Source organism: Streptomyces xiaopingdaonensis (assembly GCF_000262345.1).
GTDB lineage: Bacteria > Actinomycetota > Actinomycetes > Streptomycetales > Streptomycetaceae > Streptomyces > Streptomyces xiaopingdaonensis.
In genome coordinates, this window is the sequence record NZ_AJTQ01000231.1 from 1 (window position 1) to 50,543 (window position 50,543).

Sequence of the window (50,543 nt, forward strand, 5' to 3'; positions counted from 1 at the left end):
CCGGTCGAGGTGACGAGCGGAAGAGCGAGGGCGGCACCCGCGACCCCGGCCACTGCGGCGACGCGGACTGCCTTGGTGGAGCGCCGGTGGCGGCCCTTGCCGTGGAGCTGCATGTCTTTCTTCCTTAACCATCGAGACTGTCCGCCGCGGGGATTGCGGCGAACCGGTCGAGCGGCAGCGACACTAAGCACACCGTTCGGGATGCACCAAAAACGCTCATCCGTGATCATTGCGCTTACTTGACATCGCACGACCACATCTGTGCAGGTAACGCCGGTTGTTGGGGCGTTCGGAGGTCGCTTGCGGCCGGGGGAGAGCGGAGAGAAGCGTCACATCGCCCCAACCGCCCTAAATGCGCCTAAGGTTCAAACCGGGCATGAGGTGTCATGGTGCGCCCCGCACCCGGCGCGAATCGCCCCCGCCCGCCCGCTTCTTGGGGCGGTCCAGCCCTCGACCGGGCGCGTCGGAGGCTCCCCGGAAATCCCGTTGCGCCGCCGTCTTCGTGCCGTAAGCTCGACCGCTCCGCCCGCCCCCACGCCGTCCCTGCGCCCGCACCGCGTCCGCGGGGCGCCGGGCCCACGAGCCGCGCGCGGTGGGCAACCCCCGCCCCGCACGCCGTCGTTCGAGCCGTCTCCAGACACGAGCAGAGGGAACGCACCATGCCGTCCGAGCCCGAGAACACACCCTTCCCGACTCCGGAGGCCACGCAGGCCGACAGCCACAGCGTCATCGAGGTACGCGGCGCACGGGAGAACAACCTCGCCGGGATCTCCCTCGACATACCCAAGCGCCGGCTCACCGTCTTCACCGGTGTCTCGGGCTCCGGGAAGTCCTCGCTCGTCTTCGGCACCATCGCCGCCGAGTCCCGCCGCCTCATCAACGAGACCTACACGGCCTTCCTCCGGTCGTTCATGCCGAGCACCGGACGCCCCGACGTCGACGTCCTCAACAACCTGAGCGCCGCGATCATCGTCGACCAGGAGCGCATGGGCGCCAACTCCCGCTCCACCGTGGGCACCTTCACCGACGCCTACACGATGCTGCGGATCGTCTTCAGCCGCCTCTCCACCCCGTACGTCGGCACCTCGAGCGCCTTCAGCTTCAATGCCGCGGAAGGCATGTGCGCACGCTGCGAGGGGATGGGCGAGATCTCCGACGTCGACCTCGTCGAACTGCTCGACGTCGAGCTGTCCCTCAACGAAGGGGCGGTGAAGGCGCCCGGCTTCCAGGTCGGCTCCTGGTACTGGCAGGTCCTCGCCCACTCGGGGCTCTACGACCCGGACAGGAAGCTCAAGGAGTACAGCGAGCAGGAGTGGTACGACCTCGTCCACAAGCCGCTCACCAAGATCAAGGTCGATGCGCCGGGCTCTCCCTCGAACGTCAGCTACGAGGGGCTCCTCGTCAAGGTCCGCCGCGTCCACCTCGCCAAGGACCGCGAGAAGATGCAGCCGCAGTTGCGCGCCTTCGTCGACCGGGCCGTCGTCTACACCGCCTGCCCGGAGTGCGGCGGCAGCCGGCTGAGCGAGGCGGCCCGCACCGCCACGGTCGCCGGGCGGACCATCGCCGAGTGCTCCGGCATGCAGCTCACCGACCTCGCCGACTTCCTCCGCGACCTCGAGGACCCCTCCGTCGCGCCCCTCCTCGCCAACCTCCGCGGCACCCTGGAGTCGCTCGTCGAGATCGGCCTCGGCTACCTCAGCCTCGACCGCCCGGCAGGGACGCTCTCCGGGGGCGAGGCCCAGCGGGTGAAGATGGTGCGCCACCTCGGGTCGAGCCTCACGGACGTCACCTACGTCTTCGACGAGCCGACCGCGGGGCTCCACCCGCACGACATCGCGCGCATGATCGAACTCCTGCGGAGGCTCAGGGACAAGGGCAACACCGTCCTCGTCGTGGAGCACAAGCCGGAGGTGATCGCCGCCGCTGACCACGTCGTCGACCTCGGCCCCGGCGCCGGCACCGACGGCGGCCGTCTCTGCTACGCGGGCGACGTCGAGGGGCTCCGCGCCTCCGAGACGCTCACGGGGAGGCACCTCGGCTACCGGGCGCGGCTCCGCACCGATGTCCGGCGGCCGACGGGGCAGTTGGAGATCCGCGGGGCACGGTTGCACAACCTCAAGGACGTCGACGTGGACGTGCCGCTCGGCGTCCTCACCGTCGTCACCGGCGTCGCGGGTTCGGGGAAGTCGTCGTTGATCCACGGCTCGGTGGCCGGGCGCGAGGGCGTGGTCGTCGCGGACCAGTCGCCGATCAGGGGCTCCAGGAGGAGCAACCCGGCCACCTACACCGGGCTCCTCGCCCCGATACGCACCGCCTTCGCCAAGGCCAACGGGGTGCCGGCGTCGCTCTTCAGCGCCAACTCCGAGGGCGCCTGCGGCAACTGCAACGGGCTCGGCCTCGTCTACACCGACCTGGCGATGATGGCAGGGGTCGCCACCGTCTGCGAGGAGTGCGAGGGGCGCAGGTTCACACCCGAGGTCCTCACCTACACCCTGCGCGGGCGCGACATCTCGGAGGTGCTGGAGATGTCGGTCGGCGAGGCGGGCGCGTTCTTCACCTCGGGCCAACCCCGCACCCTGCTACGGCGCCTCGACGACGTCGGCCTCTCCTACCTCCGGCTCGGCCAGCCGCTCAACACCCTTTCGGGCGGGGAGCGGCAGCGTCTCAAGCTCGCCGTCTCGATGGCGGAGAAGTCCGCGACGTACGTGCTCGACGAGCCGACCACCGGGCTCCACCTCGCCGACGTGGAGCAGCTCCTCGCCCTCCTCGACCGGCTGGTGGACGACGGGCACTCGGTGCTCGTCATCGAGCACCACCAGGCGGTGATGGCCCACGCCGACCACCTCATCGACCTCGGCCCGGGCGGTGGCCACGACGGCGGGCGCGTCCTCTTCACCGGGCCGCCCGCGGAGCTCGTCGCGCACGGCGACTCGCCCACCGCGCGGCACCTGCGCGAGTACGCAGGCGGCCGACCGGCGTGAACCGGCGGCCGTGCCGCCTCGCGCGGGCGGTACGGCCGCCGGTTCACACCCGGTGCGCTCCCTGGGGCCAGACGATCGAGACCGGGACGTCGTAGGTGCGGGCGAAGTCGACGACGTCGGCTGTGGTGCCGGGGGTGCCGTCCCAGACGGCGAGGAGGTGGTCGGCGAGGCCGAGCACGGCGCCGCTCGCTGCTGACCTCGCGTGGTCGTCGTCGACCGTCATGCCGGTGCGGTGCACGGCCCTTGCGCGGGCCACGAGGCGGTCGTAGGTGGTGCGGTGGACGTCGGAGAGGCCCTGCCGGAAGAGCTTCGCCGGCTCGACCGTTTCCAGTTCGGCGCCGTGCGCCACGACGGCCTCGGCGAACCACGCCTCCGGTCCCTCGGCGAGGCAGGAGACGCCGACCAGCTCCTCCGCGTCGAACCGCTCCACCTCCGTCAACAGCGCCTCGCGCACCAGCAGTTCCGTCTGTTCGGGGAGGCCGTCTTGCCCCGTGATCCCCAGGTACATGTGGCCATCCTGAGCGAACTCGGGGCTCACGGCCACGGTTACCGCCGTTCACTACCCGATCGGATTCCTTCCGCGTTGACGAGGTGCTCGCGATCACGCCTGCGGGGGATGGACGGAGGAGCATCCTCCGCTCCCTCGTACGACCGCGCCGTCACCCGCCGAGGCAGGAGCGCACCGCCGCCACGAGGCGGTTGGCGCGTGCGTCACCGTGTCCGACCATACGGTTGGCGACGTAGGCGAAGCCGACGCCGAACTCGTCGTCACCGAACCCGAGTTGCCCGCCGGCGCCGTCGTTGCCGAAACTGCGCGGCCCCAGCAGCGGCCGGAACGAGGAGTCGAGCAGGAACCCGGAGCCCCAGCGTGCCCCGGCGTCGAAGCCCAACCACCCTTCACCCGAGGAGACCTCGCCTGTCGCGTCCGTCAACGTCGCCGGAGTGAGCAGGCGTTGCCGGTCACCGATGCCGGTCGCCGCTGCCGCGTAGAGCCCGGCGAGGCCGTCGGCCGACGCCGTGGCGCCCGCCCCCGGCAGCTCCGTGCCGAGCAGCTCCGGGTCGTTCCAGCCGTGCGGTTCGTGCAGGCCGGGGAAGGCGAGGGCGCCGTTCATCGTCACGATACGGGTGAGCAGGTGCTCCGGTCCTGGCCCCGCCGGGCGGCCCTCGGCCTCGGCGAGCAGGGCCCGGGCCTCCTGCTCCTCGGCGGGCAGGCCGATCCAGGCCCGGAGTCCGAACGGCTCGCCCACGGCACGCCGGAAGTACGCGCCCGGGGTCGACCCCGTGACGCGGCGGACGACTTCGCCGATCACGAAGCCGAAGACGTGACCGTGGTACTCGTGCGCCGTGCCCGGCTCCCAGAGCGGCTTCTGCTCCTCGAGGGCGCGGACCACCGGCGACCAGGCGGCGATCTCCTCGAAGGTGAGCACCGCGTCGAGAGCGGGGAGTCCGGCCCGGTGGCCGAGGACCGTGCGGCAGGTGACGGCCTCCTTGCCGTGCCGGGCGAACTCGGGCCAGTACCGGGCGACGGGCGCGTCCAGGTCGAGGCGCCCCTCCTGGGCGAGGAGGTGGGCGCACACGCTCACCGCGCCTTTGGCGCAGGAGAAGACGGGTACGGGGGTGTCCTGCCTCCACGCGCGCCCCGTCGCCTCGTCGGCGACTCCGCCCCACAGGTCCGCGACTCTGCGTCCGCCGACGTAGACGGCGGTCGCCGCGCCGAGTTCGGGGAAGTCGGCGAAGTTCCGTGCGAACGCGTCGGCGACGGCTCCGAAGCCCTCGTCCGCCCATCCGTGCTGCTCCATGGCGGGTTTCCTTCCGTTTTTCGGGCGATTCCGTGTCCGGGCTCCGCTGCCGGGCGGCGCACGCTACAGCGAAGAGCGGGGCGCCTCGACTCAATTACCCGGTGCCCGGGAGGAGTCGAGGCCGCGGGTGCACCGCGGTCGGAGCACAAGAGGTTGTCAGAGGCGCGTGCGAGGGTCTTCACATGACGGAGGCGATCCCGCAGTCGGTGCGGACGGCGAGTACGGAGGTGGTCGGGCCCGGTGCTGCCGGGGAGCTGGTGGCGTGCTGGGTGGCGGTGACGAACGCCGGGGGAGCCGTCGGGTTTCCCTTCCCGCCGGTGGGCGAGGCCTAGGTGCGGCCGTTCGCCGAGAAGCTGTGCGGTGAGGTGGGCACGGGGAGGTGCCGGCTGGTCACCGCGCGGGTGGGCGCACGCCTCGCGGGCTGGCTCGCGGTGCGAAGGCAGTCGGAGCCGCTCGTGGCGCACTGGGGGACCGTCCACCACGTCCAGACGCACCCCGCGTTCCGCGGGCGGGGAGTCGGTGCCGCGCTCATGGCGGAGGCGCGGCGGCTGGCGCGCGAGGAATGGGGCCTGGAACAGCTTCACTTGACGGCGCGCGGCGGTGCCGGCCTCGAGGGGGTTCTACGAGCGCCTCGGCTGGCGGGAAGTGGGGCGGTGGCCCGGCGCACTGCGGCTCTCGCCCGGGGACGACAGGGACGACGTGCTCATGGTGCTGAGTCCGCTGTGAGCTCCCTGCCGCCGGCGGTCCGGGGAGGCGGGCGCCCGTCGGCACGACGGCGGGAAGGCTGCCCGGCCGGGTACGCTCACGGGCAAGTGAGCGTGCATCAGGGCGAGTTGGCGAAGGAGCCCGTGAGCGGCCGGCCCCTCGGTCCGCGGCACCGGCGGTGCCCGCGCCGCCCGCTCGGCCGCGGCCGGGTGTGGCGGCGCGGGCCGCGCGGGTAGGGCTCCGGGCAAACCCGACAGAAGGGAACGGCACCCATGAGCGGCACCCCGCAGGACCAGCCGGAGGGCAACACGGAGTACGGCAGGAGACCGTTCAAACGGTCGAAGAGCCACTTCGCCGACCGCATCACCGCCGACGGCCGCGACGGCTGGCCGGTGGAGGCCGGGCGCTACCGGCTCGTCGTCAGCCGTGCGTGCCCGTGGGCGAGCCGGGCCCTCGCCTCCCGGCGGCTGCTCGGGCTGGAGGACGCCCTCTCGCTCGCCGTCGTCGACCCGCTCCAGGACGACCGCAGTTGGCGCTTCACCCTCGACCCCGACGGCCGGGACCCGGTCCTCGGCATCCGCTTCCTCCACGAGGCGTACGACAAGCGGGAGTCGGAGTACCCGGGCGGCGTCAGCGTGCCCGCGATCGTCGACGTCCCCAGCGGGCAGCTCGTCACCAACGACTTCCAGCAGATGACCCTCGACTTCGCCACCGAGTGGACGGCGCTCCACCGCGAGGGCGCCCCCGACCTGTACCCCGAGCCGCTCCGCGAGGAGCTCGACGAGGTGATGGAAGGCGTCTTCCGCGACGTCAACAACGGTGTCTACCGCGCCGGTTTCGCCACCACCCAGTACGACTACGAGCAGGCGTACGAGGACGTCTTCCGCCGCCTCGACGCCCTCTCGTCCCGGCTGCGGGACCAGCGCTACCTCGTCGGCGACACCCTCACGGAGGCGGACATCCGCCTCTTCACCACGCTCGTCCGCTTCGACGCCGTCTACCACGGCCACTTCAAGTGCAACCGCAACAAGCTCACCGAGGACCCCGTCCTCTGGGCGTACGTCCGCGACCTCTACCAGACCCCCGGCATCGGCGACACCGTCGACTTCGACCACATCAAGCGCCATTACTACGAGGTGCACACCGGCATCAACCCGACCCGGATCGTGCCGGCGGGACCCGACCTCTCCGGCTGGCTGGCGCCGCACGGCCGCGAGTCCCTCGGCGGCCGGCCGTTCGGCGACGGGACGCCGCCGGGGCCCGTGCCGGCGGGGGAGGAAGTGCCGGGCGGGCACCGCCCCTGAGCCCCGCATCGCCGACGCGCGCGGATGCCGGGCGGTGGCCGCACCCGGTGTCCGCCGCGGGTTCGGGCTGCCTCGGCTCAGGAGAAGAGCGCGGCCAGGACCACAAGCGCCAGCAGGAGGGCGAACGTCTCCCAGCGCATCGCCCGGCGCAGTGTGCCCCAACGGAGCGATCCCGCGCTGTGCCTCGGCGGGCTGCCGGAGGGCCCGCCGTCGGAACCGTCGTCGCTCATCGGCACAGGCTAGCGGGAGCGGAGCGGGCCCCGACAAGGCGGAGTGCGCCGCGGGTTCGACGCGGTCGGCTGGAGGGTCGCCGGGCGGCGGGCGGGAGCGTGCGGCGGTCCCCCGCCGGCCCGTCGTCCACGCGCGACGTTCAACGGGCCCCGCTCAGTGCGCCGTTGCGCCGTGCCCCTCGTCGAGGACGCAGGGAATCTCCATCGTCACCATGGTGGGTCCGCCCTCCGGGCTGTGGACGGCGAGGACGCCGTCGAACGCGCCGAGGCGGCGGGCCACGCCGCGCAGACCCGAGCCCTCGGCGTCCGCGCCGCCGCGTCCGTCGTCGGTGACGGTGAAGTGGAGCATCCCGTCCCGGTACCCGGCGTCGAGCCAGACCCGCCGCGCCTCCGCGTGCTTCGCCGCGTTGGTGAGGACCTCGCTCACCGCGAAGTACGCGGCCGACTCGATCGCTCCCGCCGCCCGCCCCGGCAGCGGCAGATCGACCTCGACCGGCACCGCGGTGCGCAGCGCCAAGGCTTCGAGCGCCGGCCCCAGGCCGCGCTCGGCAAGGACTGGCGGATGGATGCCGCGCACCAGGTCCCGCAGCTCGCCCAGCGCGTCGGCCGACTCCGAACGCGCCTTCACCACCAGCTCCTTGGCCCTCGTGGGGTCCTTCTCGATCAGTGCCTCGACAGCACCGAGGCTCATCCCCATCGCGACGAGCCGCGCCTGCGCGCCGTCGTGGAGGTCGCGTTCGATGCGGCGGAGCTCGGCGGCCGAGAAGTCGACCGCCTCGTGGCGGGTGCGGGTGAGGTGGTCGACGCGGCGGTGGAGGTCCTCCTCGCTCGGGCCGAGCACCGCTTTGGTGAGCCGGAAGTGCAGCGTCAGCAGGAGTGGCGCGGCGAAGAGCGCCACCGCGCTGAGCGCCGCCGCCAGCAGGCCCGCGAGGAGCGCCGTCGCCTGCCCCTGGACGGGGACGAAGCCGTACCAGTAACCGACGCTGCTGCCGTCGGTGAACACCCGCCACAGGCCGGCCGCGAGCGCGTACCCCTCCAGCGGATAGAAGACGAGCCCCGCGGCGAGCAGCGCCGAGACGAAACCGGCCGTCATGTCGGTGGCGAGCCAACCGAACTGCCGCCAGGTCGCCGGGTTCCGCAGCAGGCGCCCGAACACGCGGACGCCGGCGAGGAGTCCGGTGGGCGCGGGCTCCGGAGGGGACGCGCGTACGGGGTCGATGCGCACCCCGGCCCACTCGGCGGCGAGACGGCGGCGCCAGTCGGCGAACCTGCCCACGAGGCCGAAGAGCGGCGGTGTGGTGACGACGCCGACGCCGAGCACGGTGGACGTGAGCGAGAGCGTGCAGAGGACGAAGAGCGCCACGGAGCAGCAGAGCGAGACGACGGCGAGCGTCAGCCCCCGCACCCCGGCCAGCAGCATTCGGCGAAGCCGCATCCCCGTCCCTCCGCTCGCCTGCCACGTCCCTGCCGCAGAGAGTCTGCCGGCGCCGGCCGCGGCCGCCACCGTGCGCGGTGCGCCCTGCGGCAGGGCGCACCGCGCGACGTACGACGCGGCGCCGCGAGTATCCCAGACCCGACGCCCGGCGCCCCAACGTGCGCTCGGCCGGGGGGCGTCGGGCTTCCGCCATCGAGCCGCGAGCGGGCGGCGGCCTCCGGAGGGAAACCGTCCCCCGCTCGCCACGCGGCCGTCGTAACGGGCGGCCTTTCCGGAGCCGGCGCCACCCGTACGCCGCTGCGCTCGACGTTACGAGCACGAAGACCCGCCCGCACGGGGCGTACGCGCCCGGTCGGGGGTGGTGCCGGGTACACCCGGCGCCGTCACAGGCGGGTGGGCACGGCCCGGTCCCGCACGGTGGTCCAGCGCCACTCGGTGAACTCGTCGCGGTTGGTGAGGACTCCGTGCCTGCTGCCGTTCCCCGAGGCGCCGACGCCGCCGAACGGGACGTACGGATCGTCGTCGATCGTGCGGTCGTTGACGTGCACCATGCCCGTGCGCAGCCGGGCGCCGAGCGCCTCCCCGCGCCGCGGGTCGCCCGTGACGACGGAGGCGACGAGCCCGTACTCGGAGTCGTTGGCGACGGCCACGGCCTCCTCCTCGTCGGCGACCCGCACCACGGGCGCGACGGGCCCGAAGGTCTCCTCGCGGAAGAGCGGCGACTCCTGCCCCACCCGGTCGAGCACCGTGGGCCGGAGGAAGAGCCCGCGGTGCACGCCCCCCGCGCGCACTCGGGCGCCGCCCGCCGCCGTCTCCTCCACGAGGCGGCAGACGCGCGCGAGTTGGCCCTCGTCGATCACGGGGCCGAGCTCCACCTCCTCCCGCCACGGGTCGCCCACCCGCAGCTCCTCGGCGATCTCGGAGAGCCGCGCCACGTACGCGTCGGCGAGCTCCTCGACGACGATGTGGCGGCCGGCCGCCATGCAGACCTGCCCCTGGTGGAAGAAGGAGCTCGACGCACCGAGCCACGCGGCTGCCTCCACGTCCGCGTCCTCCAGAACCACCAGCGGGTTGTTGCCGCCGAGCTCCAGCGAGGTCCGCTTCAGCGCTCTTCCGGCCCGCTCGCCGATCGCCCGGCCCACCGCCGTCGACCCGGTGAACGCGATCACGCCGACCTCGGGCGCCTCGACGAGCGCCGCACCCGCCTCGGCGCCGCCCGGGACCACGTGCAGCACCCCCTCGGGAAGCCCCGCCTCCTCGAAGAGCCGCGCGTACAACTGCCCGCCGGAGACCGCCGTCCTGGGGTCGGGCTTCAGTACGACGGCGTTCCCCAGTGCCAGTGCGGGCGCCACGGCACGCTGCGAGAGCACCATCGGCACGTTCCACGGGCTGATCACGCCGACGACCCCCACCGGCATCTGCACGGCGACGCTGCTGCGCCCCGGCGTGTCCGGCAGCACGCTGCCGCGCGGTTCGCCGGCGAGCGCCGCCGCCGCGAGCAACTCGTCGCGGACGGCGCCGACTTCGTACTCCGCCTTGCCGCGGACCGAGCCGCTCTCCCGCACCACCCACTCGAGGAACTCCTCGCGGTGCTCCCCGAGCAGGTCCGCGGCCCGCCGCAGCACCTCCATCCGCGCGGTGTGGCCCGAGGCCGCCCACGCGCGCTGCGCCTCGGCCGCCTGCGCGGCGGCGCGGCGCACCCCGTCGGGCCCGGAGAGTCCGACGCGCGCGAGCACCTCGCCCGTGGCGGGCTCCACGCTGTCGACGACCTCGCCGTCCGGTGCGATCCAGCCGCCGGAGCTGACGGCTCCGTCGAGCGAACGCGGTGTCAACAGAGGGGACATGGCGCCTCCTGAGGCGTAGGAGCAGGGTGCACCTGTACCGCGGAGGGCCGGGCGAGAACCGGGCGCGCTCTTTCGGCCACGTGCGTGTCTCGCAACGGAAGTACCACGCCCCGGGTTTCCCCGTCACTACCTGCGAACTCTCCGGGCTGTGCGTTCCGGAGGGATGCGGCCCCGGGCGCCCCGTCCTCGGGGCGGACCTGGACGCCGCCGCCTGACCGCCCCTTTCACGTCGCTCCGACCGCGTGCGGTACAGCCCGCCGGAATGGCCGGAAATGACCAACGACACCTGTCTTGACGGCAATTGGCAGCGGCGCCACGATGCCCGAAGCGTTCACGTGAACGTTCACGTCCTGCCGCGCAAGACCCCAGCAGTCCCTCCGAGCCGCCATCCGCCGCTCCGCTGCCGACGAAGGGTTCCGCCGCATGCCGTACCTCAGATCCGCGCGCAGACCCCGCCCCCTCCTCCGCCGACTCGTCCTCCTCGGCACCGCGTCGACCGCGGCCCTGCTCCTCGCCCCGGCCGTCCCGGCCGCCGCGCAGGCAGCGCAGCCGCAGGGACAGCCGCAGGGCAAGAACCGCCCCCGCGCCTTCGAGGTGCGCGTGGCCACCTACAACACCTGCGGGCACGGCTGCCTCCCGACGAAGGCCGAGTGCGAGGCCGTGATCGGCCGCGACTGCGCGACGAAGCTGCAGCCCTGGGCCGGCGGCCGCGCCGCGAAGGTCGCACACGACATCGCGCGGACCCGCGCCGGCGTCGTCGCCACCCAGGAGATCGGCAACAACGCGACGCCGACGCAACCCGGCGTCGACGTCGAGTCGTTCCGCGCCCCGCTCACCCGCGCCCTGCACCGCCTCGGCTACGCGGAGGCCCCGGCGGACTACGCGGGCACCCGCCACCCGTGGAAGGGCTACCCGCTCAAGTCCGGTGCCGGGCGCTTCACCTACTACGACGCGTCCCGCTTCAGCCACCTCGACCGCAGGGGCAGGCCGCTCCCGCACGACCTCCTCTGGCTCCCCGACTCCACCGAGATCTACGGCAAGACGATGACGTGGAACACCCTCCGCGAACGCCGCACGGGCGCGCGGTTCGTCGTCGTCGACATGCACCTGGAGTACCGCAAGAACGGCGCGACCGACCCCAACGGCTGGACGAAGAACTGGGACAAGGTCCGCTACGTCGACGCCAAGCGGACCATCGCCCACCTCACCCGCCACAACCCCGCCACCCGGGACCTGCCGATCGTCTTCGCAGGCGACATGAACTCCGAGGGCCGCGACCCGAAGGCGAGCGCGTACGCGGCGTTCGGCGAGGCCGGCTACGTCGACAGCCTCGCCGTGGCCGGACGCAGCATCGGGCAGGGGTTCGCCTCGTTCAACGGCGGCGAGATCCCGCTGCCGCGCCGGGAGGGGAAGCTCGACTACGTCTTCGTCGCCGGCGGCACCGAGGTCCGCAACTGGACGCTGGTGCCGCAGACCCTCGCCCCCGCTGGACCGCCCCGCATCCTCCTGCGCTCGGACCACAACCTCGTCCACACGACCGTCCGTCTCCCGGTGGTGAAGCGATGACCCGCACCGAAGACCCCGCCCTCGCCCGCTTCAACCCGCTGCCGCGCGTCCTCGTCCACGACGACTTCGATACCGGCGCGCACGGCTGGGTCGAGCTGATCGGCAACCACGACGAGCACGGCGACCTCGGCACCGTCGACGACCACATGCGCGACTTCCGCCCGCCGCAGCTCAGTTCGTGCAACTTCTTCGACGTGGGCACGCACGGTGCCCTCTCCGGTACCTACGCGCTCAAGGTCGCCACCCGCCCGCTCACCGGACACACCGGCGTCGCCATCCGCCGCCTCACCATGGCCGGCCGCGGCCTCGTGCAGTTCGAGACGTACCTGACGTACAAGTCGGAGGCCGCCTCGGCGGAGAACAGGGCGGCGTACGCGGCGGGTTCGGGGAAGTGGGACGCCAACTTCCATCCGTCGGAGAACCAGTTCGGCGCCTTCACCGTGGCGACCGACATCTGCGACGGAGTCCGCTACCACTGCGTCGCGCGCTACCTCAACACCGACCTGGCGAACAGGCCGCGCCGCCAGTGGGTCTATCCGGCCGTCCCCGAGCCGACGCCGCGCGAGCACTTCGAGGGGAAGCTGAAGCTGCCGCCCACCGCCGACTTCACCGCGCCGGACCCGGACGACTGGCACGCCTTCGGCGACGCCCAGGAGCTCTGCTACAACGAGGTTCCGACCAAGGTCAACTGGCACTACCTGCGGTGGCTCATCGACACCCGCACCCGCACCAACGTCGAGCTCCAACTCAACGACACCGTCCACGACATGCGCGGTGTCCCCGTCCCCGCCTACGCGGAGGAGTACGGCTCGCTGCGCAACCTCCTCAACTTCTACGTCTCCGTCCGCACCCACACCGACGTGCGGAACTTCCTGTACCTCGACTCCGTACTCGTCTCGGTGGATTGGTAGGCGCCGGATGTCCATGCGTCAGTCGTTGACCGCCGTGCTGGAGCGCGGCGCCACCCTCACGGGCTCTTTCGCCACCGAGCCGTACGAGGCCGCCTGGGCGGCCGAAGCGCGGTGGTTCGTCCGCACCCTCGCCCCGCCGCCCGACGGCGCACGCCTCCTGGTGCACGCCCAGGTCTCACCCGACGGCCTCCACTGGTGCGACCTGGACGAGCCGCGCCCCGTCGACGCCGCACTCGTCAGTTGGACCTCCGTGCGCTTCGGCGGCTGGCTGCGGCTCGCCGGCACCCTGGAGCCGGGCGGCACGCGCTCCGCGGAGACGACGGTCCACATCTACCTGGCGCTGAAGAGCTAGCGGTGCGCACGCGTCCCGTATCGGCCCTGGCGCGCCGGGAGTTCCTCGCGCTCGCCGGCCTCGGCGCCTCCGGCGTGCTGCTCGGCGCGTGCGGCACGGGGAGCGGCGCGGCCCCCGAGGGCGCCCTGCGCGCGGCCTTCGGCCAGCCGGTCACCGACCTCGACCCGTACAAGGCGAACACGGCGGTCGACGAGGCGACGCTCATCGTCAAGCGGCTCGTCTTCGACACCCTCGTCCGCAGGGAGGGCGAAAAGCTCGCGCCCGGGCTCGCCCGCTCCTGGGAGCGGACCTCGCCGACCACCTGGGTCTTCCACCTGCGGCCCGGCGTGAGATTCCACGACGGCAGCCGGCTCACGGCGCGCGACGTCGTCGCCTGCCTGAAGCGGACCAAGTCCGTCGAGTCGGCGCAGACCCCGCTGTGGGAGCCGGTCGTCTCGGCGACCGCCGACGACGCGCACACGGTCACCTTCACCACGTCGGTGCCGCTCGGCGCGCTCCCCGTCAACCTGACGCTTCTCTTCATCGTCCCGGCGCGGTTGGCGGCGGACCCGGCGCAGTCCCGGAGCCCGGTGGGTTCGGGGCCTTTCCGGGTCGCCGGGTTCACGCCCTCCACCACCGTCGAGTTGGAGCGGAACGACTCCTACTGGGGCGGCAGGGCCCGACTCCCCGCCGTCTCGCTGCCGTTCGTGGCCGAGACGTCGAGCGCGATCACCGCCCTCCGCAACGGCGACCTCGACCTGCTCTGGCCGATCCCGCCCGACCAGCTCGCCGAGGTGGAGGGCGCCGGAGGCGTCCGCGTCGAGACGGTCCCGAGCTGGACGTACTACTTCAGCTGGTTCAACTGCTCCCGGAAACCGTTCGGCGACCCCGCCGTGCGCCGCGCGATGTGGCAGGCCGTCGACGTCGCGGGTCTCGTCCGCGAGCTCTTCGGCGCCGGCGCCGAGCGGATGACGGCGCCGATCCCCTCGACCGTCCTCGGGCACCGCGCGCAGCAGCCGTACGCGTACGACCCGGCGGCCGCGCGGCGCGCCCTGCGGGACGCCGGCTTCCCGCGCGGCTTCCGCACCTCGCTGATGTGGTTCGACGCGACGGGGCCCCTCGCGCGCGAGCTGGCGCAGGCGATGATCTCGGCGTGGAGCGAGGTCGGCGTCGAGGTCGAACCGCAGAGCATCGAGAAGGCCCAGTGGCTGGAGCGCCTCAACACCCTCGACTGGGACATGAACCTCCAGACCAACACCGTCACCACGGGGGACGCCGGCTTCTCCGTCGGACGCCTCTACACCTCCAAGGCCAACCGCCTCGGCTACGCCAACCCGGCGCTCGACGCCGTCCTCGCGAAGGCCGACCGCGCCGCCGACGAGGACGAGCGCTCCCGCCTCTACGGGGACGCCTGCAAGACCCTCTGGGACGACGCGGTCGGCATCTTCCCCGCCACGCTCGTCACCGCCTACGGACTCCGGCGCGGCCTCACGGGCTTCACCCCCGCCGCCAACAACCAGCCCGAACTCGCCGACGTGGCAAGGCGGTGAGCGGAATGCCCGAAGCCGGCGCCGACCGCGCACCGCAGCGCCGCCGCCCCACGCTCCGCGACATCGCGGTCTCCCTCGACCTCTCCGTGAACACCGTCTCGCGCGCCCTCGCCGGCAAGGACGCGGTCTCGGCCGCCACCAGGGAACGCGTCGAGGCCGAAGCCGAGCGGCTCGGCTACGTCCCCAACTCCATGGCGCGCTCCCTGGTCCTGCGGAACGCGATGACGATCGGCCTGGTGATCACCAACCCCTCCAACCCCTTCTACGCGAGGCTGATCGGCGCCATCGAGGAGCGGGGCCGCAGGTACGGGTACTCGCTGATGCTGATGGTCACCGAGGACAGCATCGAGAACGAACGCCGGGCCGCCGACGAGCTGCTGCGGTGGGGCGTCGACGGGGTGCTGGCGGTGCCGGTGCAGGACGGCGCCGAGCACTGGGCCCGGCTCAAGGACGCGGGCACCGACGTGGTGCTGCTCAACCGCGATCTCGCGGAGCTGGAGTCCGACCTCGTCGGCGTCGACTACTTCGAGAGCGCACGCCGTGCCACCGCCCTCGTACTCGAAGGGGGCGCGCGCCGACTCCTGCTCATCGAGGAGGACTTGGAGATCTCCCCGGTCGCCGAGCGGGTCCGCGGCTTCCACGACACCCTGCGCCGCCACCCGCACGCCGTCGACGACCACACCGTGCTGCGCGTCCCGACGCGGCGCCGCGCCTCCAGCTCCCTCCCGTGGGACCCCTCGGACGCGTACCGCCTCGGCAGGCGGATCGCCGGCGAGGTGCAGCCGGGCACGGCGGTGCTCGCCGGCAACGACTACTTCGCGCTCGGCCTCTACCGCGCTTTCGCCGAGGCGGGCCTCTCGGTGCCGCGGGACGTCGCCGTCGTCGGCAACGGCGACCATCCGTTCTCCGCCTACCTCGACCCGCCGCTCACGACGGTGCGGCTCCCCGCGGAAGAGGTCGGCACCACCGCCGTCGACCTGCTGCTCGCGCGGATGCCGGGGGCGCCGGACGCGCGCGAGGTTCCGACGTGCGACGAGCGCCCGGTGCAGCGGCTCCTCGCCGCCGAGCTCGTCGTGCGCTCGTCCACCGGACCCCTGGAGGACGCATGACCAGGTTCCTGCTGAGACGGACGGGACAGGCCCTCATCGTCGCCTGGGGCGCGATCAGCCTCGTCTTCGTCATCGTGCGCGTGGTGCCGGGCGACCCGGCCGCGCTCATCCTGGGGCCCGACGCGAGCCCCGCCCAGACAGCCTCCGTACGCGCCGACTTCGGCCTCGACCGGCCGCTCGCCCAGCAGTACGTGACGCACCTCGGCGAGGTCGTCCGCGGCGACTTCGGCGACTCCTGGCGGCTCGGCGGCAGCGCCATGGCCAACACCCTCGACCGCTACCCCGCGACGCTCACCCTCGCCGTGCTGGCGCTGGTGCTGACGCTCGCCGTCGGCTTCCCGCTCGGCATGGCGTGCGCCCGGCGGGCCGGCGGCGTCCTGGACGCCTGCGTCTCGGCGCTCTCGCTCGTCGGGCAGGCCCTTCCGTCGTTCTGGGTGGGCATCGTCCTCATACTCCTCTTCGCCCGCGGGCTCAACTGGCTTCCGTCGACGGCAGGTTCGGGCCTCGCCTCGGCCGTGCTCCCCGCCGTCACGCTCGCGGTGCCGTTCGTCGGCTGGCTCGCGCGGCTGGTGCGCAACGGCGCGCTGGAGGAGGGCGGGAGGGAGTACGTGCGGACGGCGCGGGCCAAGGGGACGGGTGAAGGCGTCCTCCAGTACGTGCACGTCGGACGGAACATCGCGGTGCCCGTGGTGACCGTGCTCGGGCTGCTCCTAGGCAACTTCGTCGCCAACGCCGTCATCGTCGAGGTCGTCTTCTCCTGGCCCGGCATCGGCTCCCTGATGGTCGACGCGATCACCAACCGCGACTACGCCGTGGTCGAGGCGGCGATCGTGACGATCACCGTCACCTACATCGTGCTCAACCTCCTCGTCGACGCGCTCTACTTCGCGCTCGACCCACGACTCACCCCGGAGAACGCATGAGCGCCCCCGCCCTGGAAGCGCCCGCGCGCGCCCGGCGGCGTACGCCCCGCCGCACGTGGATCGCGCTCGGCGTGCTCGCCCTCTTCGTCCTCGCCGGACTCCTCGGCCCCGTCCTCCACCCCTACGACGCCGTCGCCACCGACCTGCCGAGCCGCCTCCTGCCGCCCGGCTCCCGCACCGAGGACGGCTCCCTCGCCTGGCTCGGCACCGACCAGCTCGGGCGCGACCTGCTCGCCAACGTGCTCGCGGGCAGCCGGGTCTCGCTCGTCGTCGGGCTCGCCACCGTGGTGCTCGGCGGGGCCGCGGGGCTCCTCGTCGGCCTCGTCTCGGGGTACTTCGGCGGCTGGCCCGACGCCGTCCTCTCGCGGATCGGGGACGTCCAACTCGCCTTCCCCTCCATCCTGCTGGCGATCCTCCTCGCGGGGGTGCTCGGACCGAGCCTCACCAACATCGTGATCACGCTCGCCGTCACCCGGTGGGTGATCTTCGCCAGAGTGGTGCGCGCGTCGGCGCTCTCCGCGCGGGAGCTGGAGTACGTCAACTCCGCGCGGCTGCTCGGCGCGGGGCACCTGCGGATACTGCTGCGGCACGTCCTGCCCTCGTGCTGGCAGCCGCTCCTCGTCGCCGGGACCGTGCAGGTCGGGCTGACGATGGTCGCCGAGGCGTCGCTCTCCTTCCTCGGGCTCGGTGTCCCGGTCGACGAGGCGTCCTGGGGCGCCACCGTCTCGCTCGGCCGCGACTACCTCGGCTCCGCCTGGTGGATCTCCACGGTGCCGGCGCTCGCGCTCGCCCTCGTCGTGCTCTGCGTGGGGGCGGTCGGGGACGCGTTCCGCGACGCCTCCGACCCGCGGGCGCAGTTGTGAACGCGCCCCGAGAGGCGCCGAGTCCGAGCCCGCACGGAGAGGAGACCCGATGACCACCGCGCACGAAAGCCCCGCCGCCGAGGTGCGGGACCTGCACATCGCCTTCGGCAGCGGACGGGACGGCACCGACGTCGTCCGCGGCGTCAGCCTCGCGCTCCACCGCGGCAGGGTGCTGGCCCTGGTGGGCGAGTCGGGGAGCGGCAAGAGCCTCACCTCGCTCGCCTTCATGGGCCTCCTCCCCGCGGGCGCCCGGGTCGCCTCGGGCTCGGTGCGCGTGGAGGGCGCCGACACGGGGGAGTTCACGCCCCGGCAGTGGCGCGCGGTGCGCGGGACGAGGATCGCGATGGTCTTCCAGGACCCCGCCTCCGCGCTCAACCCGGCGTTCACCGTCGGCTGGCAGATCGCGGAGCCGTTCCGGCGCCGGCTCGGCGACAGCCGGGCGCGGGCGCGCGAGAAGGCCGTCGCGCTGATGGAGACCGTCGGCATTCCGGAGCCCGAGCGCCGCTACCACGCCCACCCGCACGAGTTCTCCGGCGGGATGCGCCAACGCGCCGTCGTCGCCATGGCGTTGGCGCTGGAGCCGGCCGTGCTCCTCGCCGACGAGCCGACGACGGCCCTCGACGTCACCGTCCAGGCGCAGATCCTCCGGCTCCTCGCCGAGCGGCAGCGCGCCGCCGGGCTCGCCATGCTGCTCGTCTCGCACGACCTCGGCGTCGTCGCGAGGCTCGCGCAGGAGGTCGCCGTGGTCTACGCGGGCCGCATCGTCGAGCAGGGCGACCTCGACACCGTCTACGCCGCGCCGGCGCACCCCTACACACGCGGCCTCATGGACGCGGTGCCCGAAGCGGCGGCCGGCGAGCCCAGACTGCGGTCGATCGCCGGGCACCCGCCGGACCCGGGACGCGTACCGGACGGCTGCGCCTTCCATCCGCGGTGCGCCTTCGCCACCGCCCGCTGCACCACCGAGCGCCCCCTCCTGCGCACCCTCGCGGACGGGCGCAGAGCCGCGTGCCACCACGCGGAGAGCGTCCTCGCCGGGACGGCACCCGGCGGACCCTACGGAGGGAGCGACCTGTGAGCGTCGAGGCAAGGGACGGTGCGCTGCTCAAGGTGGAGGGCCTGCACGCCGGCTACGTCCACCGCGTCGGCCTCGCGCGGCACCGCGTCCCGGCCGTGGCCGGCGTCGACCTCGCCGTTCCCGCGGCGCGGACGGTCGGCGTGGTGGGGGAGTCGGGGTGCGGCAAGACGACGCTCGCGCGTGCCGTGGTCGGTCTGCGGGCGCCCTTCTCCGGGCGGGTCGAGTTCGCGGGGCGGGATCTCGGCACCGTCTCGCGGCGGGAGCGGAGGCGGCTCGCGCGGGAGCTCCAGATGGTCTTCCAGGACCCGTTCACCGCGCTCAACCCCCGGATGACCGTGGCCGAGCTCATCGCCGAGGGATGGCGCATCCACCGCGGCACGGTCGCACCCGCCGACCAGGCCGCCGAGACCGCCCGGCTGCTCGGGCTCGTCGGCCTCGGCTCCGAGCACGCGGAGCGCAGGCCGCACGAGCTCTCCGGCGGCCAGTGCCAACGCGTCAGCATCGCCAGGGCGTTGGCGCTCGGGCCGCGCCTCATCGTCTGCGACGAGGCCGTTTCGGCGCTGGACGTCTCCGTGCAGGCGCAGATCCTCAACCTTCTCGCCGACCTCCAGGAGGAGTTGGGCGTCTCCTACCTCTTCATCTCGCACGACCTCGACGTGGTGCGGCACCTCGCGCACGAGGTGGTGGTGATGTACGTCGGCACCGTCGTCGAGTCCGGGCCGACGGACGAGGTCTTCCGCAACCCGCAACACCCGTACACGAGGGCCCTGCTCTCCGCCGTCCCCTCCCTGCGGGACCGCCCAGGACTCCCCTCGCGCGAGATACCGCTCCACGGCGACGTCCCTTCCCCCGCTACCCCGCCCTCCGGCTGCCGCTTCCGCACCCGCTGCCGGCTCGCCACCGAGCACTGCGCCCGTGAGACGCCGCCGCTCGTGCCGCGTCCCGGCGTCGGCCATCCGGTCGCCTGCCATTACGCGGACGGCGCGGGGACGACGGCGTACCCGGCCGGGAATGGCTCCTGAGGGGCGGCGTTCGCGTATCGGGGTGCCAACTGGGCGTTTTTTCCGCGTGGTTCGGCGGCTCCGGCGACGGCGCACCCGTCCGCGGGCGGCTCCGGGCAAGACGCTACCGGGAGGGCTCGGCCGCGGCGTCCGCGTACCTGCGTGCCAACCGCGCGCACGCCTCCCGCAGTTCGGCGGGCCCGACGACCTCGATCGCCGCGTCGAACCTCCCCAGCTCCGCGGCGAGGCCGATCCAGGACCACGAACCGAGGACGAGACGGCAGCGGCCGAAACCGAGCTCCTCCACGACGCCGTCGCGCGCGTACGCCGACACCGCGGCGGCCGGCAGGTCGAGGAGCACCTCGCCGAGGCACGGCCAACCGCCCGGACCGCCGCGGAACCTGTCGGCGACGAAGGCGGCCACGTCGCCGCCGGGCGGCTCGCGCGGTGCGAAGCGCGGGCCCGTGGGGATGCGCGGGGTGATGCGGTCGGCGCGGAAGGTGCGCCAGCCGGCACGGTCGAGGTCCCACGCGACGAGGTACCAGCGCCCGTCCCTGACGACCAGGTGGTGGGGTTCGGCGCGGCGGCGCTGCGGCGCTTCGTCGGCTGCCGCGGACACGGGGGCGTAGTCGAAGCGCAGTACCTCGCACGCGTGGACGGCGGCACCGAGCGCGACGAGCACGCCGCTGTCGAGCGTCTCGGACCGCTCGCCCGCGACGGCGGTGACGCGGAGGGCGTCGACGCGGTGGCGCAGACGAGCCGGCATGACCTGCCGGACGGTGGCGAGCGCGCGCGCCGCCGCCTCCTCGATGCCGGCGCCGCTTGCGGTGGCGAGCCGGAGCGCGACGGCGAGGGCGACGGCCTGCTCGTCGTCGAAGCGCAGCGGCGGCAGCTCGGCGCCGGCCTCCAACCGGTAGCCGCCCTCGGGGCCCTTGAGCGCCACGACCGGATAGCCGAGCTCCCGCAGCCGGTCGACGTCGCGGCGCACGGTGCGGGCGCTGACCTCCAGCCGCTCGGCGAGGAGCGCCCCCGGCCAGTCCCGGCGCACCTGGAGCAGCGAGAGCAGCGACAGCAGCCGCGCTGAGGTCTTCGGCATGACGCCCATGGTGCCCCGGGAAGCGGACAGGAATCGACCGCTTCCCCTGCGAACGTCCTCCCGTACCCGCGACCCGCTGCGGTCGCACACGTCCGGAAGGAAACACCGTGGACATGCGAGAGACAGCCCGGCACACCGTCCGTCTCCCGGCGAGACGGAAGGCCTGCGCGCCGCACCGCTCATCGAGCCCGGCGACCCGGCGCACGGCGCAGCAACGGCGGCCCCGATGACCGTCCTCGACACCAGAACGCTCAACCGCGCGACGCTCGCCCGCCAACTCCTCCTCGACCGGGCCGACATGCCGCCCCTCCAGGCCGTCGCGCACCTCTGCGGCCTCCAAGCGCAGGAGCCGCAGGAGCCGTTCACCGGGCTGTGGTCGCGCCTGCGCCGGTTCTCCCCGACGACGCTCGACACCCTGCTCACCGGGCGCGACGTGGTCAGGACCCACCTGATGCGCCGCACCGTCCACCTGCTCACGGCGGACGACGCACTCGCCTGGCGCGCACGCCACCACGCCATGCTCCGCCAACGGGTGTTGGGCGTCCACCGCGGTGCACTCGACGGCGTGGACCTCGACGAGCTCGCCTCCGCCACCCGAGCCCTCTTCGCCGACGGTGAGCCCCGCTCGACGGCCGCCCTCGCGCGCGCCCTCGCCGAGCGCTGGCCCGCGCCCGGCACGAGGGCGCTGGGCGAGACGGCCGTCGCCGCGCTCGTCCCCATGGTGCAGCGGCCGCCGCGCGGGCAGTGGCGCGTGCGGTCGGGTGTGCGCAACATCCCGCTCGCCTCCTGGCTGGGCCGCGAGATCGACCCGCCCGCGCCGGCGGGGGCCGACCCGGTCGGCGAGACGCTGGTCCGCCGCTACCTCGCGGCCTTCGGCCCGGCCGCCTCCGCCGACCTGCGCGCCTGGTGCGGCCTCGCCGGACTCCCGGCCGCGGTCGCCGCCGTCCGCGGCGAGTTGGTCTCCTTCCGCGACGAGCGCGGCCGCGAACTCCTCGACCTCCCCGACGCCCCGCGCCCCGACCCGGACACCCCCGCGCCCGTCCGCTTCCTCCCGGCCTTCGACAACGCGATCCTCGGCTACCACGACCGCACCCGCCTCATCGACGACGCCCACCGCGGCCTCTCCGTCACCGGAGCCCGACTGGCCCTGATCGACGGCCGGACCGCCGCCACCTGGACCGCCGACGCGCACACCGTCACCGTCACCCCGCTCCGCCCCCTCACCCGAGCCGAGCGCACCGCCGTGACGGAGGAGGGGAGCAGCCTCGCTTCCTTCCTCTCCGACGGCGAGAGCGACCGCGTGCGCATCGTCGCGCCGGAGTGAGGGGCAACTGCCTTTGGCAACTGCCTTCGCTGCGCGGGGTGTTCTCCTGCCCTGAGGGCAGGGCGCCTTCGCGGTCCTCGCGACCGGCTGCCGTCCGTTGCCGGGGTGCGACCGCGCCGTCGGGGGAGAAGCCCCTCGTTCGGCACGGTCCGGACGGCGGCGGCCTGGGCCACCCCTGCGTCCTGTACAGCTCCGGCACGGGTGCGGCCGGCACTCGGCGTCCGGCCGCTCTTTCCCGGCCGCCATCCCCGCTCCGTCGAGTCCCCCATGCTGGCGGGGACTTCCGCTTCCGTGCCGGGAGCGGCGCTGCCAACCGCCAACTCCCCGCCGAGTCGCCCCGCTCCGGGGATCCGCCGTCCGCAGACCGATTCCCCGCGCACGAACGGAAAGCGGACACTCCCTGTCCGCGCCCCCTGCGAACGTCTCCCACGTCGAAGCACGACGCACCGACCGCCTCCCGCGGCCGGCCGCACGTCCCGAGCCCCGCGCCCGGGAACGAGAAGGCTAGGAGCCACCATGTCCCTCAAGTCCGTCGCCCACCTCAACTTCCGGGGCGACGCCCGCGCAGCGCTCGAGTTCTACCACTCCGTCTTCGGCGGCGAGATCGCCGTCGTCACGTACGGGGACGCCGGCACCGCGTCGGACGCGACCGAAGCGAAGCACGTCATATGGGGCCAGGTCGTCGCGGACGACGGCTTCCACGTGATGGCGTACGACGTCCCCGCGGGGACGCCGTGGAACCGTGGCGAGAACGCGTTCTTCCTCTCTCTCCGCGGGGAGACCGAGGAGGAGATCACGGGCTGCTGGGAGAAGCTCTCCGCAGGAGCGACCGTCGCGCACCCGTTGGCGCCGTCGCAGTGGGCCCCGCTCTACGGCATGCTCACCGACCGCTTCGGGGTCGTCTGGGTCGTCGACGTCGCGAGCGAGTACAGCGGCTGAGCAGCAGGCGGCGGCGGGGAGCCCCGCCGCCGCCCGGGCTCGCACGCGGGCGCCGGCACGGAATCCCCGGTGACGGGTATCCGCACCGCCCCGAGCCCCTACGGGACTTCCACGAGCTGGGCAGATCCCGCACACCGCAGGTGCCACTCGGTGGAAGCATCACCCTCAGCGGTTGTCCGTGCAGGATTCCGGCATTGACGGTCGGATCAGGCCACGCATAGCTTCCGGCCATGACCCCACGGGCGAGCGCCGAGATGATCGATGCGCTGGACCGCCGCCTCATAGCAGCGCTCCAGCTCAACGGTCGTGCGCCGTGGGCGAGCATCGCGCGCTGGGCCGGGACCACCGAGACCACGGCGCAGCGCCGGTTCCACGCGCTGCGGTCCCGCCGGCTGCTCCACGTCGTCGGCGCCGTCGAGCTGGACCGCACGGGGGCCGGGTCGTCGATGCTCGTGCGCGTCCAGGCCCGCCCGGGCAAAGGGCTCCAGCTCGCCGAGATCCTCGCCGGCCACCCCGAGGTGCGCTTCCTCGCCCTGGTGACGGGGACCGCCGACCTGATCGTCGACTTCGTCGCGCGGGACAACGAGGAGCTGCTGCGGCTCCTCTACACCGACCTGCCCGGCGCCCACCTGATCACCAGCAACGAACACGTCGCCGTCATCCGCACGTTCACCTCGGCTGCGCTGTGGGACACCGGGCTGCTGCCCGCCGAGGCGCGGACCGAGCTGCGTCCCACCCAGGCGCCGCCGTACGAGCGGGACGACTGGGACCGGGCGCCGCGGACGCTGACGGAGCTGGAGAGCGCCGTCGTCGGCGAGCTCGCGCACGACGGGCGGCTGCCGGTGAGCACCGTCGCGCGGACGCTCGGCCGCAGCGAGTCGAGCGTCTCGCGGGCGCTCGACCGAATGGTGCGCCGCGGCATCCTGCACTTCCGGACCCTCGCCGAACCGGCGCTGCTCGGGTTCGAGGCGGAGTTCATGCTCTGGCTCTCGATCGACCCCGGCCGGCTGGAGAAGGCAGGACGGCAGCTCGCGCAGCACCCGGGAACGAAGTTCCTCGCCGCCTCCACCGGGCGGTTCAACCTCGTCGGTCACATGGTGCTACCGCGCCGCACCGACCTCTTCCGTTACACCGACGAAGTGATCGGGTCCCTACCCGGGCTCAACGCTTCGGACGTCACCCTCCACCTGGTCACCCTCAAAGGCGCGTGGACGCGCATGGACCAGTTCGTCGCCTGACCCCCGACTCCCCGCCGATCCCGGCCCGTTGCCCCGCGGCCGGCCGTACGTCCCTCACCCCGGAGGCTCCCATGCCGACTCCGAACGTCCCCTCCTGGCAGTGGCCGGAATCCACCTGGCGCGGGCACGTCGACGCCGTGCGCGCCGGTCGCGCCCTGACGCCCGAGCGGTGGCCGGGGGGCGCCCGCGCCGCGGTCGCGCTCTCCTTCGACTCGGACCACGAGACGATCCCCCTCCGCGACGGCGAGACCAGCCCCGGTCGGCTCGCCCAGGGCGAGTACGGCGCACGCGTCGGAGCCCGCCGGGTACTGGAGCTGCTCGCCGCACGCCAGGTGCCCGCGACGTTCTTCATGCCGGCGGTCTCGGCGCTGCTCCACCCCGACGAGGCACGCGGGTACGTCGAGCGCGGCCACGAGATAGGTGTGCACGGCTGGATACACGAGCGGAACACCCTCCTCGACGCCGCCGACGAACGCGAGCTCATCCAGCGCGCGGCGGAGACCCTGGAAGAGCTCACGGGCGCCCGCCCGCGCGGCATCCGCACCCCGTCCTGGGACTTCTCGGACTCGACCCTCTCCACCGTCCTCGACCTCGGCTTCGCCTACGACTCCTCGCTGATGGCCGACGACGAGCCGTACGAGGTCCTCGCCGACGGCAGCCCCACGGGCCTCGTGGAGGTCCCGGTCGACTGGGTCCGCGACGACGCGCCCTACTTCACGATGGACCGCTACGGCTCGGTGCGCCCCCACACCCGCCCGCGGGACGTACTGGAGATCTGGCGCGACGAGTTCGACGAGGCGTACCGCAGCGGCGGCGTCTTCCAACTCACCCTCCACCCGCACGTCATCGGGCACCGGTCGCGGATCGTGATCCTCCGCGAGCTCCTCGACCACATCCGCGCGCACGACGTCTGGTTCGCCACCCACGCCGAACTCGCCGACGCCGCCCGCGCGGTCCTCGGCGCCCCGCCGCACGAGTCCGCGTCCCCCGCCGTCCCCCGTACCCAGGAGCAGGACCGATGAGCACCGGAACACCGTCGCCCCCCGCCGAAGCCACCCCAGCCACGACGAAGTTGAGCCGCAGCCAGCGCAAGGCGATCGTCGCCGGCACCGTCGGCAACACCGTCGAGTGGGTGGACTGGGCGCTCTACTCCATCTTCGCCGCCGTCATCGCGGACGTCTTCTTCCCGAAGTCGGAAGGCGCCGTCGCGCTGCTGGCGACGCTCGCCGTCTTCGCCGTCGGCTTCGTGATGCGGCCGATAGGTGCCGCCGTGCTCGGCGCCTATGCCGACCGGAACGGCCGGAAGAAGGGCCTGACGCTCACCATCGGGCTGATGGCCGGCTCCTCCTTCGTCATCGCGCTCGCGCCCGGCTACGAGACGACCGGCATCGTCGCGCCCGTGGTGCTGCTCCTCGCGCGGCTCGTCCAAGGGTTCTCCGCAGGCGGGGAGTTCGGCTCCTCCTCGGCCTTCCTCGTCGAGTCGGCCGCGCGCGGGCGGCGCGCCTTCGCCGGGTCCTGGCAGCAGGTCTCGGTCGGCGGCGGGGTGCTCATCGCGTCGCTTCTCGGCACGATCTGCACCTCGCTCCTGAGCGAGGACGCGCTCCACGCCTGGGGTTGGCGTGCCGCGTTCGTCGTGGGCGGGCTCCTCGGGCTGCTCGGGCTGTGGCTGCGCGTCTCCGTCGAGGACACGCAGTCCTTCAACGAGGCGCAGAGCTCGGGCCGTTCGCGGAGCAACCCGCTGAAGGCGATGTTCGTCGAGCACCCGGCGGCGGCGCTGCGGGTCGCGGGCATCACCGTCGCGGGCACGCTCACCTACTACATCTGGGTCAACTACCTGCCCACCTACGCCAATCTCACCACCGGCATCCCGCTGGAGACGGCGCTGCTCTCGCAGACCCTCTGCCTCATCGTCTTCGTCGTGGCGCTGCCGTTCGCCGGCATCCTCTCCGACCGCGTCGGCAGGAAGCCGACGATGTCCGTCTTCGCCGGCGGATTCGTCGTGCTCGCCTGGCCGTTGCTGCACCTGATGAGCGACAGCTTCCTCAGCGTCTTCCTCGTGCAGCTCGTCGGCGTCCTGCTGATCCTCGGCTACTCGGCGAACTGCGCGGTGATCATGGCCGAGCAGTTCCCGCCCGAGGTCCGCGCCACCGGCATCGCGCTCCCGTACGCGCTCGCCGTCGCCCTCTTCGGCGGCACCGCGCCCTACGTCACGACCTGGCTCAACGAGGCGGGCCACCGCGACCAGTTGTGGATCTACGTCGCCGGCGCCTCGCTCGTCTCGCTCATCGTCTACCTGACGATGCCGGAGACCAAGGACAAGGAGTTCGACTGATGGACGCGATCCGCCACACCCTGGTCACCGGCGCAGCCGGCGGCATCGGGGCCGCCGTGGCACGCGAGTTCGCCGCGCACCCGGCGGGCGCGGACGGCGTCCTCACCCTCGTCGACGTCGCGCCCGAGCGGCTCGACGAGGCGGCGGAGGCGGTCCGCGCCGTCGCCGCCGAGAGCGGCACGCCCTGCACGGTCGAGGTGCACGCCGCCGACCTCGCGTCGGCGGACGGGCCCGCCGCCGCGGTGCGTGCGGCCTGGGAAGCACACGGCCCCGTCGACGTGCTCGTCAACGCCGCCGGCCGGTACCCGTCGACCGACATGCTCGACGTCACCGCCGAGTCCTGGGACGCGCTCCAGGCGCTCAACACCCGTGCCCCCGTGCTCGCCACCGCCGAACTCGGCCGGCGCGCGGTGGCGGCCGGCCGCCCGGCGTCCGTCGTCAACATCTCCTCGGGCGCCGCGCTCCGCGCCCGGCCGGGCGGCGGCCCGTACGCGACGTCGAAAGCGGCCCTGGAGATGGCGACGCGCGCCGCAGCCCTCGAACTTGGACCCCACGGCATCCGCGTCAACGCCGTCAGCCCCGGCTTCGTGCCGGTGGCGAGCGAAGTGAACCCGGTGGCCCCCGAGTACGCGGAGGCCGTCTCCGTCAACCCGCTCGGCCGGGCCGGGACGCCGGACGACGTCGCGCGGGCGGTGCGCTGGATAGCGGGCCCGGACGCGGCATGGGTCACCGGAGAGGTGCTCCGCGTCGACGGCGGTTCCGCAGCCGGCGCCTGCGGCCTCCCGCGTCTGTGGCCACCGCGTCCGACGACACACGCGGCGGACGGCGCCCCACCCGAGGACGCCGCCCCCGAACCCCGCACGACGAAAGGAACCCCCGCATGACCGGCGACGCCTACACCGTGGTCGGAGGCGGTGCCATCGGCGGCACCCTCGCGTACCGCCTCGCCCGGGCCGGGCACTCCGTCACCGTCGTCGACGCCGACGCGGCGCACACCGCGGCGATGCGCGCCCACGGCCTCACCGTCACCCGCCCCGACGGCACCACCGAGACCGCGCACGTCGCTGCCGCGGGCACCCCTGAGGAGCTCGCCGAACTCCCGCTCGACCAGGTCCTGTTGGCGGTCAAGGCGCAGGCGACGGAGGAGGCGATGGCGTGGATAGCGCCACGACTCTCCGCCGACGGCTACGTCGTCTCGGTCCAGAACGGCTTCAACGAAGAGGACATCGCACGGCACGTCGGCGCCGAGCGCACCGTGCCGGCTTTCGTCAACATCTTCGCCGACGTCGTCGACCCCGGTGTGATCAGGGACGGCGGCGCCGGAGCCCTCGTCGTCGGATCCCCGCAGGGCGCCGACGACGCACGGGTGCTGCGCCTCGTCGACGCGCTGCGCGGCCAGGGCCCAGCCGAGGCGAGCGGCAACGTCGAGGGATTCCTGTGGGCGAAGGCCGGATTCGGCGCGATGCTCGCCGCGAGCGCGCTCGCCGACGCCCCGATGGCCGACCTCCTCGACCGCCACAGGACCGCAGCGCACGCCGTCGCCCGCGAGGTCTTCGACGTCGCCGACCGCCTCGGCGTCCGACTGGAGTCGTTCGACGCGTTCGAGGCATCGGCCTTCCGCCGCGACGCGGCGCCCGAGGTGCGGGAAGGCGCCACCGACCGGCTCGTCGCCTGGCTGCGGACGATGCCGAAGGACCGCAGCGGCATCTGGCGCGACCTCGCCGTACGCCGCCGGCCGGTCGAGGTGACCACCCACTACGCCACCGTCTTCACCCGCGCCGAGGAGGCCGGCGTCGAGACGCCCGTACTGCGGGCCGTCGTCGAGGGGCTGCGCAAGCTGGAGTCAGAACCGTCGCTGATGTCCGAGCAACACCTCGACGTCCTCGACCGGTTGGCGACAGGACCGTCCCGCCTCCCCGCCGCACCGCTCCTCGACGACGCGCAGGCGCGCTCCGTCCACGGCTGGCTCGACGCGCACCGCGAGGAGCTCCTCGCCGACCTCGCCGCCTACACCCGCATCGAGAGCCCGAGCGACGACACCGAGGCGCTCGCCGGCTGCCTCGCCTGGCTGCGCGAGTGGCTCGACGCCTCCCTCGGCGAACCCGCCGAGGAGCAGCTGCTGGAGCGGCCGGAAGCCGGCGACATCCTCGTCCGCAGGTATCCCGCGCGGGGCCCCGCCGCGTCCGGGGGCGGCGACCCGCGCCCCGTCCTGCTGCTCTGCCACTACGACACCGTCTGGCCGCTCGGCACCCTCGCGGGGTGGCCCTTCGCGCTGGAGGGCGACCGGATCTCGGGACCCGGCGTCTTCGACATGAAGGCAGGACTGGTGCAGGCGGTCTGGGCGCTGCGCGCCCTCGACGCGCTCGAACTGCCGCGTCCCGCCGTCACGCTGGTGCTCAACGGGGACGAGGAGACCGGCAGCCTGCACTCCAGTGAGGCACTCGTCGCGGAGGCCGCGCACGCCCGTGCCGCCCTCGTCTTCGAGGCGAGCGCGGACGGGGCCGTCAAGACCTCCCGCAAGGGCGTCGGACTCTTCACCCTCCACGTGACGGGCCGCGAGGCGCACGCCGGGCTCGACCCGACCGCGGGCGCGAGCGCCGTCGTGGAGGCGGCGCACCAGATCATCCGACTCGGCGAACTCGGCGACGCCGCGGTCGGCACCTCGGTGAACGTCGGCGTCGTCCGCGGCGGCACCCGCAGCAACGTCACCGCGGGCGCCGCCGAGGCACACCTCGACGTCCGCGTCGCCTCGGTGGACGAACAGCGCCGGGTGGCCGCCGGGTTGGCGGCGCTGCGCCCTGCGGACCCGCGCACCTCCGTCGACGTGACGGGCGGCTGGAACCGCCCCGTCTTCGCCCGCACCCCCGACGTCGGGCGCCTCTACGAGCTCGCTCGCCAGTGCGCCGCCCCACTCGGCGTCGACCTGCGCGAGGCAGCCGTCGGCGGCGCGAGCGACGGCAACTTCGTCCAGGCGGCAGGCGTCCCGGTCCTCGACGGACTCGGCGCCCTGGGCAGCGGCGCCCACGCCCGCAACGAGCACACCACGCTCAGCGGCATGGTGGAGCGTTCGGCTCTCGCCGCCGGGGTACTGGCGGCCTTCGTCCAGGGGGCCTGACGGTCCCACCGTGCTTCCCGCGCCCGGGTCCCGGCCGCCGGGCTCTTTCGGGCGGACCTGCATCGAGGGAGCCGGGCGGACGGGCCCGGGCCGTGCCCGTCAACAGCCCGGGGTGACCCGGGCGTTGCACGCCGGGCACCGCGCGCCGTGTGCGCCCTCCGGAAAGGCACGGTCCGGCGCCGCCCGCACATGCGACCGGCCGCTTCCTCGCCCACCATGAGAGGACCCCGCGCCGGGAAGCACGCACGCCGGCCGCCACCGCCGGGCCTCCACCGCCGCGCGGAGCGCAGCGGGCCCACAGGATCGGGCCGAGACGCATGCCCCATCCGGTACCGGGAGTCGGAGGCCATGACCGTTTACGGCTACCACGCGTCGCACGAGCAGTTCCCGCCCTCCGAACTGCTCGGCCTGGTGCAGGCGGCACAGGAGGCAGGGTTCGGGAGCAGCATGTGCTCCGACCACTTCGCCCCCTGGAGCAGCCGCCAGGGCGAGTCCGGACACGCCTGGGCCTGGCTGGGCGCGGCCCTCGCCACGACCGGGCTGACCACCGGCGTGGTCTCCGCACCCGGGCAGCGCTACCACCCGGCGGTGCTGGCACAGGCCGCGGCGACGCTCGCCGAGATGTACCCGCGGCGCCTGTGGCTGGCCCTCGGCACGGGCCAGGCTCTCAACGAGCACGTCACAGGCGACCGATGGCCGGCCAAGGAGGTGCGCACCCGGCGGCTCGAGGAATGCGTGGAGGTGATGCGTGCCCTGTTCGCCGGCGAGACGGTCTCCCACGACGGTCTGGTCGTGGTGGACAGGGCCCGGCTGTGGTCGCTGCCCCGGAACCCGCCGCGCCTGCTGGGCGCCGCGGTCAGTCCGCAGACCGCGATCCGGGTGGCGCGCTGGGCCGACGGTCTGATCACGATCAACCAGCCCGACGAGGCGCAGAGCGAGACACTCGCCGCCTACCGCGAGGCCGGCGGGGGCGGCCCGGTGCTGCTCCAGGCGCACCTCTCCTGGGCACGTACCCGCGACGCGGCGCTGGAGGCCGCGCACGACCAGTGGCGGGAAGCGGTGCTCGGCAGCGACGTCGGCGGGGAGATCCCGCTGCCCGAACACTTCGAGCAGGCCGCGGAGTCGGTGGAGGCCCGGCGGATGGAGCAGTTCGTGCACGTCTCCGACGACCCCGCCGAGCACGCCGCCTGGCTGGCCGGACAGAGCGAGACCGGCTTCGACGAGATCCTGCTCCACCAGGTCGGCAGGGACCAGGCCGGCTTCCTCGACGTGTTCGGCAGCGAGGTGCTCCCGGAGCTGCGCTCATGACCGGCCGGACGGGCGGCTCGGCGGGCGCGTACCCACCGATCGGAGAGTACTGCTTCCTCTCCGACTGCCACACCGCGTCCCTCGTCGGCCCGGACGCGGCCGTCGAGTGGTTGTGCGCTCCGCGCTTCGACTCCGCCAGCGTCTTCGCGCGCATGCTGGACCGCGCGGCGGGCGGCGCCTGGGAGCTGGCCCTCGACGGCACGGAGCCCAGGGAGCAGCGCTACCTCGACGGCACGCTCGTCCTGGAGACCCGCTGGACCACGCCTTCCGGCACGGCGGTGGGCCACGACTTCCTCGCCGCACGGCAGCCCGACGGCGACCGGCAGGGCATCGAGCCCCGCGGCACGCTCGTCCGCCTGCTGCACTGCGAGTCCGGCGAGGTGCGGACACGGCACAGGCTGGACGTCCGCCCCGGCGACGCACGCACCGCGGCGCGCTGGTCCGCGCGCCACCGAGCGGGCGACGAGACCGGCGGGGCGGCAGCGGCGAGCGGTGCGCTCGTCGAGGAGGAGACCGGTCTCTGCCTCGCCGTCGCCGGAGGCGCGGACGGCGGCGAGAGCGTCGCGCCGACGCTCGCCGAGGACGGCAGCCTCGTCGTGGACGCAGTCCTGACCCCGGGCGCGACCCTCGCCGTCTCGCTCGGTCTGGGCCCGGGAAGCGAGGCCGCGGCCGGAGTGGACGGCGCCGACCGACTGCTTCGGGAGACGGCCGCGGCCTGGCGCGCGTGGTCCTCGGCCGCCGCCTACGAGGGGTACGGGGCGCGGCACGTACGGCACAGCGCCGTCGTCCTCCGCGGGCTGATGGCGAGCGCCACCGGTGCCCTCATCGCGGCCCCGACCACCTCCCTGCCCGAGTGGCCCGGAGGAGAGCGCAACTGGGACTACCGCTTCCTCTGGCAACGGGACGCGGCCCTGGTCGTCCTGGTGCTCATGCGGCTGCACCACCGCGCGGAGGCCGGCGCCTACCTGCGCCTGCTGCTCCGTCACTGCGCGGTGTCCCGCGGCGTCCTCACCCCCATGCTCGACATCGACGGGAGCACCGAGAGCTCCGAACACGCCTCGGAGCACCTCGACGGATACCTGGCCTCCCGCCCGGTGCGGTACGGCAACGAGGCGTTCCGCCAGCACCAGTTGGACACCTACGGACAGGTGCTGGACGCCGCGCTCGTCCACCAGCAGGTCACCGGGACCGAAGGGCAGGGACTCGACGAGGCGGAGCTCGGCGCGCTCTTCGCCGTGGTCGACCGCGTCTGCCGAGTCCGGCACGGACCCGACGACGGTATCTGGGAGGTCAGGAACCTGCCGCGGAACTGGACCAGTTCCCGTCTCTACGCGTGGGTCTGCCTGGACCGGGGCATCCGGCTCGCCGAACTGGCGGAGGACGGGCGCCCGCAGATCGGGAACTGGCGTGCCGAACGGGAGGCCCTCCGCCGGGAGATCCTCACCCATGGCTACGACGAGGAGCGAGGGGCGTTCGTCCAGTCCTACGGTTCGCGCAACCTCGACGCCTCGCTGCTCCACGTCTCCCTCGTCGGCTTCCTGGAGGGGACGGACCCGCGCGTGGTCTCCACCATCGACCGCATCGACGAGGAGTTGGGCGAGGACGGCTGGCTCGTCCACCGCTACGACCCGCAGGCCACCGACGACGGCCTGAACGGTCCGGAGGGCGGGTTCCTCCTCTGCTCGTTCGACATGGTGTCGGCCCTGGTCCTCGCCGGCAGAAGGGACGAGGCCCGGCGCCGCTTCGAGGCGCTCTGCTCCCGGCGCGGACGCTTCGGACTCTTCTCCGAGGAGATGACGGCGGCCGGGCAGATGCTGGGCAACTACCCGCAGGCATTCACCCACCTCGGCCTGATCGAGGCGGCCATGAACCTGGACGCCGCCGACGACAGCGAGGCCCTGCACGCCTGGGCCACCAGGACCGCGCGATCCGGCGGTTGACGCCCGCGGTCCGGCAGCGACGTCGAACGTCCGACGCCGGCACGGCCGTGCGCCCTCCGCCCGATCCGCACGTACGCCTGGGGTGGCCCGACCATGGGCAACGACGCCGAGCTGGAAGGTCACGGCCGCGGGTGGACTGACACCTGTCTCGGCCGGCATGCGACGGGTCCGGCCGTTCTAGGAGGAACGAGGCCGGACCCGTCAATGCAGGTGACTACGCGTCAGTCGTTCTGGGCGTCCGAGGGAAGCTTGCGGAGCTTCATGTCCGACGCCTCGTCGGTTCCGAAGCCGTAGTCCAGCAGCTTCGCTGCGTCCTTGTTCCTGTCCTCGCTGTTGAGGACGACCCCGGTGAGAGTCTCGCCGTCCCGCTCGGCCGAGAAGACCAGGCACGCGCCTGCCTTGCTCGTCGTGCCGGTCTTGATGCCGGTAACGCCCTTGTAGGAGCCGAGCAGCGCGTTCGTGTTGTTCCAGGTGTAGTAACGGGTGTTTCCGTTGGCGGCCGGAGCCTCGGTCTCGTGCTTCTTCGTCCCAACGATCTTGCTGAACGTCGGGTTCTGCATTGCGTGCTGAGCCAGCTTCGCGAGGTCCGCAGGCGAAGTGGAGTCGTCGCCCGTGCCGTCGAAGGTGTCGAACTCGGTCTTGCCCAGGTCCATGTCCTGAGCCTTGGCGTTCATGTCCGCGACGAACGACTGCACTCGCTTCGCCCTGGTCGCTCCCTGGCCGAAGGTGTCGGCGAGTGCGTACACGGCATCGGCTCCCGAAGGCAGAAGGGCCGCGTACAGGAGCTGGCGGACCGTCATTTTGTCGCCGGTCTGGAGGTCGGCCGTGCTGGTGTGGTGCTCGGTGACGTAGTCGCGGTATGCCTGGTCGACCGGGACTTTCCGGTCGAGATCGGCGTCCTGCTTGTCGAGGACCAGGGAGGTCGCCATGATCTTGACCGTGCTGGCCATGAACCTGTCAGTGTTTTCGTTCTTGCCGTAGATCGATTCGCCGCTGTCGTCCACCAGTATGGCGCCCTTGGCAGCGATCTCCGGGGGAGGAGCGGCGGAAGTTCCGGCCCAGGCGGCCAGAGGGGTGCCGGTGAGTACGACGCCGCCTATCGCAGCGGCAATGATCTTGCGTCTCGACAGCGACTTGAGGCCCATCAAAAAGGTGCTCCCATCAGCAGTAGTGCCATACAGATTCCCGGGGAAGACCGTCTTGACATCGATGTCAGGTCGCGAAGCAGGATGCCAAGACAGCAGCAGGTCCCCCGCGGTGACCGGGTCGGACCTCCGTATGCGGAGCCGACGGTCTCCCCGACCGCGGGGCGCTCATGTCACGTCGAGGATTCCTCTTGACACACGGATACCCAATCACACCCCTCCGGACGGTCAACCACAGCCGGTAGGTGGCACCTTGCTCCCTCCCGCCGCAACGGGACTGGGCGAAGTCCCGGCCGAGCGCCAGGTAGTGCTCCAGGTACGGTGACGTACTGGCGGCTCGCGGCCCCGTCCTCGGCTTCGGCCGGGAGCTGTTCCCTCTGTTGCGCCCCCCCCGGGAGGAATCTCCACCGTTCCGTGTTCGGCGTCGATTTGGCCGTCATCACCTACAGGGACGCCGGAAGGGTGCAAGACCCCGCCGAGGCGGAACAGGTGACACAGCGCCAAGTCGTTGCGGAGCTCGGCTTCCACGTCATGGCCCACGACGTGCCCCGCGCCATGCTGCGGAACCGCGGAGGGGACTCGTTCCTCCTCTTGCTCGGGGCGTGCGTGTCAGCCGCCGTGTACCCGCCGACCTCTGCGCGGTAGGCCCACTTCGGCATCCTCACGGACCAGTTCGGCGTCACCTGGGTCGTGGACGTTGCGAGCGACTACCACGGCCGCACAACCCGGAGGGCACCCGCGCACGTCGAAAGGCACGGGCTCCCGGCAGCTCGGACGCGGGTGAAAACTCTGTGCTCGCCTGGGGTGATGGCCCCGATGGACCGTTCCGCCGACTCCACGGCACGGAGCCCGCACCCCTCATGAGGGCCCGGACCGGACGGACGCCGGCCGCCCCGGGCGAGGAGCCCGACGGCGCCACGACCCGGCGGCGGACCCTCCGGGGAGTCGCGAAGATCACCGCCGCCGTGGTCGTGGTGCTCGTTTTCTCCTGCCCGGCGACCGCTGGGCCGTGCTCTACCCCGAGAAGACGGCCGCACAGAAGGTGCAGGAGGAGCCCGGACTCCGAAGTGCAAGTCGACGCTTCCCCGTCATCGCGCAGCTCGTCGCGGGCCGCCTCGACCGCGTCGAAGCCACCGCCCCCCACGTATCGGCAGGACGGGTCTCCGTCGCCAAGGTGGAGGGGACGGTGGACGATCTGCGGATCGTCGGAAACCTCCCGAACTCGGTCAAAGGCGCGGTGCTGAGCGCACTGCGCGGCGAGGTGTTCCTCGCCTTCGACGACCTCGACCGCGAAGCCGGAACCTCGCAGGTGCAGTTGACGCCCGGTCGGCAGAAGAACACAGTGCGGGCGTACGGCGAACTGCCGATGGCCGGCACGCAGGCCGAGATCCGGGCACGGTCCGCATGGGGCGCACGGGAGCCCGCGGCATGCCCATGACCATCGCGGACACCCGAATCGTGGTCCCCGGCCTGCTCGTGTACACACCGGGGAAGGGCGGCGGCCTGCAGCTCGCCGCGCCCGCCGCCGACAAGATGGACGACAGCGACTCCGAGCGGACGATCGGAGAGCCGCTCTCGCCCGGCCAGTTGCTGAAGGGGAGCGCGATCGACGCACTCGCCGAACATTGGGGGCTGCTGAAGCCGGCCGGTATCGATCCGTCGCTGATCCGGGGGCTGCAGAAGGTCCAGGGCCGAAGGTCGCGAAGGAGCTGCGGTTCTCGGCCAAGCTGCCGGACAGCCTGCCGGGCGACCTCCGGTTGCGCGACATCCCCGTGGAGGAGCACGGCGTACGGACCGAATTCACGGGCCGCGACGTGCCGTTGGGCGACCACGTGGAGTGGCCTCGTACTGCCCGGCGACCGGCCCCGCCACTCTCGCCCCGACGACGAACCCCACCGCCTCTCCGCCGGGCGGCGTGGCGATGCGCCACCAGTCCCGCGGGCTCGCGTAATGCGAGAGCTCACTCTCGCACTGCCCAGCGGCCGCCTCGCGGTCGGACATCCTGGCCAGGCTGCACGTCCGTGTACCGCCAAGGCCCACACCCGCACCGAGACCATCAGCACCACGAGCCCCTCGGCATCGCGAACTTGCGGAAAGACGAGGCGTGCAGCCGGCTCGGGAACCCACGGCTCCGGACGTCGTTCCGGGCGCAACCGCTCTACGAAGAGCCGGGCACCGATCCGCTCCACCACCACGCAGGATCTTCGACGGTTTGCCTGCCCGCCAGGCGGCCCTGGCCGGCAGACGGTCGCCGCGCAGGGCGATCCACATCCGTCCCGGGCGTCTGCGGCCGCCGGCTGGGTCGTTCGTCGACTGCTCGCCGAGGACACAGGGCAGCCGGGAGAACAGGTCGAGTTCTTCGCGCCCGGTGATCGGACGCAGGTCAGGTCGTTCGCTCCCACGGCGAAGGCGCGCTCGGGTGAAGGCGCCCGTCCGCCATGGTCAGACGCGGTTCGCACTGCGGGATGACGCGAGCGCAGTGACCCTGACGCCGCCGCCGGTGCGCTGTCGTCAGCCACGGGCTAGCGGGTTGCTAGTAGTCGTCGATATCTCCTGACGAGCGCCGTAGATATCGGACACGCGACCGGAAAAATTGCACCGCCGCAACGAGCGCTGCCGTGATCACGCCCTGGCAGGTTCCGGGTCGGCGGAGGAGGCGTTCCCGGCCATGGCATCAACCCGGCGAATGGTGCAAGGCGCTTGGTCTCTAAGTACTGCACAACGGGTCGGAAGGCCCCTCACCGCCCGTCTTCCCAGGTGAGAGGCCTTGTGTGCCCCCGGCAGGACTCGAACCTGCGGCCAAGTGCTTAGAAGGCACCTGCTCTATCCACTGAGCTACGGGGGCCAGTCTCCCGGCGGGGCGGTGGCCCTGCCCCCGCGGCGACCATGGCGGGGTCAAGGATAGGGGGCGCAGTGGCTCGTCCCGCTCCCTCCACGTCCGCGCTGCGGTGTGGAGGTTCCGTGAAGCGGTCCCGATAATCGCAGGCTGGTGCGATTAATGCAGCGCTTTTCGCGCCGCGTGGTGCGGGTGTTGCGCAGTCGTTATGGCGACGGTGTGGCTGATGTGTGGGTAAGCGTGCCGACTGGGGCACCGATGGGCGAATGGCGCCAGTTTCATGGTGCTGGGCAGCGATTGCGCTTCAGAAATCTCCTGAAATTGGGCATTCTGCCCCTGTGGCGATCTTGGATGTACAGCCAGAACTGCTCACCGCCCTAAAAACGTTGCGGGACCGTATCGCCGCAGCGCGTCTCCCGCTGCCCTTGACGGGCGCCGAGCGCGCACGCAGATCCAGGGACGAACTACTGGCCCAGCTCGACGACTACCTCCTCCCACGCCTCACCTCCCCAGAGGCTCCCCTTCTCGCGGTCGTGGGCGGTTCGACGGGAGCCGGCAAGTCCACACTGGTCAACTCGCTCGTCGGTCGACGCGTAAGCGAAGCGGGCGTCCTGCGCCCCACTACCCGCACCCCCGTCCTCGTCTGCCACCCCGACGACCATCACTGGTTCACGGGCGCACGCGTCCTTCCCGACCTCAGACGCACCTTCCCGACTCCTCAGAACATCCCTCGCCAGGAGACCCCCGACAACGAGGAGTCGAGCGTCGAGGAGATCGACTACGATCCGGAGAGCACCGGCAACGATCTCCGTATCGAGACGGATGTCGCTCTACCGGCCGGATTGGCCCTCCTCGATGCCCCCGACATCGACTCATTGGTCGTCTCCAACAGGGACTTGGCTGCCGAACTTGTCAGCGCCGCAGACGTCTGGATTCTGGTCACCACCGCCTCCCGTTACGGGGACGCCGTCCCCTGGCATCTGCTGCGCACAGCGCGCGAGTACGACGTCACCCTCGCCACCGTCCTGGACCGGACCCCTCATCAGATCGCCACGGAGGTCTCCCACCAGTACGGCCTTCTTCTCGACCGCGAGGGGATGGAAGAGGTCCCGCGCTTCACCATCCCCGAACTGCCTGAGTCGGCAGGCGGATCGGGCCTCCTTCCCGCGACCGCCGTGGCCGGTCTCCGGCAGTGGCTCTCCCGGCAGGCGCAGGATCCGGCGGCTCGCGAGGTCGCCGCGGCCCGCACCGCCACCGGCACACTCGCCTCACTGCGTCCCCGTGTCGTCGCACTGGCCGGTGCCGTCGCAGCGCAGCACGGGGCGGTCCAACGGCTCTGCGACGTCGTGGAAACGTCCTTCGCGGACTCCGGTCGCCGGGCTCGCCGACGGCTCGGCAACGGGGAACTGCTCGCGGGGGAAGTCGCCGCACGCCTGCAGTCCTTCCCGGCGGACTGTGGCGGCGACGAACTGCTGAACGCCTTCGAGGAAGGACTCACGGCACTGCTGGGCGGCGCCGTCACAGTCGCGGACCAGCACGTGGCAGACGCCTGGAGACGCGAACCCGGTGGGGGCTGCTGCCTGCCGATGGAGGAGGACGAGGCGGTAGCACGCCCCGGATTCCTCGTACGGAGATGGCGCCGATGCATCGAGGAGTCCGTGGAGGAAGAGGTACTCGCCGCGGAGCTCGGCGCACTCGTCGATGCCGAGGAGATGGCGGCCGTGCTGATGGCGGCACTCCTCGGCGGGCCGAAGACCGAGGAGTTGGCGCTCGGCGTTCTCGCCGACGCACTCGGGCGCACGGTTGCCGAGCGCCTGCGCGCAAACGGGGTGCAACTGCTCGACGCCTGCGTGGAGCGCGCGCTGGCGGCACGCAGGGACCACTGGCTGGCGCCGCTCGAGGAGCTGGCGACGACCCCCGACTCGCAGGTCGACCTGGTGGCTGCGTACTCGGCATTGAGCAAAGCCCGGGCGGTGCTGGCATTTCCGGCCGCCCGCACGCATCGAGAGGTCCAGAGGGAGAGGTGACCACGGTGTCGGCGACGACCCGGGAAGAAGGAACCGCGAGCGAGAAGGAAGCAGCCCCTCCCTGTGAGGATCTCGGAGCCGGGGATGACTGGGCACCGGCGTCTGCCGCGTCCGTCAGCGAGGTGGAACACCGCACGACGGAGACGACGGGAGGCGAGACGAGCGCGAAAGAGGCGCACGTCCATGAGTACGTCGGGGAGCTCTCCGAGGCCGAGTGCCGTGAGCGTCCCGTCGAGGAGGCGGTGGAGGCGAAAACGGCTCCGCCGCCTTGGAGCGACGGGCTGATTGCTCGACGTGCCTTCTCCTCCGGAGCCCAAGGCGACTCGGGAGACGAGAGAGCCGGTTCCCGGTATGGCGCGGACCGACTGCCGACGGCGCGCACCGGCGGCGGGCAGGTTCCCGGCACGGAACCGGCCGTCGAGGAGGAACACCTTGCCGCGGCCTCGGAAGCCGAGACGAGTACCGATGGTCCTCATCGGGAGGAGCACGAGGAGACGACGAGGCACGCCGCGCCGCCGGCCAGGGCGTCGGCCTTGGTCGCCCCGAGCATCCCCGATCGGGCAGAGGAACAGCAGACACTGGCCCGAAGGCTGGGTGCGCTCGGAGAGTTGCTCGGTCTCTCCCGCGGACGCGTGGAACCGGAACTGCTCGCCGAAGCAGCGCGGGTGTCGGAAGAGGCGGGTGCACGTCGGCGGCTTCCCGACGCCTACTCGGTCGTCGCGCTCGCCGGCGCCACGGGCAGCGGAAAGTCCTCCCTTTTCAACACGTTGGCAGGAGCGCAGCTCTCCGAGGTGGGGATCTGCCGGCCCACCACCGCGGCCCCCGTCTCCTGCACATGGGAGGCAGCCGAGGGCGAGGGCGGAGCCGACGGTCTGCTCGACCGACTCTCCATTGCGCCGAGCGCTCGTCGTTACTCCTGGGACGAGAGCCTCAACGGACTGGTCCTCGTCGATCTCCCCGACCACGACTCCGTCGCCCCCGACCACCGCCCCCAGGTCGACCGGCTCCTCGGCTTGGTGGACGCGGTGGTCTGGGTCGTCGATCCGGAGAAGTACGCGGACGCGCTGCTCCACGAGCGCTATCTGCGTCGGATGCCGCACCACGCCGATGTCACCTTCGTCGTGCTCAACCAGATCGACAGGCTCGGACGGGAAGCCGTCGGCGCGGTCCTCGACGATTTGCGGCGGTTGCTCGACAGCGACGGCGTCGCTCTCGGCGACTACGGCGAGCCGGGGGCCGCGGTCCTGACCACCTCCGCTCACACCGGCGAGGGGATCGACGAGCTCAGGACGGAGCTTGCCTCGCTTGCGGCGGCGCGGCGTGCTGCGGCTCTCCGCATGGGCGCGGACCTGGACTCCGTGCTTCGCCGCCTTCGTCCGCTCTACATCAACGCCGAAGCCGGTGAGTTGGGGTTGACAGAGCTGATCCGAGAGCGGTTCGACGAGCGCCTCGCTGTCGCTCTCGGTGCTCGCGCCGCAGGGGAGGCGGCGGAGCGAGCCTGGCTTCGCGGCGCCGAGGAAGCGTCCGCGACAGTGTGGGCGCGGCTGCTGAAGCGCCGGATCGAGAAGAGGCGCAGGGCTGTTGTGGGGGACGCCGAACGTGGCCTTCCGGCGGAGCGGCCCGGTGGCGCCCTCTCGCCGGCCTCGCGGCCGGCAGTGGCCCAGGCCGTGAGGGAGCTCGGCGAGAGCACCGCGGCAGGTTTGCCGGAGGCGTGGTCGCGGCGCGTGCGTGATGCCGCTTTTCGCGGTGCGGCGGGGCTCCCGGAAGCGCTCGACGAGGCGGCCCGTCGTCGGTACGCCCCTGAGGGAGCCGAAGGCACGGGAGAATTCTCGGCCGAGGGACTCCCCGCCGAGCCGCACGCGTGTTCCTCTGCCGTTGCCCCGGAAGCTCGGGACGCCGCAGGAACTGCGCGAGACGACAGAGCCGTTGAGAGGAGGGCGGACGCGCCTGGTCACGAGGGAGTCGAGAAGAAGGGGCGAGGAACCGCTCGCTTCCGAGCTCGGAGCCGGGCGGGAGGCGCTGCCTTCCGCGAACCAGAGGCCGGGCGTCCCCGCTGGCGGACGAGGTCGGACGCCGCCGCCTCGGCGCCGCGGCCGGCCTGGGCGCCCGTTGCGCTCGTCGGACAGGTACTGATGATGGCCCTGCAACTCGTGGGGGCCGTATGGATGTTGGTTGCTTCCACTGTGCTCGGCGGAGAGACGGCGCCTCTCGGCGCGACGCTCCTCGGGGCGGGGGCCGTCGGTGCTCCACTGCTCTCGTGGATGTGCCGGAGGGTCTCCCAGGGGCCCGCGCGCGTCCACGGCAGCACAGAAGAGGCCAGGCTGCGACGTCTCGCTGCCGGTTGTGGTCGCTCGCGCGTCCTGGAGCCCGTTGCTGCTGAACTCATGCGGTACCGGGAGGCCCGGGAGCAATACGTGATCGCCACCGGGGAGGTGTAGAGCGCGGACCCGCTTCGCGAACCGCCCCGGTCGGGTTGATGAGCGTTTGGAGCCCTCTCGCCGACCCGGTTTGTCGCAGGGCGTCGGATCGCGGAGATACGGCGGTCGGGGCGCAGCGGTTCCGGCGCCCTGTCCGGTGAGGCCGGTCCGCGTGGTGCCGGCGTCCTTGCCGTCGTACGGGCGCGGGACGTGTACGTCTGCGGTGTGCCTTGCGGGCTCGGTGAGGCGGCCTCGCTGAGGTCGCCTCACCGTCCCGGACCCGAGTCTCGCGAGGGTGCGCAGAAGCCCTCGTAGCTCGAACATTCCGATCCCCCGTCTGCCGGTTGCCTTTCTCGAGGACCCGTACGCCGCCGCCGAGGCGAGCCCTGCGTGGTCCTGAGAGAAGCCTGCGGCATGTGGAGCCGAAATCGGGAGGATAGCCGCGTACTACACCCCTATGGGTGGCGGAGTTATCCACAACTACGCAGTACTCCACAGAAATTGGAGGCTTTGAGCGGTACTTCCGCACTTGCTGCACGGTGGGGTTCGTCGGCGGCCGCAAAGACTGCCGGCAGAGTCCTGATCCTTGGCGGAGCGCACCGCGGGACGCGAGTGTCCCGCGGTGCGCGGAGAGGCGGATGTCGTGCATGAGACGCACATCACCGTGGTGGGAAACGTTGCGACGCCGGTCGACTACCGGGAGACGGCCAACGGCGATCGCGTGGCGAGGTTCCGGTTGGCCTGTACGGTGCGCCGCTTCGATCAGCGGCTCGGCGTGTGGGTGGACGGCCACACGAGCTTCTACACGGTCTGGGCGCGCCGCGGCCTGGCGGCGAACGTCGCCTCGTCCGTGTCGATCGGTGAACCCGTCATCGTTCAGGGGCAGTTGCGGATCAGCGAGAAGGACGGCGATACGCGGAAGTTCGTCGCGGCCGATCTCAGCGCGCATGCCGTCGGACATGACCTCTCCAGGGGAACTTCTGCCTTCGTGCGCGTGTCTCAGGCCAAACAGGTGCCCGTAGCCTCAGGTGAGCGGCCGTCGGCCCGACGGAGTGAGGTGGCTGACGGGCCGGCTGCGGAGTATGCGGAGGTGTCGATTCCGGGGCGGCCCGGGGCGTCTTGAACGTCCCGGTCCGTCGGATTCAGTGATAACGATTCTGAGTCGGAATCGCCGGTGAGGTGTGAATGCGGGCGGGTCGGCTCTCGGTGATCTTTAGCATCCCTCGCGTACCGATGGGGGGTTGAGTTCTTTGCAGACGGGGCGTCGGACTCACATGCGTCCGTTCCGTCCGGAGGGGAAGACGATGACTTCTGCACGCAGGCGACCGCTCGATCGCCGTGCCGCCGTAGCCGTGGTCTCCGGGGCCTTGTTCGTCTCCGGTGTCGCCGCTGCCGGCCCGGCAGCCGCAGGGCAGGGGGAGGGGAATCCACGCGGAGCGACGGCAACCCTCGACGGCCTGAACACGTACGGCAAAGCAGTCGTGCAGGAGGAGGGCGGCAACCGCGACATCAGCGCCGGCCTCTCCGAGATGACCGTCGAGGACGGTGGCAGCCTCCAGAGCTACAGCGTCGACATGCTCAACCCGACCAGGGAGCAGGCGGGTTACGAGGAAGCTTCCTGGGGGACTTCCTCCCTGCACCACAACAAGGCGGCGGGCAAGATCCGTTGGATCGTCGAGAACTCGTTCCCGCAGGTGAACGATTTGCAGGCACTCGCCAGGCAGGCCAAGGTAAAGCGGCTCACACCTGAACTCGCCGCGGCGGGAACGCAGGTGGCGATCTGGCGTCTCTCCGAGGAAAGTTCCGCCGGCGGCGCCAAAGTGAAGGCTGCCGAACCGGCGGCGAGGAAGCTCACGGACTACCTGGTGAAGGCGGCGAAGCCGATGCCGGAACCGCGGCCTTCGCTCGAGCTCGGACCGGTGGAGACGGCGGGGATGAGCGGGGACCGGCTCGGACCTGTCACGGTCCGCACCACCGCCCCCGTGGTCTCGATCGAGGCCGATCCGGACGCCGTCGCGCGGGGGGTGCGGCTCGTCGACAAGAAGGGTGACGAGGTCGAGACCGCCTCGAACGGCACGAAGGTCTACTTCGAGGTCCCCGAGGGGTCGGAGAGCGGTACGGCCTCGCTGGCCGCGCAGGCGTCGGCAAAGATCCCGGTGGGGCGCGTCTTCACCGGGACGGGAGAGCACGCACGTACGCAGACCCAGATACTCGCGGGAGCCAGCAGCTCCACCGTCTCCGGCTCTGCCTCGGTGAGTTGGGCCGAAGAGGGGCCCGTCGCCGCGGTCTCCAGCGCGAAGAACTGCGACGAGAGCGGCGTGGACATCACCGTTGCCAACGGTGGCGACGAGGAGTTCGGCTTCACCGTCGGCGAGCATGAGTACGTGCGGGAGTCCGGGGAGTCGGGGGCGGAGACCGTCCCGGTCGAGGAGGACCAGCCCTACCGAATCGCGGTGAACGTGCCGGACGGGACCGACCGTGTCTTCACCGGAGTCCTGGACTGCGCGACGGCGAGTGCCGTGCGCGCGGAGGAGGGGAAGGGCCTCGTCGCCTCCGCAGCCACTCCGAGTCCGGCTACGGTCGGCGGGGGTGGTCTCAGCCCGGACGGTGCCTCCTCGGATCTCGCGGAGACAGGAAGCAGCGACACTCCGCTGTTGATCAGTATCGCGGTCGGCCTTGTCGTGGTCGGTGGTACCGCGTTGATGATCGTCCGGCGGGCAAGGCAGTAGGTTCGTCGGCAGCCTGGTCGTCCGGCGTGTGTCGTTGCCTCTCATCCGCAGGATGTACAGAGCGCGAACGTCCGTATCGGCGCTCGTGTCGGATCCGGAGCTACGAGGCGCGGCGCCCGCGTCGGGTGCGGTGTTGAAGGTCGGGCGCGGTGTTGAAGATGGCACCGCGCCCGCATGGGGAGCTGTGTGTCGCAGGGACGGTGGTTGCCCGGATTCGGGCATGACTGGCGAATCCGGGAGTATCGGAGATCATCTACATCTGCGACGTACGGGAGAAAGGGGAGCGGCATGCTGGCGTGAGCTGCCCCGTTTCGGCGGAGACGCCGGTGTGCGGCAAGATGGGGGGAGCTGAACCCCGTGGTGACACCGCGGGCCGCGCAGCGGCGGAGCCGCTGACGGTCACCGCGTCGGCCAAGGCGTGCCGACCGAAAGGGGGGAGGCGCCAGACCGACTCGCGGCGCAAGCCGCATGCTGATTGGGCGGCGCGAGCCGTACAGATATCCGCGCGGTACCACCGACCGTGCGCAGACACTTACAGATTGCCGGACGGTTCCTCTTGGCTGAGTACATCTACACCATGCGCAAGGCGCGCAAGGCACACGGCGACAAGGTGATCCTCGACGACGTCACCCTGGCCTTCCTGCCCGGTGCGAAGATCGGCGTCGTGGGCCCCAACGGTGCTGGTAAGTCCACGGTTCTGAAGATCATGGCCGGTCTTGAGCAGCCGTCCAACGGCGACGCGATGCTTTCGCCCGGTTACAGCGTGGGCATCCTGCTCCAGGAGCCGCCGTTGGACGAGTCCAAGACGGTCCTGGAGAACGTTCAGGACGGTGTCAGGGAGACGAAGCAGAAGCTCGACCGCTTCAACGAGATCGCCGAACAGATGGCGACGGACTACACGGACGAGCTCATGGAGGAGATGGGCAAGCTTCAGGAGCAGCTCGACCACCTCAACGCCTGGGACCTCGACTCCCAGCTCGAGCAGGCGATGGACGCCCTCGGCTGCCCGCCCGGCGACTGGAGCGTCACCAAGCTCTCGGGCGGTGAACGGCGCCGAGTCGCTCTCTGCAAGCTGCTGCTCGAGCAGCCCGACCTCCTCCTGCTCGACGAGCCCACCAACCACCTCGACGCCGAGTCGGTGCAGTGGCTGGAGCAGCACCTCGCGAAGTACCCCGGCACCGTTGTGGCGATCACCCACGACAGGTACTTCCTGGACAACGTGGCCGGTTGGATCATGGAGCTCGACCGCGGCCGTGCCATCGGCTACGAGGGCAACTACTCCACCTACCTGGAGAAGAAGCAGTCCCGGCTGAAGGTCGAGGGCCAGAAGGACGCCAAGCGGCAGAAGCGCCTCAAGGACGAGCTGGAGTGGGTCCGCTCCAACTCCAAGGGCCGGCAGGCGAAGTCGCGTGCCCGTCTGGCGCGGTACGAGGAGATGGCCGCCGAGGCGGAGAAGACGCGGAAGCTCGACTTCGAGGAGATCCAGATCCCGCCGGGCCCCCGCCTGGGCAACGTCGTCGTCGAAGTGGAGCATCTCCACAAGGCGTTCGGGGAGAAGGTGCTCATCGACGACCTCTCCTTCTCGCTTCCGCGGAACGGCATCGTCGGGGTCATCGGCCCGAACGGCGCCGGTAAGACGACGCTCTTCAAGATGCTCCAGGGACTCGAGGAGCCGGACGCGGGGACGATCAAGGTCGGCGACTCGGTGAAGATCTCCTACGTCGACCAGAACCGGTCGAACATCGACGGGAAGAAGACGCTCTGGGAGGTCGTCTCCGACGGCCTGGACTACATCAATGTCGGCCAGGTCGAGATGCCGTCGCGGGCGTACGTCAGCGCGTTCGGATTCAAGGGCCCGGACCAGCAGAAGCCCGCAGGCGTGCTCTCCGGTGGTGAGCGCAACCGGCTGAACCTGGCGCTCACCCTGAAGCAGGGCGGCAACCTGCTGCTCCTCGACGAGCCGACCAACGACCTCGACGTCGAGACCCTCTCCTCGCTGGAGAACGCGCTCCTCGACTTCCCCGGTTGCGCCGTGGTCGTCTCCCACGACCGCTGGTTCCTCGACCGCGTCGCCACCCACATCCTCGCGTACGAGGGTGAGAGCAAGTGGTTCTGGTTCGAGGGCAACTTCGAATCGTACGAGAAGAACAAGATCGAGCGCCTCGGTCCGGACGCCGCTCGTCCCCACCGGGCCACCTATCGGAAGCTCACGCGGAGCTGAGCGTGCGCCACATATACGAGTGCCCGGTGCGCTGGTCGGACATGGATGCGTTCGGACACGTCAACAACGTCGTGTTCCTCCGGTACTTGGAGGAGGCCCGTATCGATTTCATGTTCCGACTGGCGCGACGGGAGGAGCCGTCCTCGTTCACGGGCGGCTCCGTGGTCGCACGACACGAGATCGACTACGTCAGGCCGCTCGTTCACCGGCACGAGCCGGTGACCGTGCAGACCTGGGTGACGAAGCTCGGCGCGGCCTCGATCGACCTTGCGTACGAGGTGGGGGAGGACGATCCGGCGGTGCGTCCCTACGTGCGGGCGAGCAGCGTCGTGGTCCCGTACGACCTGGAGAACGAGCGGCCGAGGCGGCTGACGCCACACGAGAAGTCGTTCCTTGAGGGGTACTTCGATGACAGCCACCTCGGTTAGTCGTCTCCGGCTCGCGGAGCCGGAAGAGGCCGCTGGGCTCGCGGCGTTCCTCGGGCGTCTGCTGCGTTGGGAGAAGAGCGCGGCCGTGCGGGTGCGGGCGGCCGGCGGTGTCGTCGGTGTCTTCGCGAAGCCGGCGCGGTTCGAGGTGCTTGCCCTGCGAACGGCGCGGCTCCGCGAGCCGGTCGAGACCGATGTGACCGTCTCTGCCGGGGAGTTGCTCGAGCGGATCGACGAGGAGCGCGGTGGCGTCTCCTTGCCCGACGAGGTGACGGGCCCGTCGTGGGCGGGTGTGCTGCCGCCCGACAGCGGTTGGACGAAGTTCGCCGAGGCGCCCTCGGACGCGGTGCGGTCGGTCGCCGTCGCAGCGGTGGGGGAGTTCAAGGAGCGGGCCGAAAAGCTGAGTGAGAAGGAGCGCACGCGGCAGGTCCTCGATGCGTTGGCCGAGGAGATCTGGTCGCGCCCGCTCGGTCGAACCGGATTCCCGCTGCGGGCGGTGCACGCGGGGCACGCTCTCGGTCTGTTGCAGGGTGGCGAGTCCGTCTCACTGCTGCGGGCGCGCGGGTGGTTGCGGCTGAGCAGTGCGCACGGGTCCGTCGTCCTGCGTGACGCCGCGGAAGCGGGTACCGGGCTCGGCCTGAGCGTCACGCCGGTGTGATTCGGCGGGGTGGTGATCGAGGCCAGCCGCTTTGTGCTCCGCCGGTGGCGTACGGGTGACGTGGCCGCGCTCGCCACGATCAACTCCGATACCGAGGCGACGCGTTGGATCGGGGTCGGCACGGTGCGGGACGTGGCGCAGACGCAACGGTCCGTCGCGGCGATGGAAAGCGAGTGGGAGGAGCACGCGTTCGGGCTCGTCGCCCTGAAGCGCGCTCCACGGGGGAACTCGCCGGCTTTACAGGGCTCCCCGTTCCGGAGGTTCTGCTGTCGGTGGAAACCGGCCGGCGATTGGCGCGCTCCTCTGTTGGTGCGAGGATTCGCCACGGAGGCTGCACGGGCGGTGCTGCGGTCCGCGCTTCACCGACCGTAGGTCGACCGGGAACGTGAGCATCGCCCAGGGTGGGAAGCGACGCTTACGAGCGCGACATGGCGAAGCTCGGCACGCGACCGGGCTCCAGGACGGCGCCCCGACACGCGGACGCCCTCTACGCGTCCACACGTTGTCGGCGCTGAGTACCGGGCCGTGTGACCGTGTCCGGAGGTCCTGCCGGGCCGGTGTGTCAATCCGGTGAGTTGACCATGGACGCGGCCGCGTACACCAGGTAGTCCCAGAGTTGCTGCTCCAGTTCGTCGGGGAGTTCCAACTCGTCGACGGCGGTGCGCATGTGGCGCAGCCAGGCGTCGTGCGCGGCGCGGTCGACCTTGAACGGGGCGTGCCGCATCCGCAGCCGCGGGTGGCCGCGCTGGTCGCTGTATGTCCGGGGCCCGCCCCAGTACTGCATGAGGAAGAGAACGAGCCGCTCCTCCGCCGGGCCGAGGTCCTCCTCCGGGTACATCGGCCGGAGCACGGGGTCCTCGGCGACGCCCGCGTAGAAGCGGCGTACGAGCCGACGGAAGGTCTCCTCTCCGCCGACCTGTTCGTAGAACGTCTGTGACTGCAGGCTCCCGCGCCGGATCTCCATGCCCCCATGGTCGCAGACGGGGGGCCGAGGACCGGAGTCCTCGGTCCTTTCCGGCGCCGGTCGGCCCGGGCCCCGTACAGAGGGCGGGGGACGGCTGCGTCGGGCGTCAACTCCGCGGCAGGTGTCCGTAGTCGGTCGTGGTCGAGTGTCTGCTGACGAGGCCGAGGCAGACGCTCAGGAATCTGCCGACGACGCATTGTGACCGTTCCGCTCCCGGAAGCGGACACGCTCCGCTCCGCCCTCGCGCCCGTGGCGTGGAGGGCGCACATTGGAAGGGTGAACGAGGCGTCCGAGCTGGTCCGCCGCATCGAAGCGGGCGGCGGACTCACCGACCCTGCCTGGCGTGCCGCCTTCGAGGCCGTACCCAGGGAACTCTTCGTGCCCTACTACTACCTGCCGGCGATCGGCGGCTACCGCAGGCTGTGGCGGAACGACCCCGACCCGGGCGAGCGCCGCCGATGGCGGGAAGGCGTCTACGAGGACGCACCGCTCGCGATCCGCGTCCGCGACGGCGAACTCGTCTCCTCCAGCAGCCAGCCCTCCCTGATGGCGCTCATGCTGGAGGCCCTCGACGTCCCCGACGGAGCGGACGTGCTGGAGATCGGCACCGGCTCGGGCTACAACGCGGGGCTGCTCAGCGAGAGGCTCGGCGACTCCCACGTCACCACCGTCGACCTCGATCCGGCGCTCACCGAGACGGCGGCGACGCACCTCGCGGAGGCCGGCTATCGGCCGCACGTCGTCACGGGCGACGGTGCGCAAGGCTGCACCACGTACGCGCCGTACGACCGCATCATCGCCACCTGCGCGGTGCAGACGGTGCCGTACGCCTGGCTGACGCAGTCCGCCGACGGCGCGCTCGTGCTCACCCCCTTCGCGACGGGGCTGCTCCCGCTGCGGATCGAGCGGGGCGATGAGGGCGAAGTACGCGGCGAGGGACGGTTCTTGCAGACCCCCGCCTTCTTCGTCCCGCTGCGCGGTGGGCCTCCTCCGTGGGAGACGGGCGCGGAACGGCCGAAGGGCGTTCCGCGTGGGGCCTGGGTGGACGACTCGTTCCGCTTCGCGCTCGCCCTCCTCGGCGGGGCGGCTGAGCCGGCCGAGATCTTCGACGTATGGCGGAGTGCGGGGCGGCCCGAACGGGAGCGGTACGGGGTGACGGTCAGTGGCGAGCGGCAGTGGGCGTGGCTCGATTCGCCCACGGGGGGCCACGCGTGGGAGTTGCGCTCGGAGGAGGCGTAACCGCGCGGCGCATCGACCGGCTCCTGTCGTCTGGACAGGCAAGCGGCGGCTTCGATTCCGTTGGCAACGAGGGCAGTTGACACGATCGGGTGACGCGCCCTCAGCTCTCGCTCGGTGCGAAGGGGAACCGGAGGTGTGGCCCAAGCGTGATGAAAGAACGGGAAGGGGCGCGCTAGTGTGCCTCTCCTGGCCGTGGTTCCGGGGTTTCAGCCGTCTCCGTGGGGAAGCGGGGAGCTGTCGGGCCGCCTCTTTCCGTCGGGCAGGGGTGCCGTACGCGAGTCGGAGCAGTGCTGTGCGGGTGTCGGTCCCTGCGGCCATACTGCGGGTTGTGTGCTCGTAACCGAAGCGGCAGTTGAGCCGTCGGGGACGGGAACGCCGCCAGTGACCAAGGGGGAGGTCTCCAAGCCGTGACACAACCGACCGCAGCGCCGCCTGCACCGCCCGCTCAACCCGCCGTTGCACCTCCGGAACCACGGGAAGCCGAGCCACGCGGCGGCCCTTCCTGGCGGAGCGCGAGCAGAAGGCTGCGCGCCGAAGCCACGACGGAGCCCGGACGCCTCCGGCTGATCGGCGCCGTGCTCGCCGCGCTCCTCGTCGTCTTCGGCGGGATCACCGCCCTGCAGGTCTCGGAGCGTACGAGCGCGGCCGGAGATGTCGTGGAGCGGAGCCAACCCCTCAGCGCGGACGCGGCGAAGATCTACCGCTCCCTCGCCGACGCCGACACCTCTGCCTCCAGCGGCTTCCTCGCCGGGGGCGACGAGCCGCGCAGCGTGCGCGCAAGGTACGAGAAGGACATCCGGGAGGCGTCGGAGCTGCTCGCGGGCGCCGCTTCCAGCAGCGACGGCTCCCGCCCGGCGGACCGCCAGATCGAGGTCCTCAACAAGGGACTCCCTGTCTACACCGGCCTCGTCGAGTCGGCGCGTGCCAACAATCGGCAGGGCCTGCCGCTCGGCGGGGCGG

At 72.0% G+C, this 50,543-nt stretch carries 38 protein-coding genes, 1 tRNA gene and 2 pseudogenes; 32 read left to right on the plus strand and 9 right to left on the minus strand.

Annotated elements, in window-relative coordinates; all coding sequences use genetic code 11:
- The first annotated feature begins 659 nt into the window (after nucleotides 1–659).
- Nucleotides 660–2,981 carry an ATP-binding cassette domain-containing protein gene (locus UWG_RS0118385; RefSeq protein ID WP_016908682.1) on the plus strand — a complete coding sequence of 774 codons (2,322 nt, stop codon included), beginning with the start codon at nucleotides 660–662 and terminating at the stop codon, nucleotides 2,979–2,981.
- 43 nt (nucleotides 2,982–3,024) lie between these two features.
- On the opposite strand, the gene UWG_RS0118390 is transcribed toward UWG_RS0118385, so the two are convergent.
- Both UWG_RS0118390 and UWG_RS0118395 read right to left on the minus strand, forming a co-directional pair.
- Complete coding sequence (locus UWG_RS0118390; RefSeq protein ID WP_016908683.1) at nucleotides 3,025–3,489, minus strand: hypothetical protein; 465 nt, start codon at nucleotides 3,487–3,489, stop codon at nucleotides 3,025–3,027.
- A gap of 151 nt (nucleotides 3,490–3,640) precedes the next feature.
- Nucleotides 3,641–4,780, minus strand: coding sequence for a serine hydrolase domain-containing protein (locus UWG_RS0118395; RefSeq protein ID WP_016908684.1), 1,140 nt, complete (start codon nucleotides 4,778–4,780; stop codon nucleotides 3,641–3,643).
- 182 nt (nucleotides 4,781–4,962) lie between these two features.
- On the opposite strand from UWG_RS0118395, the pseudogene UWG_RS34265 reads away from it, so the two are divergent.
- A pseudogene (locus tag UWG_RS34265) lies at nucleotides 4,963–5,506 on the plus strand (N-acetyltransferase family protein).
- A 251-nt stretch (nucleotides 5,507–5,757) separates the two neighbouring features.
- Nucleotides 5,758–6,789, plus strand: a complete 1,032-nt coding sequence (locus tag UWG_RS0118410) for a glutathione S-transferase family protein (RefSeq protein WP_016908687.1) — start codon at nucleotides 5,758–5,760, stop codon at nucleotides 6,787–6,789.
- A 77-nt stretch (nucleotides 6,790–6,866) separates the two neighbouring features.
- Here UWG_RS0118410 and UWG_RS33405 read toward each other — a convergent pair whose 3' ends face one another.
- The 3 genes from UWG_RS33405 to UWG_RS0118425 form a co-directional block, all read right to left on the minus strand.
- Nucleotides 6,867–7,019 (minus strand): hypothetical protein, encoded by a 153-nt coding sequence (locus tag UWG_RS33405; protein ID WP_016908688.1) that lies wholly within the window; start codon nucleotides 7,017–7,019, stop codon nucleotides 6,867–6,869.
- Between the two features lie 154 nt (nucleotides 7,020–7,173).
- On the minus strand, nucleotides 7,174–8,439 hold the full coding sequence (locus UWG_RS0118420; RefSeq protein WP_016908689.1) for a sensor histidine kinase: 1,266 nt from the start codon (nucleotides 8,437–8,439) through the stop codon (nucleotides 7,174–7,176).
- A gap of 398 nt (nucleotides 8,440–8,837) precedes the next feature.
- Nucleotides 8,838–10,298, minus strand: a complete 1,461-nt coding sequence (locus tag UWG_RS0118425) for an aldehyde dehydrogenase family protein (protein ID WP_016908690.1) — start codon at nucleotides 10,296–10,298, stop codon at nucleotides 8,838–8,840.
- 423 nt (nucleotides 10,299–10,721) lie between these two features.
- Here UWG_RS0118425 and UWG_RS0118435 point away from each other — a divergent pair, with 423 nt between their 5' ends.
- Genes UWG_RS0118435 through UWG_RS0118475 form a run of 9 tightly spaced genes read left to right on the plus strand, consistent with a single transcriptional unit; the run spans nucleotide 10,722 to nucleotide 19,651 of the window.
- The gene (locus UWG_RS0118435; RefSeq protein WP_016908692.1) at nucleotides 10,722–11,864 is read left to right on the plus strand and encodes an exonuclease/endonuclease/phosphatase family protein; all 1,143 of its coding nucleotides are present in this window, start codon (nucleotides 10,722–10,724) and stop codon (nucleotides 11,862–11,864) included.
- Nucleotides 11,861–12,775, plus strand: a complete 915-nt coding sequence (locus tag UWG_RS0118440) for a DUF6772 family protein (protein ID WP_016908693.1) — start codon at nucleotides 11,861–11,863, stop codon at nucleotides 12,773–12,775. Before UWG_RS0118435 ends, UWG_RS0118440 begins: the two co-directional genes overlap by 4 nt.
- 7 nt (nucleotides 12,776–12,782) lie before the next feature.
- A complete protein-coding gene (locus UWG_RS0118445) occupies nucleotides 12,783–13,127 on the plus strand; it encodes a hypothetical protein (protein WP_016908694.1) in 345 nt (114 codons plus the stop codon).
- 2 nt (nucleotides 13,128–13,129) lie between these two features.
- The gene (locus UWG_RS0118450; protein ID WP_016908695.1) at nucleotides 13,130–14,656 is read left to right on the plus strand and encodes an ABC transporter substrate-binding protein; all 1,527 of its coding nucleotides are present in this window, start codon (nucleotides 13,130–13,132) and stop codon (nucleotides 14,654–14,656) included.
- Between the two features lie 5 nt (nucleotides 14,657–14,661).
- Nucleotides 14,662–15,765 carry a LacI family DNA-binding transcriptional regulator gene (locus UWG_RS0118455; RefSeq protein WP_016908696.1) on the plus strand — a complete coding sequence of 368 codons (1,104 nt, stop codon included), beginning with the start codon at nucleotides 14,662–14,664 and terminating at the stop codon, nucleotides 15,763–15,765.
- Complete coding sequence (locus tag UWG_RS0118460; RefSeq protein ID WP_016908697.1) at nucleotides 15,762–16,688, plus strand: ABC transporter permease; 927 nt, start codon at nucleotides 15,762–15,764, stop codon at nucleotides 16,686–16,688. The genes UWG_RS0118455 and UWG_RS0118460 overlap by 4 nt, the downstream gene beginning before the upstream one ends.
- The gene (locus UWG_RS0118465) at nucleotides 16,685–17,551 is read left to right on the plus strand and encodes an ABC transporter permease (protein ID WP_016908698.1); all 867 of its coding nucleotides are present in this window, start codon (nucleotides 16,685–16,687) and stop codon (nucleotides 17,549–17,551) included. Before UWG_RS0118460 ends, UWG_RS0118465 begins: the two co-directional genes overlap by 4 nt.
- 49 nt (nucleotides 17,552–17,600) lie before the next feature.
- Nucleotides 17,601–18,629, plus strand: a complete 1,029-nt coding sequence (locus UWG_RS0118470; protein ID WP_016908699.1) for an ABC transporter ATP-binding protein — start codon at nucleotides 17,601–17,603, stop codon at nucleotides 18,627–18,629.
- Entirely contained in the window at nucleotides 18,626–19,651 is a 1,026-nt protein-coding gene (locus UWG_RS0118475) for an ABC transporter ATP-binding protein (protein ID WP_016908700.1), read from the plus strand. Before UWG_RS0118470 ends, UWG_RS0118475 begins: the two co-directional genes overlap by 4 nt.
- 103 nt (nucleotides 19,652–19,754) lie before the next feature.
- Here the strand turns inward: UWG_RS0118475 and UWG_RS0118480 are convergent, their stop codons facing one another.
- On the minus strand, nucleotides 19,755–20,726 hold the full coding sequence (locus UWG_RS0118480; RefSeq protein WP_029391565.1) for a helix-turn-helix transcriptional regulator: 972 nt from the start codon (nucleotides 20,724–20,726) through the stop codon (nucleotides 19,755–19,757).
- A gap of 226 nt (nucleotides 20,727–20,952) precedes the next feature.
- On the opposite strand from UWG_RS0118480, the gene UWG_RS0118485 reads away from it, so the two are divergent.
- The 9 genes from UWG_RS0118485 to UWG_RS0118525 all read left to right on the plus strand — a co-directional run bounded on the left by UWG_RS0118485 (nucleotide 20,953) and on the right by UWG_RS0118525 (nucleotide 32,922).
- Entirely contained in the window at nucleotides 20,953–22,050 is a 1,098-nt protein-coding gene (locus tag UWG_RS0118485) for a winged helix DNA-binding domain-containing protein (protein WP_016908702.1), read from the plus strand.
- Nucleotides 22,051–22,566: 516 nt separating this feature from the next.
- A complete protein-coding gene (locus tag UWG_RS0118490; protein ID WP_016908703.1) occupies nucleotides 22,567–22,989 on the plus strand; it encodes a VOC family protein in 423 nt (140 codons plus the stop codon).
- 254 nt (nucleotides 22,990–23,243) lie between these two features.
- On the plus strand, nucleotides 23,244–24,227 hold the full coding sequence (locus UWG_RS0118495; RefSeq protein ID WP_016908704.1) for an Lrp/AsnC family transcriptional regulator: 984 nt from the start codon (nucleotides 23,244–23,246) through the stop codon (nucleotides 24,225–24,227).
- 71 nt (nucleotides 24,228–24,298) lie between these two features.
- A complete protein-coding gene (locus tag UWG_RS0118500; protein WP_016908705.1) occupies nucleotides 24,299–25,249 on the plus strand; it encodes a polysaccharide deacetylase family protein in 951 nt (316 codons plus the stop codon).
- On the plus strand, nucleotides 25,246–26,559 hold the full coding sequence (locus UWG_RS0118505; RefSeq protein WP_016908706.1) for an MFS transporter: 1,314 nt from the start codon (nucleotides 25,246–25,248) through the stop codon (nucleotides 26,557–26,559). The genes UWG_RS0118500 and UWG_RS0118505 overlap by 4 nt, the downstream gene beginning before the upstream one ends.
- Nucleotides 26,559–27,443, plus strand: a complete 885-nt coding sequence (locus tag UWG_RS0118510; RefSeq protein WP_016908707.1) for an SDR family NAD(P)-dependent oxidoreductase — start codon at nucleotides 26,559–26,561, stop codon at nucleotides 27,441–27,443. Before UWG_RS0118505 ends, UWG_RS0118510 begins: the two co-directional genes overlap by 1 nt.
- Nucleotides 27,440–29,674 carry a 2-dehydropantoate 2-reductase gene (locus UWG_RS0118515; protein ID WP_016908708.1) on the plus strand — a complete coding sequence of 745 codons (2,235 nt, stop codon included), beginning with the start codon at nucleotides 27,440–27,442 and terminating at the stop codon, nucleotides 29,672–29,674. Before UWG_RS0118510 ends, UWG_RS0118515 begins: the two co-directional genes overlap by 4 nt.
- 348 nt (nucleotides 29,675–30,022) lie before the next feature.
- Nucleotides 30,023–30,982: a TIGR03885 family FMN-dependent LLM class oxidoreductase gene (locus tag UWG_RS0118520; RefSeq protein WP_016908709.1), complete on the plus strand. Its 960-nt coding sequence runs from the start codon at nucleotides 30,023–30,025 to the stop codon at nucleotides 30,980–30,982.
- The gene (locus tag UWG_RS0118525; protein ID WP_016908710.1) at nucleotides 30,979–32,922 is read left to right on the plus strand and encodes a glycoside hydrolase family 15 protein; all 1,944 of its coding nucleotides are present in this window, start codon (nucleotides 30,979–30,981) and stop codon (nucleotides 32,920–32,922) included. The genes UWG_RS0118520 and UWG_RS0118525 overlap by 4 nt, the downstream gene beginning before the upstream one ends.
- 221 nt (nucleotides 32,923–33,143) lie before the next feature.
- On the opposite strand, the gene UWG_RS0118530 is transcribed toward UWG_RS0118525, so the two are convergent.
- Nucleotides 33,144–34,067 carry a D-alanyl-D-alanine carboxypeptidase family protein gene (locus UWG_RS0118530; protein WP_016908711.1) on the minus strand — a complete coding sequence of 308 codons (924 nt, stop codon included), beginning with the start codon at nucleotides 34,065–34,067 and terminating at the stop codon, nucleotides 33,144–33,146.
- A 1,009-nt stretch (nucleotides 34,068–35,076) separates the two neighbouring features.
- Between UWG_RS0118530 and UWG_RS33735 the strand changes: the two genes are divergently transcribed.
- Entirely contained in the window at nucleotides 35,077–35,505 is a 429-nt protein-coding gene (locus UWG_RS33735; protein ID WP_029391567.1) for an LmeA family phospholipid-binding protein, read from the plus strand.
- Nucleotides 35,506–36,839: 1,334 nt separating this feature from the next.
- Here the strand turns inward: UWG_RS33735 and UWG_RS0118545 are convergent.
- Nucleotides 36,840–36,912, minus strand: a tRNA-Arg gene (locus tag UWG_RS0118545).
- Nucleotides 36,913–37,241: 329 nt separating this feature from the next.
- On the opposite strand from UWG_RS0118545, the gene UWG_RS30420 reads away from it, so the two are divergent.
- From UWG_RS30420 to UWG_RS34270, 8 genes are all read left to right on the plus strand, one after another.
- Complete coding sequence (locus tag UWG_RS30420; protein ID WP_193386460.1) at nucleotides 37,242–38,930, plus strand: dynamin family protein; 1,689 nt, start codon at nucleotides 37,242–37,244, stop codon at nucleotides 38,928–38,930.
- 122 nt (nucleotides 38,931–39,052) lie between these two features.
- Nucleotides 39,053–41,368: a GTPase gene (locus tag UWG_RS0118555; protein ID WP_237720146.1), complete on the plus strand. Its 2,316-nt coding sequence runs from the start codon at nucleotides 39,053–39,055 to the stop codon at nucleotides 41,366–41,368.
- 622 nt (nucleotides 41,369–41,990) lie between these two features.
- A complete protein-coding gene (locus UWG_RS0118560; protein ID WP_033196235.1) occupies nucleotides 41,991–42,470 on the plus strand; it encodes a single-stranded DNA-binding protein in 480 nt (159 codons plus the stop codon).
- 181 nt (nucleotides 42,471–42,651) lie between these two features.
- Complete coding sequence (locus UWG_RS0118565) at nucleotides 42,652–44,076, plus strand: thioester domain-containing protein (protein ID WP_237720150.1); 1,425 nt, start codon at nucleotides 42,652–42,654, stop codon at nucleotides 44,074–44,076.
- A gap of 556 nt (nucleotides 44,077–44,632) precedes the next feature.
- On the plus strand, nucleotides 44,633–46,297 hold the full coding sequence (gene ettA, locus UWG_RS0118570; RefSeq protein WP_016908717.1) for an energy-dependent translational throttle protein EttA: 1,665 nt from the start codon (nucleotides 44,633–44,635) through the stop codon (nucleotides 46,295–46,297).
- 2 nt (nucleotides 46,298–46,299) lie between these two features.
- A complete protein-coding gene (locus UWG_RS0118575) occupies nucleotides 46,300–46,725 on the plus strand; it encodes an acyl-CoA thioesterase (RefSeq protein ID WP_016908718.1) in 426 nt (141 codons plus the stop codon).
- The gene (locus UWG_RS0118580) at nucleotides 46,706–47,380 is read left to right on the plus strand and encodes a DUF8010 domain-containing protein (RefSeq protein ID WP_029391568.1); all 675 of its coding nucleotides are present in this window, start codon (nucleotides 46,706–46,708) and stop codon (nucleotides 47,378–47,380) included. Before UWG_RS0118575 ends, UWG_RS0118580 begins: the two co-directional genes overlap by 20 nt.
- Nucleotides 47,381–47,440: 60 nt before the next feature.
- Nucleotides 47,441–47,752 (plus strand): hypothetical protein, encoded by a 312-nt coding sequence (locus tag UWG_RS34270; protein WP_420235634.1) that lies wholly within the window; start codon nucleotides 47,441–47,443, stop codon nucleotides 47,750–47,752.
- A gap of 190 nt (nucleotides 47,753–47,942) precedes the next feature.
- Here UWG_RS34270 and UWG_RS0118590 read toward each other — a convergent pair whose 3' ends face one another.
- On the minus strand, nucleotides 47,943–48,344 hold the full coding sequence (locus tag UWG_RS0118590; protein WP_016908720.1) for a globin: 402 nt from the start codon (nucleotides 48,342–48,344) through the stop codon (nucleotides 47,943–47,945).
- A gap of 276 nt (nucleotides 48,345–48,620) precedes the next feature.
- Here UWG_RS0118590 and UWG_RS0118595 point away from each other — a divergent pair, with 276 nt between their 5' ends.
- Complete coding sequence (locus UWG_RS0118595) at nucleotides 48,621–49,583, plus strand: methyltransferase domain-containing protein (RefSeq protein WP_050988611.1); 963 nt, start codon at nucleotides 48,621–48,623, stop codon at nucleotides 49,581–49,583.
- A gap of 407 nt (nucleotides 49,584–49,990) precedes the next feature.
- Nucleotides 49,991–50,543 (plus strand): annotated as a pseudogene (locus UWG_RS30430) (hypothetical protein); the annotation flags it as partial.

What these genes read in the sequence shown, in the direction of transcription:
- UWG_RS0118515 (WP_016908708.1), top strand. Translation starts at nt 27,440, where the DNA reads ATGACCGGCGACGCCTACACCGTGGTCGGAGGCGGTGCCATCGGCGGC.
- UWG_RS0118590 (WP_016908720.1), bottom strand. Translation starts at nt 48,344, where the DNA reads ATGGAGATCCGGCGCGGGAGCCTGCAGTCACAGACGTTCTACGAACAG.
- UWG_RS0118530 (WP_016908711.1), bottom strand. Translation starts at nt 34,067, where the DNA reads ATGGGCCTCAAGTCGCTGTCGAGACGCAAGATCATTGCCGCTGCGATA.
- UWG_RS33405 (WP_016908688.1), bottom strand. Translation starts at nt 7,019, where the DNA reads ATGAGCGACGACGGTTCCGACGGCGGGCCCTCCGGCAGCCCGCCGAGG.
- UWG_RS0118440 (WP_016908693.1), top strand. Translation starts at nt 11,861, where the DNA reads ATGACCCGCACCGAAGACCCCGCCCTCGCCCGCTTCAACCCGCTGCCG.
- UWG_RS0118480 (WP_029391565.1), bottom strand. Translation starts at nt 20,726, where the DNA reads ATGCCGAAGACCTCAGCGCGGCTGCTGTCGCTGCTCTCGCTGCTCCAG.
- UWG_RS0118580 (WP_029391568.1), top strand. Translation starts at nt 46,706, where the DNA reads ATGACAGCCACCTCGGTTAGTCGTCTCCGGCTCGCGGAGCCGGAAGAG.
- UWG_RS0118385 (WP_016908682.1), top strand. Translation starts at nt 660, where the DNA reads ATGCCGTCCGAGCCCGAGAACACACCCTTCCCGACTCCGGAGGCCACG.
- UWG_RS0118410 (WP_016908687.1), top strand. Translation starts at nt 5,758, where the DNA reads ATGAGCGGCACCCCGCAGGACCAGCCGGAGGGCAACACGGAGTACGGC.
- UWG_RS0118425 (WP_016908690.1), bottom strand. Translation starts at nt 10,298, where the DNA reads ATGTCCCCTCTGTTGACACCGCGTTCGCTCGACGGAGCCGTCAGCTCC.
- UWG_RS0118510 (WP_016908707.1), top strand. Translation starts at nt 26,559, where the DNA reads ATGGACGCGATCCGCCACACCCTGGTCACCGGCGCAGCCGGCGGCATC.
- UWG_RS0118485 (WP_016908702.1), top strand. Translation starts at nt 20,953, where the DNA reads ATGACCGTCCTCGACACCAGAACGCTCAACCGCGCGACGCTCGCCCGC.
- UWG_RS0118470 (WP_016908699.1), top strand. Translation starts at nt 17,601, where the DNA reads ATGACCACCGCGCACGAAAGCCCCGCCGCCGAGGTGCGGGACCTGCAC.
- UWG_RS0118445 (WP_016908694.1), top strand. Translation starts at nt 12,783, where the DNA reads ATGTCCATGCGTCAGTCGTTGACCGCCGTGCTGGAGCGCGGCGCCACC.
- UWG_RS0118525 (WP_016908710.1), top strand. Translation starts at nt 30,979, where the DNA reads ATGACCGGCCGGACGGGCGGCTCGGCGGGCGCGTACCCACCGATCGGA.
- UWG_RS0118435 (WP_016908692.1), top strand. Translation starts at nt 10,722, where the DNA reads ATGCCGTACCTCAGATCCGCGCGCAGACCCCGCCCCCTCCTCCGCCGA.
- UWG_RS0118420 (WP_016908689.1), bottom strand. Translation starts at nt 8,439, where the DNA reads ATGCTGCTGGCCGGGGTGCGGGGGCTGACGCTCGCCGTCGTCTCGCTC.
- UWG_RS0118500 (WP_016908705.1), top strand. Translation starts at nt 24,299, where the DNA reads ATGCCGACTCCGAACGTCCCCTCCTGGCAGTGGCCGGAATCCACCTGG.
- UWG_RS0118460 (WP_016908697.1), top strand. Translation starts at nt 15,762, where the DNA reads ATGACCAGGTTCCTGCTGAGACGGACGGGACAGGCCCTCATCGTCGCC.
- UWG_RS0118495 (WP_016908704.1), top strand. Translation starts at nt 23,244, where the DNA reads ATGATCGATGCGCTGGACCGCCGCCTCATAGCAGCGCTCCAGCTCAAC.
- UWG_RS0118465 (WP_016908698.1), top strand. Translation starts at nt 16,685, where the DNA reads ATGAGCGCCCCCGCCCTGGAAGCGCCCGCGCGCGCCCGGCGGCGTACG.
- UWG_RS0118505 (WP_016908706.1), top strand. Translation starts at nt 25,246, where the DNA reads ATGAGCACCGGAACACCGTCGCCCCCCGCCGAAGCCACCCCAGCCACG.
- UWG_RS0118455 (WP_016908696.1), top strand. Translation starts at nt 14,662, where the DNA reads ATGCCCGAAGCCGGCGCCGACCGCGCACCGCAGCGCCGCCGCCCCACG.
- UWG_RS0118395 (WP_016908684.1), bottom strand. Translation starts at nt 4,780, where the DNA reads ATGGAGCAGCACGGATGGGCGGACGAGGGCTTCGGAGCCGTCGCCGAC.
- UWG_RS0118520 (WP_016908709.1), top strand. Translation starts at nt 30,023, where the DNA reads ATGACCGTTTACGGCTACCACGCGTCGCACGAGCAGTTCCCGCCCTCC.
- UWG_RS0118565 (WP_237720150.1), top strand. Translation starts at nt 42,652, where the DNA reads ATGACTTCTGCACGCAGGCGACCGCTCGATCGCCGTGCCGCCGTAGCC.
- UWG_RS0118390 (WP_016908683.1), bottom strand. Translation starts at nt 3,489, where the DNA reads ATGTACCTGGGGATCACGGGGCAAGACGGCCTCCCCGAACAGACGGAA.
- UWG_RS0118490 (WP_016908703.1), top strand. Translation starts at nt 22,567, where the DNA reads ATGTCCCTCAAGTCCGTCGCCCACCTCAACTTCCGGGGCGACGCCCGC.